Here is a 57,671-nt window from a genome sequence, read left to right on the forward strand (position 1 = left end):
AGGCGCTGGGGCTGTTGGGGACCTTGGCGACGCGATCGAAGGAAAACAGCACGTCCTCGGCGGTGAAGGGCGAACCGTCAGAGAACGTCACGTCCTTGCGCAGGTTGAACACCCATTCCGTCGGGCTCACATTTTCCCAGCTTTCGGCGAGCGCCGGCTGCGGCGACGCAAAAGCGTCCATCATCACAAGCGGCTCGAACATTGTGAACGCAACCTGCATATTGGTTGCAAGCACGTGGAACTGGGGGTCGAGCGAGCTGGGTTCCGACTTGATGCCAATCATCAGGTCTGCCGCATGCAGGGGCATGGCCCCAATCATCAATGCCGCCACGGAGGTGGCTAGCTTGCCTGTAAAGAGGCGCATTTTTCTCTCCTTTATCACCCCGCGCAGTCACGCAAGGCATTCCCGTTCGGCATATCCTAAATGGTCCAACCTGCTCAATTTTTCCCTCGTCACCTGCCCCGCAGAGCTTATTCGTGACTTTTGAACAGGGAGGCGGACCTCCTGCGATCGCGAAACTTGGCGAATGAACGCCTAGAAAAGCGGCACATTGGTCGATCGCTGTTCAGCCAGGCCAACTGCCGAAGGGACGGCGGCGTCACGCGTTGCGAGCGACAGGACGCCATTGTTTGCGCATGGATATATGCATTTCAATAAACTATCACGGCACGAGTCATGAATAGTAGTTATATTGCAATCCTGGTTTGGCCGGGGTAATTCAGCCATGTGATCTGGGCGCCGTCGCAGCTGGCGTCTCGCACGTGACCGGAGCGCGACATGGATTTTCGGCAGCTTAGAAATCTGGTTTTCGTCGCTCGCCACGGCAGCTTCGGCATCGCTGCCAACGCACTTAATGTCACGCAACCAGCGCTGAGCAAAAGCCTGAGGGCATTGGAACAGTCGATTGGTGTGCGGTTGCTGGATCGGGGCCCTTGGGGCGTCAAGCCCACGGAGTATGGCAACAGGCTCATCGAATATGGCGAAGTCATTCTCAGTCTCAGCGACGAGGCACGCAACGAACTGGATGCCATGCGCGGCGCACGCAGAGGCCTCCTCAGGGTGGGTGCCAACGCCACTGCCATGAGGGAAATCGTCCCGAAGGCCACGCGCCAATTTCTCGGGACGCATCCGGACGTTGCCGTGACACTCAACGAGGAGTTGAGCCCTGCCCTGCTCAACCTGCTGATCAACGGCTCGCTCGACCTTGCCGTAATGACCAGGCCCAGGGATTTTCCGGCAGAAGAGATCGAATTCCGAACGATCCTCGAAATTCCGGTCGATATCGTTGCTGACCGCGGCCACCCACTCGCGTCGAAACAAACGGTCAATACATCGGATCTGTGCGCCTACGACTGGATTTTGCCGGCCCGGCCCGATCCGGACAGGCTTGCACTCGATTCCCTGTTCGCAACGGCCCAATTGCCGCTACCCCAGGCTGCCTGCGAAACGACATCATCAAACCTGCAAATTGCCATGCTGATCGGTTCGAACTGGTTGAGCTATCTGACACGCACCAGTGCTTATGCCCATGCCGCGGACGCCAAACTCACGCCGTTGAACATGTCTGGTCCAACCTGGACCAGACAGATCGGCATCGCCATACGTAGGAAAAGCGTCATGCGTCCAGTCGTCAACGCCTACCTCAAGGCGGTCGACGCGATTAGCGGGGATATACAGCAGCGATCGGCTTCTGCCTGAGCCTAGGCTTGGTGCAGCTCAGGCATGGGCCGCGCTGAGCCGCCCCGAACGCATTTCGTCCGCCAAGTGGCGACAGGCGCGCACTGTCAGCGCCATCACGGTCAGGGTCGTGCCCGAAAGTCCGCTGCCGGCAAATGCGCTGGCGTCCGTAACAAGGAGATTGGGAACCTCCCAGCTCTGGTTCCAGCGGTTAAGCACTGAATCTTCAGGCCGTTCGCCCATGCGCGCGCCACCGCTTTCATGAATGGCCGATCCCATGACCATGGTCCTGCGGAAAAACAGCCGGAACAGGGCCCTGCTCAGGGGATCCGCCTTCGGATAAGCCCCCTGCCCCATTTCCACGAGGCCAAGCGGCGAACCGAGAAACTCGAACTCGCCACCGGCACCCTTGATCATATCGAGCAGCGCCGTGTTTTGCTCGCGCATCGTCTGCTCATCACTTGGCTGCATGGCGCAACGGATATGCGGCACCGGAATGCCCCACGCGTCCTTGCGCCGTTTGTCCAGCGTCACCCTATTGTTCGGATGCGGTGTCATCCGACCGAAGCCGAAAAACGCCCAGCGCGATGCGGCACCGTCAGCGACCGGACTTCTGCCTATTGCGCCTTGAAAGGTGAAATCTCCAGCGCCTGTACTGCCGTCAGCGTCGGCAGGCGATATGAATACACCGCCAGAGGCGGCATAGAAGGGATCCTGCGGCGCCGTCTCGTCCTTGCTCCAGCCGGCTGAAGGCGGGAAGCTGCCTTGGGCGACATTGGGCAACTGGTCCATGAAATAGCGTCCGAGCGTGTCCGAAGTGTTGCCCAGCCCGCGCGGATGGCGCGTCGAAGCCGAGTTGAGCAGAAGCCGGATGCTTTCGATGGGCGACGCGCAGACGACGACAGCGGCCGCATCAACCCGGCGAACGGTGCCCGTTGCTCCGTCGACATACTCCACGCCAGTGGCGCGGTTACCGTCCTCGTTCGTCAGGATGCGCCGCACGATGGCATTGTGCCGCACTTCCAGCCGGCCGGTGGCCAACGCATCGCGCATGGGCCGATACACCCGTTCCGGATCAGGCGCTATATAGCGCCAGGAAACGACGTGATGGCGCGGGTACTTCGCCTCGATGGTACTCTTAAAGATCGCCTCCGCTCTACTCAGGCTGGCCTGCTGGGCACAAATGCCGTCCGGCATCGTTGCGAGTCCGTCCGTGTTGCCAATGAGGCCAAGGCACTGCTCGACCTCATCATAGAACGGCGCAACATCCGCGTAGCTGATGGGCCAGTCTACCCCGACATTCTTGCGACTGCGGATTTTGAAGTCGTCATCGGACCAGCGCAATAGCACGCGGCCAAAGGTATGCAGCCGCCCCCCGCCCTGCTTGCCGCGGATCCAGAGGTAAGGTGCGTCGGGCGGCGTCGTGTAAGGGTTCTTGCGATCGTTGACGAATAAATGGCTAATCCATTTGCGGAAGAACACGGCCCTTGCCTGGACACCCTGGCCCTTGAGTGTCGCTTCGGCTCGCTCCATCACATTCGGATCACGCTTCGGCCCGAGCTTGCGCACCGGATCGAAATCACTGGGCGACAGGGACCGTCCTGCCTCAAGCATAAGCACCTTCAGTCCCTGAGCCGTCAGTTCCTTGGCGGCAAAGCTTCCGGCGGCGCCGGAGCCCACCACCAGAACATCGTACTGCGCGTCGTGCATCGGACGGTCCTAGGATGCGATCGGCTTCTTGAGACTGGACAGCCACTGCGCGCTCGCCTCGGCAGAGGCAAACGGCGACATGGTGGGAAAGTCCACTTCGGCAATCAACCAACCGTCGAAGTCAGGTCCTGCCGCGCCGATCATGGCGACAAGATCGAGCTCGCCTAAACCCGGTTCGGCCCAGAGCCCATCGACCACGGTTTCGCGATAAGTCTTGCCGGCGACCTTTGCAGCATCTCGAACGGAGAGGCGGCAATCCTTGATATGCATGACCGTGACACGCTCGCGGTAGTCACGCATCAACCCGACAACGTCGGCTCCGGCCCAGGACAGGTGGCCGGTATCCGGTCCGAAGGCGAGCTGAGTGGCCGAGATGGCGTCGAGAATCTGCCGGGTCTCGTTTTCAGTTTCGCCCCAGCATCCCACATGAGGATGGAAAGCCGCCAGGACGCCTTCTTCGCGCATGACAGCCGAAACCCTGTCGAGTATCGACACCACATCGGCGAACTCGGTGCTTGCGATCGGCGCTCCGATGCCCGGCTTCTCAACACGAAGAGGGTTCATGCGCGGCGAGATGAACATGTCGCTCAACCCCAGCGCTGCCTGCTGCGCTGCGCTCTTTCGCGCATTCTCGCAAGCCGCCTCGACGGTAACACCATGATCCGGGAGGCCCAGCGAGAAATAGCCCGGAGCCGGCTGCAGGCCCGCTTGGTCCAGCGCTGCCTTATATTGCGGTACGGTCCAGTCCGGGGGAACTTGGGCATGGATAGCTTTGAACCCGGAGCGAGCCACTTCAGACATGATTTCTTCAGGCGCCGGACCCGAATTGGGGTTAAGCCAGCCATCCGCGGTGGCAAACCATTGAATGGGATTCAGCGCGACGCGGTAACCGCCATCTGCACGCGATGTATCACCCATGGTTTTCTCCGTTTTGTCTATGAATCTTACGGTCAGCCAGGCGAGATGCCGTATCGGCAGCAAGGCGCCCAAGCGCACGAAAGGCGCCGCGCACCCGAACCCTAGCGCGCGGCATGTGGTCACGAAAAATGAAAATGACGCCTCCGGTCATAGCTTTGAGGCATGATGCCGCCAAGGACAGGGAACCGCTGCGCATTGCACTTGCAGGCTAGACGGCAGCACTGGTGGGAATATTCTCGATGAAGGCTGAGCCGAGGCCATAAAGGCCAGATGTCCTGAGGAGGTCTTTATGCTCGGAGAAGTGGTTGCAACGCATCATGGATCATCGTCCATCCGAGCCTTCTTCCTTGAACCGGCCCTTGCCGAGTTGCGACGGCTGCGGCATCCGGTGCAGAACAAGCTGAAGCAATTCGGCCTGACCCTCTCTGACATACGCTCACCCTACGCCTGGGTGCCGCTACGGTGCCATACCGAATTGCTGGAGGCCGCCGCTCGTTTAACCCGGAATGAATATCTGGGTTTCGAGATTGGGCGCCGTTTCGATGAGCAAAGCCTTGGTCCTTTTTCGACCTTGCTGGCCAATGCACGCACGTTGCGAGAAGTTTTCGAACTCTATCGCAGCTTTCAGTCGGTTTGGCAGGCGAACACCAGTTTCGTCACCGAGCGCCATTCCGACGTAACGCACTATCTGTATCTCATCGACGACCCCAATATCTGGCCCCGCCGCCAGGACACGGAATTCACGATCGCGGCGTTGGTTACACTGGGCCGGCATCTGGGATGGCCTAAATGGTGTCCCGAAGCCGTGGAATTCGAGCACGCCCTGCCCACCGATACCCGACCACTTAGAGCATTCTTTAATGCGCCTGTGTTCGCAAACCGCGACGCGAACCGCATGATCGTGTCCAATTCCGATCTGGATCGCCCATTGCCGAGGGCCAGCGAGGGGCACGAAGAGGGCACCAAAGTGCTCGAGCGTCACCTGCGCGATCTCATGAGCATTGACCAGGTCACCAATCAGACGCACACCCTCGTGGACGCCATCGTCGCAATCATCAACCGGCGGATGGGACGTGCCCATCTCGACATAGGCACGGTCGCTCTCGAATTGGGGACTTCGGAGCGCAGCCTCCGGCGACACCTGGAACAGGCCGGCAAGAGCTTCCGTGACTTGGTGCAGGAACAACGCCTTCTCAGGGCAAAATCGCTTCTGAGCACCGGGCGGACCTCTGTTTCCGATGCCGCGGCGAGGCTAGGCTATGCCGACGCAGCTGCCTTCTGTCGCGCGTTTCGCGAGTGGACAGGAATTTCGCCCATGCGCTACGCCCGGCAGCGGAAAAGTTGATCCTGTTGCGCCGACTATAGTCGCTGATACTGCAATGCCCCGTCGTCGTCCTTCCACCTGCGCATGCGGCCGGTTTCGACGAGGTGGTTCAAGAGCGCTGCGGCCATCGTGTAGTGAATATCCAAGACCTGTTGACCGGGACCGACGCGAAACAGTGCGGATAACAGGCCGGCACCGGTAATCGGCGCGTGTGCTGCCATCCAAGCGCGATTGAGGCGCCGCTCGTAGGATGCCAGGTGGCCCGCCACCCGGTCGCCGACATTTGAAAATGGTGCGCCATGGCCCGGCAGGGCGATGATGGAAGCATCCACGCCCGTCCAACTCTTGAGGAAATTCAGCATCCTTCCAAGTGGATCGGCATCTGGCGCATCCATGGCGACGCCGACATAAGGGGTCATTTCCGGCAGTATCTGATCTCCGGTTATGAGCAAGCCATTCTTTTCATCGAAGAACAGCGCCGGTGCCACGGAGTGACCGCCGCCAAGCCTGACAAGCCATTCGCGGTCGCCGACGCCGATGCGCGCGTCTTCCCGCAGTGCACCGTAAAAAGCGGGCGGGATCGCCGCCCTGCCGCCGAGGGGCCTTGAGGGGCTCGCACCGGGACGATCCGCACCCATTTTAAGCAGGAAGCCTTCTCGCAAAAGCGCTGCATCTGAAGGCGTACGCGCAAAGGCAGCTTGTGCCCTTTTCATCTCGGCGCCGCTGATATGGATCGAAACTTGATACGCTTTCTCGAAGTGATGTGCGAGGCCCATATGGTCGGCATGGGCATGGGTGCAGTAGATGGCAGTCAAGCCTTGCGCCCAATCCAGCTTATCCCAAACGCGCCTAGTCTCAGGGTCATCCTTGCCGGTGTCGAAGAGAACTCGCTCGTTCCCAAGCCAAGCATTCACATGTTGCAGCGCGGGATTGTCGGAGCGCATCGGCAGGATGATGCGACGCATTCCTGCTTCGGCGAGGCGTCGTTGGATCGAAAGCGACATCGGGGAATTGCCTAGTCTGGCGACGGCAAACGGCCGCCCCGTCGCTCCTAGCATCGCGCCGAAGAGACGGTCCAGCGTTGCCGCAAGACATATGCCGAATTTTAGGCCGTGGCCGAAAATACAAAGAATTTGGCCGGACTTGCCTACTGCCGGCCGTCAATCGCGTGCCAGTCTCGCCATAAGAAGACTGGCAGGTGATGACATGCTCAATACGCACGACAAGACCAATGCGGCTCAGATTGCCGTCGTTCATCCACTCGACCCGTTGACGTTCGATGAGATCCGGCGGGCCTGCGAGATCGTGCGTGCAGATACCCGTGATGCCACCTCGCTCCGCTTTCCATGGGTCGAACTGCTTGAGCCGGTCAAAAGCGAGGTGGACGGATTTACTGCCGGCAGCGACTTTTCGCGCCGCGCGATGATCGTCACCCTCGATACGAGCAACGGTGCGGCAACCGAAGTCGTCGTCGACTTGCGCAACAACACGTTAGAGAGTCGCAAATCGATTGCGACGGACCACGAGCATGGCCAGCCGCCAATCCTGGTCGAGGATTTTCATCGCGCTGCGGCGATCGTCAAAGCCAATGCCGACTGGCGTGGCGCGCTGAAGCGACGCGGCCTGACGGACGAGGAAATCGATCTGGTTCAGGTCGACCCCATTTCCCCTGGCTATTTCGATTTCGAACCATACAAGGGGCGCCGCATTCTGCGCGCGGTCACCTATTATCGTGCCTACGAAAAGGACAATGCCTACGCTCATCCTGTCGAAGGACTGGTGGCTGTGGTTGATCTGATCGAAGGCGCGGTGATCTCGCTGGAAGACGACGGGCGCAATGTGCCGATCCCGCGCCGGCAATACAATTACGAGACGGCGGCGCTGGGTGCGCCACGCACGGACCTCAAGCCGCTGGAAATCGTTCAGCCCGACGGGCCGAGTTTCACCGTCGACGGATGGAAGGTGACCTGGCAGGATTGGGAGTTTCGCGTCGGCTTCACGCCAAGAGAGGGCGTGGTGCTAAGCCAGCTTGGATTCCGGAACGAAGGACGCGTACGGCCGATCATCTATCGAGCCAGCGTCACCGAAATGGCCGTGCCCTATGCGGATCCCACGCCGCAGCACTTCGCCAAATGTGCTTTCGACGCCGGTGAATTCGGCCTGGGCAAGCTCGCCAATCAGCTGGAACTGGGCTGCGATTGCCTGGGGCATATCCACTATTTCGACGTGCCGGCAAGTGATGACTTCGGTCAACCGTTCATCATGAAAAATGCGATCTGCATGCATGAGGAAGACTACGGAATCCTTTGGAAACACAACGAATTCCGCAGCAATGTCAGCGAAACGCGCAGGTCGCGGCGCCTCGTTATCAGTTTCTTCGCCACCGTTGGAAACTACGACTACGGCTTCTACTGGTACCTCTATCAGGACGGCACGATCCAGCTTGAGGCGAAGTTGACTGGTATCGTACAAACGGCAGCGTTGGAAAACGGCGAGCGCTATAAATATGGCGGCATGATCACGCCGGACCTCGGTGGCCCGAGCCATCAGCATTTTTTCAACGCGCGCCTGCATATGGCCATCGATGGGGCCGGCAACAGCGTCACCCAGCACGACTATCGAAGCGTGCCGTTAGGCGAAAAGAGCCCGTTCGGCAACGTGTTCGAGGTAACGTCGGAACTGCTTGAAAACGAAGCAGACGCTGCGCGTAATGCCGACGGCGCCACGGGCCGCTATTGGAAGGTCATCAATCCCAATGTCACCAACGAGGTTGGCAACCATCCCGGCTACAAGGTGGTCGTCATGCCCTCCCCTACCCTTTTGGCCGATCCTAACAGCTCGGTCGCCAAACGCGCAGGATTTGCGCAGAAGCATATCTGGGTCACGCCCTATGCGCCCGAAGAGCGGTTTGCCAGCGGTGACTATCCGAACCAGCATGGCGGCGAATGCGGCTTGCCGGTCTATGTCCGGCAGAAGCGCAGTATCGTGAACCAGGACATCGTCCTCTGGCACAGCTTCGGACATACCCATGTGTGCAAGCCCGAAGACTTTCCGATCATGCCCGTCGAATATGCCGGCTTCACGCTCAAGCCGAACAACTTCTTCATGACCAGCCCGGCCATGACGATCCCACCGGCCGGCAAACATCATCACGGCAAGTCAGGCGGCGACGCATGCTGCCACGGCCCCGCCGATACAACGAATTGACCAGCGCGCCGTCTGATCTTCAGGCGGCGCTGACTTTCTGCGGAGGAAGCGATGATTTGCTGCGCAACGCTCATCGTCACTTTGAAGCTGGCCTGGAACGCTGCCAGGGCTCGCCCTGTAGTGTGCGCATCGGGTGGCACATGCCGGGTCGTGCCCATACCAAGACCCGATTGGCTGCGACTGGAAATCGGCGCCGCCGCCAGCCTTCTTCTGCTTTTGTGCATGATCATGGGCGGCCTGGCATTCGACCAGCCGCCATCTGCCATCATCGGAAACCTTCATCAGATCGGCTGCCTGGCTTTGGGGAAGCTGGGAGCAACATAGATCGGGGACCAACGCTGCCGGTCGAGGGAAATGGCCGATAGCGTCAATAATCAACTGGGGAACGCAAATGACAATACCTGAAGGGGCTCGGCGAGACCGCGCCGACGAACGTTTACAAGGCGGCCAACTGGGAACGAGTTCGGTCGTCTTTATGGTGCTCGCGGCCAGCGCGCCGCTCGCAGTCGTCGTGGCTCTGATGCCCATCGCTTTTGCCTACGGCAATGGTGCCGGCCTGCCGGGTGCTTATTTCATCGCCGTATTGGCGATGATCCTGTTCGCTGTTGGTTACGTGAGGATCATCCCGTTCGTAAAGAATGCCGGCGCCTTTTACGCCTATATCGCTGCGGGCTTTGGCAAGGAAATCGGCTTGGCTGCGGCGTTCATGTCGGCAACGGCCTATTTCGCTCTGTGCGGTTCGACCTTGGCAGCTTTGGCCTTTTTCTGTGCGGACCTGTTCAAGACCATGACTGGTATGGACACGCACTGGGCGGTCTGGGGTATACTGAATACGCTGCTGATCTTCTTTGTCTCGACCCGCAAGATCACCTCTGCCGCGATTGTGCTGACCCTGGTCCTGCTCACCGAAATTGTCATTATCGTCGCGCTGGACATTGCAGTGTGGATGCGGCTGGGACCGCCGGCTTTCGATCTCAGCGACTTTTCCATTCCGAGCGTTTTTGCTCCGGGGCTCGGCATTGCACTAATTTATGCCTTTAACGGGCTGGCGGGCATCGAAGGTACAGCGATCTACCAGGAAGAAGCCAAGGACCGCACCAGAACCACCAAGCGTGCAACGTTCATTGCCCTCCTGCTGGCAGGTGTTTTCTACATTATGACGGCTTGGTCCCTGGCCAGTGCTGTCGGTAGTGGACGTGTGGCAGAAATTGCCGGCGCCGACCCTGGGCATTTCGTCTTCGCGCAGGCGAATGACTATCTTGGCGCCTGGAGCGGCACGATGTTCAGTGTCCTTGTCATCACCAGCGCCTTTGCGGCCTCACTGGGTCTTTTCAATAATGCGTCGCGTTACGTTTTTGCCCTGGCCCGTGACCGGGTATTGCCGGCCACTCTTGCCAAGACCCATCCTATCAATCATTCCCCGCGCAATGCGGCAGTGCTGCTCGGCAGCATCCTCCTCATTGTGATCGCACTCTCTGCGGCGAGCTCGCTTGATCCTCTGCTCAACGTGTCACCCGCGCTGATCGGCATTGGATCGATCAGCTTGATGCTGCTGATTGTCCTCACGTCGTTCGCGATTGCCGTGTTTTTTGCTCGCAAGGGGGAGATATCCATCGCCAAGACGGCTGCTCCTGTGGCCGGCGGCCTTGTGGTTGGCATTGCCAGTTGGATGGCCATCACCAATTACTCGGCCCTGACGGGTGTCGACTCGCCGGTGGTCAACAGCCTGATCTGGGTGGTTCCTGCGACCGCGCTCATCGGGTTCTGCCTCGCCGTATACCTTCGCGCCGCCAAACCAGAAACATACAAAAACATCGGCGCTTCGCGTGTCGAAGGGGCTTGACCAATACAGGCCGGGCAATGCCCGGCCATCTTGGCATGCCCCTAAGGGAGATCGAGATGAATGACCGAATTGAGAAGCTGATCGATGGGGTCCGCAACAAGGTCGTCGCTTGGCGGCGGCACATGCACGCCAATCCCGAGCTCTCTTTCCAAGAGCACGAAACCGCGGCCTTCATCGTCGAACGTCTCCAGGAAATAGGCGGTATCGAAATCTTGCGGCCCTCCGGCACAAGCGTTGTGGGCCGGCTAAAAGGGAACAGACCCGGTCCGACGATCGCCATTCGCGCTGACTTCGACGCCCTGCCGATCCAGGAGGCCACCGGTGCGGCTTATGCCTCGCAGAGGCCGGGCGTGATGCATGCCTGTGGTCACGATGGCCACACTGCCATGCTGCTCGGCACCGCAACGGTGCTGTCGCAATTGCGTGAGGATTTCGCCGGTGAGATTCGGCTTCTGTTCGAGAATGGCGAAGAAGCCCCGCCAGGAGGCGCTAAAGGGATGATAGAAGGTGGCGCCATGGACGAGGTCGATCGCGTGATCGGCCTGCACCTATGGACGCCGCTCGAGGTCGGCCAAGTCCACATCAATCCGCGGCGCATGATGGCGGCCTGCGACATTTTCCGTATCGAGGTCAAAGGCGTCGGCGGCCACGTCGGCGCACCGCATCGCGCTGTCGACCCGATCGCCATCGGTTGCCAGATCGTCACCAATCTCCAACATCTGGTGGCTCGCGAAATCGATCCAGTGGAAGCTGCCGTGGTTGGTGTCACCGAGTTTCATGCGGGACAGTCCGTCGGCGTCATACCGGCGACGGCCGTCATCAGTGGCGGCACCAACATGTTCGATGCAGGCGTGAGGGACCTGATCGAACGCCGAATTGGTGAGATTGCCAGCGGCATATGCGCTGCACATGGCGCCAGCTGCGACTATACCTATACGCGCGTTTACGATGCCGTGATCAACGACCCGACGACTGCCGGCATTGTCACCACCACCGCCCGCGACATCTTCGGTTCGGAGAAGGTCGAGGAGCGCGATCCGATCATGCCGGGCGAGGACTTCTCGGCTTTCGGCCAGGTCACACCGTCTTGTTTCATTCTCGTCGGCGCGGGCAATCGCGGAAAGGGCATAACGGCGGCCCATCACGATGCGCGTTTCGACATCGACGAAGACGCCCTGACCATTGGCGTGCGGCTGTCCGTGAACGCTCTTCTCGCACTGCTCAAGCACGGTTGACCCACAAACTCTCCCCGCATCGCGCCGAATCCTCTATTGCATGAGGCATGAAATCGGCCGCGGGGAGAGAAATGGCTGACGACGTTCACGACCGTCGAATGAGCCCGGCGCCGACGCTCGAAAGCCTCGGCCTTCAGGACTTTGCGCCTTTCCTCGTCAACCGCATTTCTGCCACCTACAACAGTCAGGTGCAGGAAATGCTGCACAGCCATGACCTGACGACTCCCAAGATGCGAACTTTGGCCGTTCTCGCGACACAGGGGCCGCTCACCGTCAACGAACTGGCTTATCTCGCGGTATTCGAACAATCGACGATGAGCCGGACGCTGGACGCCTTGGAAAAACAGGGGTTCGTCCAGCGCGAACAACGCGCCACAGACATGCGCGTGCGAGAATTGCGGATCACCGAAGCGGGTCGTTCGGTATTCGAGAGTTTCTGGCCGGCGCTTTACCGGCTTTATGACGACATGTTCGAGGGTGTGGCGCCCGCGGACCGCGAGCGGCTCATCGATACCCTGCATAGGGTGCTGGCCAATCTCAACCGTACGCCGCAAAAGGGCGGCGAGACGCAAGACTAGGCCGGCGCACTGTCGGCAAAGCTATGGATCGTCTGCAACGCGGCATCGAGCGTACTTCCCGCTTCGTCGGCGAGTGCCGCTTGCACCAGCCGCCCAAGCCATTGCCCTCCGTCCGCCCGCATCGACAGCAGCGGTACAGCCGACATCACCTTGTCGAACTTGGTCAGCCCTCGGCTATGGGTGTCCGAATATCCCTTGATCAACCGGCGGGCGCCCAGAACCGCGGTGGCGAGGTCGTAATTGGTGGGAAGGACGCCCGTTGCCGTATCCAGCCAACGTGCCACGTGTGCCGTCTCCATTTCGTGCCGCAGCATGCCGCGGCGCATCGGCTTGAGCGCTGAAACCACATAGAGCCCCGCAAACCAGAACAGCGTTCCGGTTTTGACGTGCCGCCCCTTGCTGAAAAAGCGATCGAGTCGATTGTAAAGCGGCCGGTTTGCGGTGAGCCAGCGGCCCATCCGGGCCGGCAATGTTCCCGCGACTTCTTCCATGCGCGGATGCATGTATTCCGTGGTGTAGACGACCTGCTCCGCCTTGGCGCCGATTTCCTTGCGGACGCGGTCAAACCGGGTGGCCCGTGTCTTGAGATCCGCAACACGGATAACATCGTCATAGGTCATGGCATTTGCGAGATATTTCGCGGCGGCCTCGGTGAAGGCATAGTCGCGATTGGCGCCTCCCGCCTCGACATCCAACTTGTGCAGAGCGGCCAGGCGATCGAGATATTCCTCGCCATAGCTCGGGTCCTGCCAGTCGACGACTTTCTTCAGCCCGGCAAAGGTGATGGGCTGCACGCCCAGGGGCACAGCCATGCGCAAGCGAATAAGAAGCGCGTCGAGCTTGGGGTGGTCCGATTTTTCAGGCACAGCCGCTTCGACTGGCGTCGGTTTGCGTTGCACCGGGTCGGCGGCGCCCTGTTCGGCACGCTCGAAGGCTGCGGCGAACGCGCGAAGGCTCGCTTCGACACCCTTGCCGCCGGCGCGGATGGCGTCTTCAAAAGCGGCACGGCCGAACGGCAGCACGGCAGCACCGGCAAGAGCGCCGAACATGGCTGAGGAAATGACGCTGCCGTTCTTTTCTGCGAGGCGCTGCATGTCGAAGACGATGCTGCGTCTTGCGGCGATGCCCGAGGCATCCGCTACCATCTGCGGATCGCTGGTACCGTCGCCAGGCATTTCCTTTTCGCCCACGGCATAGGAACGATGCGTGGACGCGATCAGCGTTGTGCGATCAGGCGTTACCAACCCGCGCATCATCGACCGGCCCGCTTCCATGAACTCGGCCGCCAGCACGATATCGACATCGCCAGGCGTAGGCATGAGCGAGAGCACCGGCATCTTGCCGTCGGCGCTGGGGCGCAGCAGTTCCACATAATAGATCGTCGCGCCGGTCCGTTGGGCTACACCGGGCACCGAAGTCGATTGAGCGGCCCAGCCCTGCGCCTCCGCCATCGAGACGATCCAGTCCGCCAGCACACCACCGCCCTGCCCGCCCATGGCAAGAATGGCGATTGCGATGGGCTTTTCAAATGGGACGGTCATAACCGGTACCTCCTCACGCAAACGCTATGCGGCGAGCGGCGCGGCGACGCTGGAAAAAGCCGATGACGGCGCCGCGAAGCTTGGCCACGACGCGATCGAGCCGTGTTGGATTGTAGATAATGTCAGCGCGGTAGAAGGACGGGCAAAGCACCGCCGCCTCGGACACCTCCCCGCAATTGCCGCAACCGACGCAGGTATTGTCGATCGAAGCCACCGGGTCGTCGCGCAACGGATCGTCCAGATGCTTTAGCGAAAGCGACGGACACCCGGACAGCCGAATGCAGGCATGATCGCCGGTACAGGTGTCCTCGTCCACGCCGAAGCGCTGGCGCACCATGCGCTTGCCGTCTTTGACGCCCTTGGAGAAGAGGGGCTTTTCGCGCCGTTGCTTGTTCAGCATACATTCCGAAGACGCGACGATCACCTTCGGCCCCTCGACATCCGACGTCAACGCGGCCTTCAGCGTGTCGCGCATTTTCGAGACGTCGTAAGTCCGGTCGATCTGGCGCACCCATTTCGCGCCGATCCCCTGTACCGCCTTGGTGATGGAATTGTTGGTCGAGCGCAGCGGATTCTCGGCCCGCGAGGACAGGATGTCCTGCCCGCCGGTCGCGGCCGAGTAATGGTTGTCGACGATCATGATGACGCCGTCATGCTTGTTGTAGACGGCGTTGCCCACGCTGGTATTGAGGCCATTATGCCAGAAGCCGCCATCGCCCATCACGGAGATGGGACGCTTTCCGGCCGGCACATTGAATGCTGAGGCCGACGCGGGCCCGAGGCCGTATCCCATCGTGCTGCCGCCGATATTGAACGGCGGCAGGATGGAAAACAGGTGGCAACCGATATCGGCCGAGATGTGGTGCTGGCCCAGTTCCTTTTCGACAAGCTTCATCGCCGCAAAGATCGGCCGTTCCGGGCAGCCGGTGCAAAAACCCGCAGGACGTGCCGGCACGACCTCTGCCAGCGCCTTGACCTGGGGACTGCCGAGGACCGCGTCAGCGCTCGGCAAGGGCGGTCGATTGCCAAGCATTTGCGGCTCGAACTCATCGAGGAAGGACTGGATGCCCTTCATCAGAACGCTCGCGGTATAGTCGCCGCCCAGGGGCAGCCGATCCTTGCCGGCAACCCGGGTTTGCACGTCCTTGCGCCGGAGCGCGGTGTTAACGGCTTGCTCGAGGTAATCGGGATGCCCCTCCTCCACCATCAACACGGCGCGCTTGCTCTGGCAGAAGCGCACGACTTCGTCGTCGAGTAGCGGATAAGTGACGTTGAGCACGTAGAGCGGCACCGATGTGTTGCCATAGCTGTCGGCCAAGCCCAACAATTGCAGCGCACGGATGACCGAGTTGTACATACCGCCTTGCAGGACGATGCCGACCGGGCCTTCCTCGGGACCGAAGAACTCATTGAGCTGGCGCTCGCGGATAAAGTCGAGGGCAGCGGGCCAGCGCTGTTCGAGCTTTTCCCGGTCGTGCACGGTGATCGACTGCGGCGGCAGGACGATGCGGTTTAGGTCCCGAATCGGATTTTCCAGCGCCTCTCTCATCGTGAAAGCTGGCTTCCTGTTGTCTTTGGCGACGAACTGCCCATGCACGTGGCAGGCTCGGATGCGCACCTGCAGCATCACCGGCGTATTGGACGCCTCGGACAGCTCGAAGCCGTCTTCGACCGACTTGACGATGGATTCCAGGTTGGGCCGGGGATCGAGGAGCCACATCTGCGACTTCATCGCAAAGGCGTGGCTGCGCTCCTGTGGGATCGACGAGCCTTCGCCATAGTCCTCCCCGAGAATGATCAGCGCGCCGCCCTTCACCCCAGACGACGCCAGGTTGGTCAGCGCATCGGACGCGACATTGGTTCCTGCCGTGGATTTCCACGTGACCGCACCGCGTAGAGAGTAATTGATCGACGCCGCGAGCATGGCAGCGGCAGCCGCTTCGGAGGCTGACGACTCGAAATGAACGCCCAGGTCGTCCAGGACCGGCTTGGCATCAGCGAGAACGTCCATGAGATGGGAGATCGGCGAGCCCTGGTAGCCACCGACATAGGACACACCGGATTGCAGCAGCGCCTTCGTGATGGCCAGGATGCCCTCGCCGCGGAACAGTTCCCCGTCGCCGAGGGTGAGGTCTTCGACCTCGCGGGCAAAAGAGCGTTCTGCCATATCCATCTCCCAACAATATGCATTTGCATATTTATGCAGATCGGGTTGTGTGTCAAATGAGAAACGGAGGCCAAGGCCTCCGTTTTTTAGTCCTCGTATATGCCGGTCTGGCTGGCCACCTGACGATAGGCGGCGCCTGCGGTGAATCCACCGTCGATGACGAAGTCCTCGCCGGTGATGAAGCTCGATGCATCCGAGACGAGGAAGAGTACGAGCTGCGCGATTTCTTCGGGCGTGCCGCTGCGCTTCATCGGCGTCATCCCAATCATGGGCTTGAGGTGCGGACTGCTGGCATTGAGGCCGGTCACCACCAATCCGGGGCAAATGGCATTCACGCGAATGTTGTGGCCGACATATTCCATGGCCGAACTGCGCGTGAGGCCACGAAGACCCCATTTGCTGGCGGTATAGGCCGGGTCGTAATGGCCGGAAAATCCGCTATTGGACGAGATGTTGACGATTGCGCCACCCCCGCCTTGCGCCATGACCGGCGCGACGGTCTGGATGCCCAGGAATGCGCCGGTAAGATTGACCCGCAGCACCCGTTCCCATGCTTCCAGGCCGGTATCGGCAACGGTGGTGCGGTTGATGATGCCGGCATTGTTGACCAGGATATCGATCTTTCCCATCCAGTCCGCGGCCAGCGCCGCAACCGCCTGCCATTCTTCGGGCTTGGTGACGTCGAGGCGTGCGAAACGGACGGCCAGTCCTGCGTCCGACAATTCGCGTTCCAGGGCGACACCTTCGGCCTCAAGCACATCGGCGATGACCACGCTTGCGCCCTCCGATGCCAGGAGCCTGACCTCCGCCTCGCCCTGCCCGCGGGCACCGCCGGTGACGATGGCGAGTTTGTTCTCCAATCGTGTCATCTCAGGACCTCGCCTCGATTGTGTGCTGGCGCTGGCTCCCCAGCTGTTCAATGCCAAGCGTGATGACCTGTCCAGGCCGCAGGAATACCGGCTCGGGTTTCATCCCCATGCCAACGCCAGGGGGCGTGCCCGTGGCAATGATGTCACCGGGCTCGAGCGTCATGAACTGGCTGATATAGCTAACCAGATGACGAACCCCGAAAATCATGGTCTTCGTGTTGCCGGTCTGGCGCCGCACTCCATCCACGTCGAGCCACATCGATAGGTTTTGTGGATCGGAGACAGCGTCGGTCGTTACCAGCCAAGGCCCGATAGGGCCGAACGTGTCGTGGCTCTTGCCCTTGGTCCACTGGCCGCCGCGTTCCGACTGAAAGCTGCGCTCGGACACATCGTTGACGAGGCAAAAGCCCGCCACATGATCCATGGCCCTATCCTCGCTCACATATTTTGCGCGCGAGCCGATCACCACGCCGAGTTCGACTTCCCAATCGGCCTTGTTGGACCCTTTTGGGATTTCAACGTCGTCGTTTGGGCCGACAATGGCACTCGTCGCCTTCATGAACAGGATCGGCTCAGCTGGCGGCTCCTTCCCGGTTTCCCGAGCATGATCGGCGAAGTTGAGGCCGACACAGATGAACTTGCCGACCTTGCCCACGCACGGCCCAATCCGCTGTCCTTCGGGCAGCGCCGGCAGCCTGGCCGGATCGAGCGCGGCGATTTTCGACAGGGTGTCGGGCGAGAGTGCCTTGCCGGCTACATCATCGATGATGCCGCTCAAGTCGCGCAGTACATTGTCTTCATCAAGCAAGGCCGGCTTTTCGGCGCCTGGCTGACCGATACGAAGCAGTTTCATTCCGCGCGCCGATAACCGGGAAGGCTGTCATCTTCGACATCGGGGAGATTGACGACGATGTTGTCCGGCGTGCGCGTGGTAAGCCACACCAGTTCTTCGGTCGTCGACATATTGGCTTCCACATGAGGCCAGTTCGGCGGCACGAAGACGAAATCGCCTTCCTCCATGTCAAAATATTCCGAATAGTTTTCGCCGAAATATATGCGGCCCTTACCCTTGAGCACATAACCACCTGTTTCGGCTTCGCCGTGATGATGCGGCAGCGATCGGTAGCCGGGGTCATTGCTGACCTTGCCGAACCAGATCTTGGTTGCAGGCGTGTGTTGCGGGCCGACTCCCGTTACGCGAACGCAGCCACCGGATTGCCCCGTGCTGGTATCCTCAGAACCCTTGCGGGTGACCACTGCCCTGATATTCGATGCCATTTTTCCTCCAATCGATCGGGTCAACGCATTGCGTTGGCTGATAGTGATTTTTAGTTTAGGTGTGAATTATGTCGCTCTGCAGCGGGGGGAATTCGCATGAACGAACAGTCGAAGGCCTGGATCGACGCCGAAACCAAGATCGCCGACGCGCCGGAGGACCACCATGACCAGCTTCGGCTATGGTTGCGGCTTTTCACGGTCGCGCGGCTCATGGAAAACGAAGTACGCAGCCGCCTGCAGGACGAGTTCGACGTGACGTTTCCGCGCTTCGACATCCTGTCGCAACTGTACCGTGTTCCCGAGGGCCTGATCCTGGGCGAGCTGTCGCAGCGGCTCATGGTGTCGCCCGGCAACATTACCGCGGTCATCAAACGCCTCATGGATGACGGTCTCATCGTCCGCATCCAGAATCCGAACGACAGGCGCGAGAACATCGTGCGCATGACGCCATTGGGCACTGCGCGGTTCGCAGAGATGGCGGCCGCCCACGAGGGCTGGATCCGCTCTCTCTGCGAAGGGCTCAGTCCCTCCGATGTCAAATCGCTGATGTCGCTCTTGCTCAAGATGAAAACCTCTGTGCGCCGCTCGTTGGCAAAGTCCCGCTAGAGGTCGTGGGGCACGACGGCCAGAGCGACGATCTCGATCTTCGCGCGATCTTCCATCAACGCCACGACCTGCACCGCCGCCATGGGCGGAAAGTGCCGGCCGATGGTCTCGCGATAGGCCGCGCCGATTTCCTTGAGCCGCGATTTGTAGGCGTGCCTGTCCGTGAAGTACCAGGTGAGCTGGATGATATGCTCCGGCTTGGCATCCGCCTTCTCAAGCACCGTGACGATGTTTTTCAGCGCCTGGCGGACCTGGTCGACAAAGTCGTCGGAATGGAATTCGCAATTCTCGTCCCAGCCGACCTGGCCGCCGACCTGCACAATGCGCCCACGCGTCGAGATTCCGTTGGCATAACCGATGGGCTTGGCCCAATTGTCGGGTTGGATGAATTGATGGGTCACGGCGTAGGCTCCAGGTAACGGGAAAGACCGGCGCGGACATCGTCCGGCCAAGGGGTCGACTTGTGGTCGTCGAGCGAGGTAGCGACAATGCGCTGTTGGATGGTCCAGATGACGTGTTCGCCGACTGATACGACCGTCTCGAGATCGAGCGAGGCCCGGCCGATCTTGCGGACATGCACGGCAAAATCCAGCACGTCGCCATATGTGGCCGGCCGCTTGAACTCGATATGCATCGTCACCGTGGGCAAGCCCATCTTGCGGTCGAACATCAATTCCTTCCAGGTGACACCGAACGAGGCGAACATTGCCTCGTTCACATCCACGAGCATGGACAAATAGGCGGGATGGTAGGCGATGCCGGTGAGGTCGCAGTCGCCAAACCGCAACGGCTTGGATTGAGTGAAAGGCATGGTTTACTCCTTATCCGGACAACACTTCGCCGCCGGCGACGGCGATGGCCTGTCCGGTAATGGCAGAGGCTCCCGGCCCCGCCAGCCACAATACGGCGTCAGCTACTTCCTTCGGATCGACCAGACGGCCCTGCGGATTGGCACGAGCCAGATCGGCACGTGCCTCCAGGGCGGTACGTCCGGTCTTGTTAACGATTTCCTCGACCGCACGGGCGATCAGCGGCGTGTCAGTGAAGCCGGGACAAACCGCATTAACGGTTACGCCGCTCCGCGCCAGCTCCAGGGCCAGAGAGCGGGTTAAGCCTACAACGCCATGCTTGGCTGCCGCGTAGGCGCTGACATAGCGGTAGCCGGTCAATCCCGCGGTGGATGCGATATTGATGATCCGCCCCCCTGCCCCAGCCGCCTTCACATCGGGCATGAATGCCTGTGTCACGAGAAAGACGCTGCTGAGATCGGTAGCGATCACATTGTTCCACATCGCCGCCGAGGTTTTGTCGAACGGAGCGCTCGGCGCCTCGCCGGCATTGTTGACGAGGATATCGATGGGACCGAAGCCGGCCCGGGCCGCCTCCGCGCCAACGATAACGGCATCGGCATCGGTAACATCGAAGCTACTAACCAACGACACGCTATTGGCCGGCAGATGCCGCGTTCTCTGCTCCAGCCGGGTGCGATCACGTCCGGTCAGCGTGACTTTTGCACCCGCCTCCAGCAGGGCCTCGACGATGGCCATCCCGATGCCGCCGGAGGCACCGGTCACCAGCGCATGGCGCCCCTCGAGCTTTCCCGCCCCGGTTTTCATCGGGCCGCCCGTTCGAGATTGTTCTCATATTGCGACTTCGCCGAGTAATATTGCTTGGGCCACGGCACCGATTTGATACCGATCTTGGCCGTCTCGTGCATGAGCCAGCTCGGATCAGCCAGGTGGGGCCGTGCGATCGCGCAAAGATCGGCGCGCCCTGCCGCAATGATCGAATTAGCGTGGTCCGCTTCGGAGATGGCGCCAACCGCGATGGTCGGAATACCGACCTCGTTACGAATCTTGTCTGAAAACGGTGTCTGGAACAGGCGGCCATAGACCGGCTTCTCTTCTTTCCAGACCTGTCCGGAAGAGCAGTCGATCACGTCCGCGCCGGCCCGCTTGAACATGGCCGCAAAAATCGCCGCATCGTCTGGACCATTACCGCCCTCTGCCCAGTCATGGCAGGACAGGCGCACCGAGATCGGTTTGTCGGCCGGCCAAACCTCGCGGATTGCCTCGAAAACTTCGAGCGGGAAGCGCGCACGGTTTTCATGGCTGCCGCCGTACTCATCTTCACGCCGATTGGTCAGCGGGCTGAGAAAGCTCGACAACAGATAGCCGTGCGCGCAGTGGAGTTCCAGCCAATCCACCCCAGCTTCGGCGGCGCGGATGGCAGCAGCGACGTGGTCGGCCTTGACGCGATCCATATCGGCTCGGTCCATGGCCTTGGGAACCTGGCTATTCTTCAGATATGGCAAGGCGGAAGCCGAAATTAGCGGCCAACTCCCCACTTCCAGAGGTTGGTCGATGCCATCCCAGGCAAGCTTGGTTGATCCCTTGCGGCCGGCGTGACCCAGTTGGCAGCCGAGCTTGGCATCGCTATTGGCATGCACGAAGTCGGCGAGCCGCTTCCATCCTGCCGCCTGCTCATCGTTCCACAAGCCAAGGCAGCCCGGCGTGATACGGCCGTCAGGTGACACACAGGTCATCTCGGCAAAGACCAGAGCTGCCCCGCCCATGGCGCGGGCGCCCAGATGCACCAGATGGAAATCGTCGATCAGTCCGTCCTTGGCCGAATACATTGCCATAGGCGAGACGACGACTCGGTTCTTGAGCGTAACGCCGCGTATCGTAAACGGCGTCAGCATCGGTGGCAGACCGCGCTTGTCGGGTTCCGCGTTGAGGCCTGTCGTGGTGGCGAACCAGCGCTCATAGCCTTCCAGCCAATCGGCATCGCGCAAGCGGAGATTTTCGTGGCTAATGCGCTGTGAACGGGTCAGCATGGAATACATGAACTGCTCGGGCGGGAGCGTGTCGGCGTAGCGGCGACCGACCACCTCGAACCATTCCATCGCATTCCGCGCCGCGTTCTGAATGCGGGCAACGTCGACGCGGCGGATTTCCTCATAGGCCTGCAGGACCGCCGGAATGGCATCCGCATCGTGTCCACGGATCCCGAACTGGTTCGTCAGCTCGATGGCGTCCTCGATGGCGAGCTTGGTGCCGGAGCCGATTGCGAAGTGCGCGGTGTGAGCAGCGTCGCCCATCAGCACCACATGCGAGTGTCCGTTGTAGTGACTCCACTTTCCGCAGATGAGGCGATTGAAATTGAGCCAGGCAGAGCCGCTTATATGCCGGGCATTCGTCATCAGCGGCGCGCCCTCGAGAACTTCGGCGAAGAGCGTTTGGCAGAAGTCGATGGACTGCTGCTGGTCCATCTTGTCGAGACCATGCGCGTGATACGCCTCGTCGGTCGTTTCGACGATGAAAGTCGAGGTCTGGTCGTCGAACTTATAGATATGCGACTGGAACCAGCCGTGTTCGGTCTTGCGAAAATCGAAGGTGAAAGCGTCGAAAAGTTTGTTTGTTCCAAGCCAGATATAGCGGTTGGGACGGGTTTGCAGATCAGGCTGAAACACGTCCTGGTAAGCGTTTCTGACGCGGGAATTGAAACCGTCTGAAGCAATGACGAGATCGGCATCGGGGAAATCGAGGTCACTGTTGACCTCGGTTTCGAACCGCAATTCTACGCCGAGTTCTTCGCAGCGCGCCTGCAGGATGTTCAGCAATTTCTTGCGGCCGATGCCGACGAAACCGTGCCCCGAAGTCCGTTGACGCGTTCCCTTGAACAGCACTTCGATGTCGTCCCAATGATTGAACGCATCCTTGATGATGGCTGCACTCTCCGGGTCCCACTTTTCCATGGAATCCATGGTCGCGTCCGAAAACACCACGCCCCAACCGAACGTGTCGTACGGCTTGTTGCGCTCGACCACGGTGATGGTGTGCTCGGGATGGTTCTTCTTCATCAACAGGGCGAAATAGAGTCCCGCGGGCCCCCCGCCGATACAAACGATGCGCATCTCGCTTCTCCGTCAAAGCCGCAGCCGGCACACAGTGATTTACTTTATGATTAAACTATCTGCGCCGGCTGAAATTAGTCAAGACCTAAACTAATTTTCTGCATCACGCGATGCGCCGCCCGGCGGCCCCGCTAGGCAACGCTTTTCGCGTCCGGCTCCATGCGGCGCAGTTCGCCTTTAAAGTCGCGCAGATCGATGGTTGCGGCGTCGGTCATGATTGCACTTGCCAGCTTCTTGATTTCGCCGCGCTGCAGCTTCTGCGTTGCGGTTGTCGGCAGACTGGAAACGAAGGCCACATAGCCGGGAACCTTGTGATAGGCGAGCCGGTCGGCAGAAGCGCGCGCTATCCTGCGGGCCAGATCTACACCGGGTACTTCCGTGCTATCGGCGGCAAGAACGATCAGCGCCATGACCTCTTCGCCGCGCAGTTCATCCGGCACCGGGGCGACCGCGACGCCGGCGACATCGTCGAGGTTCTGCAGGACCCCTTCGACCTCGACCACGGCGATGTTCTCGCCTGAGCGCCGGACGATGTTCTTCTTCCGGTCGACGAAATAGAGCGCACCATCGTCGCCGCGCCGGACAACATCGCCTGTGTGGAACCAGCCGCCTGCCCAGGCCTCGGCAGTAGCGTCGGGGTCCTTGAGATATTCGGTAAAGAACCCCCGCCGCGGGTCGTCGCCAGCAGCCCTTACGATCAGCTCGCCAGGTTCGCCTTCTTCCGCATCCGTGCCGGCTTCACCGACAATGCGATAATCCATATCAGCATGCGGATAGCCGATGCACCGCATCGCCAGGTGCCGGTCGCCCCCTGCGGTTGACGTCGTCGCGCCGCCGCCAGTCTCCGTCATCGCCCAGGCTTCGGTGAGCTCGATGCCAAACCGTCGCTCGAAGGTTTCCTGGTGCAATGGATCGACACCAGCGCCAAAGGCGATGCGAACCTTATGACCCCGATCGTGCTCGGTCGCCGGCAGCTTGAGCAGGATTGCCGGCATCACGCCGAGATAATGAATCAGCGTTGCGCCGGATTCCGCCACTGTCGCCCACCAGCGCGAGGCGCTGAATCGGTCGAGCGGCACCAGGGTCGATTGAAGAATGATGGCGCCCAGGGCCGAACAGCCAAGCGCATTCATATGAAACATCGGCAATGGGGTGAGGATCACCTCTTCCCCTGTGCTGAGCTTGCCGCCATTTCCGGCGCCCACATACCACCGGGCCAGCCTGACGAAGTAATCATTCGAGAGCACGCAGCACTTCGGCTTGCCGGTCGTACCGGACGTAAAAAGAAAAGCGCAGGGGTCGTCCGACGTGGCCTCGAATCGCTCGGCCCTTCGGCGGGCCGGCGGAATTGCATCGAGCGGGCCCATCAGACGATCTGCTGTCAGGCCGGCCTCGATCCCGACACGATGATAGGCAGGCAACGCGACAAGCAGTTCGGGTTCGGCAATGGTGAACTGGTATGCCACCTCTTCGCTGCGCAGGTCGGGATTGAGCGGCAGGATACCGACCCCCAGACTATTCAACGCCAGGAAGTGGACGAAGAAATCGGGCCGGTTGTCGAGCGAGATGGCAACAACGTTCCCCGCGCCATAGCCCGCCTGTCGATAGGCTTCACGTTGCGCATCCACCAGTTGCGCCAGCGCCCCATAAGCAATCTGCCGGCCATCCGGCGCATAGTCGAGCTTGGCAGCGGCAGGCAGCGAAAGGAAAATCTGCTCCGCCCGCGCGTGCGCCGCTTCGGCAAAAAGAGAAAAAGGCGTGGTCATGGTGTCTTCTCGCAATGACGGACTGCTGCGCAGCCGGTCGAATAATCTAGTGCGCGGCCTGCCGCAGGTTCTGCTTTCGGGCCCGCCAATCGATGCAGCCCGGTTGTGCCAAGGGGTCTTGAGCAAGGCCGCGCAGTTTTTCGCGCTGAACCTTTTGCGTGGATGTCGTGGGAAGGGTCGGAACGAACAGCAGGAGGCCCGGCACCTTGTAATAGGCAAGTCTTTGCGCCGCGGTATCGAACAGGACGTCTGCCAGCGCAGGATCATCCTCCGTGGTGGGGACGACAACGGCCATGACTTCTTCCCCGCGCAGCGGATCGAGCGCCGCAATGACCGCGACCTGCGCCACGCCGGGGACCGCTGCCAGGACGGTTTCGACCTCGGCGGCGGCAATGTTCTCACCGGAGCGCCGGATGATGTTCTTCTTGCGGTCGACGAAATAGAGCTGGCCGCTTTCGTCGCGTCGCATGACGTCACCGGTATGCAGCCAACCGCCCGACCAAGCATTTTCGCTTGCATCCGGATCATGCAGGTAGCCGGAGAAGAAGCCCTCGCGTGCATTGCTGCCGCCCGAACGAAGCAGCAGTTCGCCGGGCATGCCCGGCGGCACGTCATCGTCATCGTCGTCGGCAAGGCGAATCTCGAGCGGTGGGCCCGCCCGGTCCGGCGATCCGATGCAGCGCTCGCCGATACTGCGCGGCTCGAATGCGGCGCACAATGTTCCTGCGCCGCCGGTCTCCGTCATCGCCCAGCCCTCGAGCAGGGGAACACCGAAGCGCGCTTCGAATGCAGCGTGATGATCCGGATGAACACCGCCGCCCAGCGCAAAGCGCACGCCATGCCCCCGGTCGCCGGGACTCTCTGGCAATTGCAGCAGGATGGCCGGGATGACACCCAGATAGTGAAAGGCCGTTGCCCCGGTCTCGCGCGCCGTGTCCCACCAATCCCTGGGGTGAAAGCGGTCGATGATGATCTGCGCGCCGCCACTGCCCAGCATGCCCATGAAGCTGTGCCCCATGGCATTGACATGGAAGGCGGGCAGAGGGTTCATCAGCCGTTCGCGGCCCGGCTCAAGCGCGATCAACCCGCGCTGTCCCCCATACCACCAGGCCCAATTGAGGAAGAACCGGTTCGACAGAATGCAGCCCTTGGGCCTGCCTGTCGTGCCCGAGGTGTAGATAAGCGCCGCCTCCTGCTCCAGTGCCGGGGCGCCGGTGATCACCGCATCGCTGGTCTTAGGTACTCTGCCACCGGAAGCCATGACCGGGATGTTGAGCGAGGACGCCACCGGATCCAGCCGGGCTGCATGGCTTTCGAGGCGCACGAGCAGAGACGAGCCGCTATGGCGGAGCAGATACTCGACTTCTTCATCCCGCAGGTCCGGATTGACCGGGACAACGCTTACGCCTAGGCGATTGAGCGCGAGCCAGTTCAAGAAATGCGCGGGCCGATTTTCCAGCGACAGCGCAACGCGCTGTCCTGGTCCATACCCCGCCGCAGCATAGGCATCCGACAGGCCAATCGCGGTCTGCAGAACGTCGGAATATGTCAATTTATCATATGGTTCGTGCCAAAGCGCACGCACCTTTTGCGGCAAGACGAACAGATCGTTTGAGCCGAATTCCTCGACCTGCCGTTCCAGCAGGCCGAAAACGGTGGCCGCAGACAGATAGCGCTGCCCGAGCGCCAGGTTCTCTGCCGGGCTCAGAATGTCCGACATGTTCAGTCCTCCACCAGCGCAATGACGCGCAGCGGACTGCCGGACCCTTCCCTGATCTTGAGCGGCGCCGCGATAATCAGAGCGCCTTTTGCCGGCAGGGCGTCGAGCTTGGCCAGGCATTGCAGGCCATATTTGCCTGCGCCATGCAGATAGTGGTGTGCTGGATAGGGCGGATCGAGATGACCGCCCTGCCCTGCATCGGTACCGATGGTTTCCGTGCCGACGCCAAGGACGTCGCGTTCTTCCACAAGCCAGCGCATCAATTCGGCATCCGGTCCAGGCGTATGCGCGCCGGTGTCGTCAAGATTGGCATAGGCTGCGCCGCGTTTCAGCGACCAGTCGGTGCGCAGCAGAACCCAGCTTCCCGGCGGGATGCGTCCGTGCTGCGCCTCCCATTTCTCTACGAAATCCACCGTCACCAGGAAATCTGCGTCAGTAGCGCTCTCCGCCGAACAGTCGATCACGCAGGCCGGTGCGACCATAAGACTGGTCGGCATGGTATCGACGCTATTGTGCGGCAGGTAGCGGCCGGTGATCCAGTGGATGGGCGCATCCAGATGCGTACCAGTATGCTCACCGAAACTGATATTGTTCCAATACCATGCGGGGCCGCTGTCGTCGTAACGGGAGATGGGCTCGATACGCACCGGCCAGGACTGGCCCAATTCGGGAGGCATGACAATGGTCGGCCCGCCCGGCTCGAGCGTCTGGGTTAGGTCGACCACGCGAACCTTGCCACTGGCAAGTGCGGCGGTCATCAGGGCGATGGGCGAAGTTGGTTCGTTCATGGTCATTGCTGCCAGAGATCGCGTTCGATTTCCTTGGGATTGGCGGTGAACCGCTCGCGGAAATCCTTAGCTACGTCACCCACCCAGCGTTCCTCTTCGCCACCCTTCAGGGCGGCGACAATTTCGTTGGCGACGGCGGAGGGCTGCACCTTTGGCGGTGGCAAATGTTCCAGCCAGTCGATCTCCATCGGACCGGTGAACACGTCGAGCACCCGCACACCGCTGCCACGCATCTCTGCGCGCAAGGCCTGCGAAAAGGACAGGCTGGCAGCCTGCGTGGCCGAATAGGCGGCGAATCCCGGCCAGCTGAGATGCGCGAAAATCGAAAGAAGATTGACCCAGGCGGCAGCACTGTTGTCGCGGTCGGCACCGCGAGAGCGCATAACGGGTCCAAAGTGATGCGCCAGACGCAAAGCGCCAAAATAGCTGACTTCCATGGCGTCACGGGCCTTGAGCAGTTCGGCGCCGGAAAACACGCTGCCCGGTCGCAGATGCAGCGCCGTGTGCAGCAGGATGTCGGTTTTCGCGCCATAGTCGGAGGCGAGGGCCGAGACGGATTGGTCGTCGGCAAGATCGAGATCGACCAGTTCCACTGACCCCAGGGCCTCAAGCTTGGCTGCCTCGGCAAAAGGCTTCCAGCGCTCCGAAATGCCGACGACGACCTTGGCGGCGCCGGCAGCCAGCAACGCCTTGGCGAGCGGCAGCGCAACAGGGTTGCGGCCGTCGGTAATCAGGCATCGACGATGGAGCGGGTCGGCAACCAGCTCGCGCCAATGTGGATCGCTGTCACTATTCGCGTCGCCATGTTCCGGCCGGGCATAAATCACGGGTTGACCTGCCTTATCCAGCTGAAGGGATGCGCGCACCCGGATGCCGGCCGCACAGTCGGGGCGCACTTCGGCGACGATGGTGGGTCCGCAATCCAGCGCAATCAATGCCTGCCGCGCCGGGACGAGCCGCCGGAAATAGGGCTCGCCACTGATCTGGATCGTGGTGACCGACAGGATGGTGCCGCCGTTCGGAACCGGAGCGACAATAAGGTTTTCCGACAGGCATTTGGGGCAGGCATCTCGCGGCGGATAGCTGACCGCCTGGCAAGCCTGACATGTGTGAAGCGCAAATTGCCCCTGCGCTGCGGCGCGGGTCAGTCCCTGGGCCGCTCTGCTGCGTCGTGCCGGCGGCTGAAGCGGCGCAGCAGTCCGTTGCAGAGGGTTCTTGCGCGGGGGGCGCTGACGCTGAACGATCATATGCCTTCTCCCCCGAACAAAACTGCGCCAGAGGCGAGGCCCCGGTCATAGTTGATCATCCCGAATCCAGAAGCGAGGCCCAGCCGCGCCCCTTCGACCTGGGTCGTCCCGGCGCTGCCTGTGACCTGACGAATGGTTTCGACGATGCCCAGATGCCCGCCGGCGGCACCGGCCTGGCCTGCGGAAAGCTGTCCGCCGGTCGTGTTGTGCGGAAAGCTGCCATCGATGGTGAGATCGTTGTCGCTCACGAAGCGGGCGCTTTCGCCTTTGGGACAAAAGCCCAAGTCTTCGAACTGCATCATGACGATGACCGGATAATCGTCATATGTCTGCACGACATCCACATCATCGGGGGAGACACCGGCCATCCCGTAAAGCTCGTCGACGTCGAGCGCCCATCCACCACGATACTGCACCGGGTCATCAGGAAACGCATTGTGGCGCTCGATGCTGGAAAGCAGCCTGGCGCCGGTGAGCCCGTGGGTGCGCATCGTCTCACCGCGCATCAGCAAGAAAGCTTCGGCGCCGGCGACCGGCATGACGCAGTCGAAGAGCCCGAGCGGGTCGACGATGGGACGAGCGCCGAGATAATCATCGAGCGACATCGGCTTCTTCATGATTGCGCGCGGATTGCGCAGCGCATTCTGCCGCTGTGCGACACAGATGCGGCCGAAGTCTTCGCGCGTCACGCCAAACCGATCCATGTAGGCATTGGTCAGATGTGCGAAGCTGGCATTGGCGCCGCCAGCGCCGTGTGGGTAGACCGCATCCTGCGAGAAACGCGAAAAGCCAGCCAGTAACTGCCGAAAAGTATCGGTGTAGTTGGTATCGGCCGCGATGCACGCGACGATGTCGACATCGCCGGCTTCGAGAGCTCGCGCTGCCCTACGGATCGAGGCAATACCCGAGGCGCCGCCCATGGCCATGCTGTCGATCCAGCGCGTGGTCATGCCGAAATGCTGGGTCATGGCGATGGCGGGGTCCGGCCCCAGCGTAAAGCTGGCAAGGCTGAGTCCATCATAAGCGGTATGCGGTATGCCCGATGCCGCAACCAGCCCGCGCAAAGCCGCTCCGATCCACCACTGGGCCGGCTGCGTCGAATAGCGTTGATAGGTCAGGCTGACGGGCGCAACGGCATAAATATCGTTATACGGTTGCCGGTTCCCGTTTCGGCTCAAGGGCATGCTTCACCAGGAAAGTGATTGGTAGCATCACCTAGACCACGGGCAGGAACAAACCGACTAGCTCACGAGCGCAGCCGCGAAATTGCCGTTGAGGGCTAAGACGGGCCCTTTGGCAAGTCCACCTCGGCCAATTCACCCAAGAGTGCAATGAGGCGCCGCAAGGCCGGTGAGATTTCGTCGGCGCGCCAGGCGAAATGCAGGTCTATGAGCACCTGCAGATCGTCCACGGGTAGCAGGGTGACCCCATCCGGACGCCGCCTCGCCTGTCGCGCATTGACGAATGCGATGCCGAGGCCCATCCGCACCAGCGCCAGCATGACGGCCTCGCTTTCGGAATGGTGGATGACATTATAATGCACCCCGGCCACACGGATCGCCTCGGCCAGCTGGTCGTGATATTGCGGGCTGGCGGAGCGGTGAAACCAGATAAAGCGCTCCTGCTGCAGTGCAGGCAGTCGCACCGATGAGAGTTGTGCCAACGGGGAGACGTTGGGCACCGCGAGGTAGACCGGATGACGCTCCAGCCGGATCGATACCACGTCGGGATCGCCCCTGGGCGGATTGTAGAGAAATCCGCCGTCGAGGCGCCGCGCGCGAATTTCCTCGATTTGGGTTAGGCTGGCCATGGATAGCAATTCAAGCTGAACGTCGGGTACGCGATCGCGAAAGCTGCGCATCGAGGCCGGCATGATCTCCGAAAGCGCGGCCACTTCGATAAAGCCCAGCTTCAAATGTCCGGCCAGTCCACGTCCGACGCCGCGAACCTCCTCGACCATGCCATCGAGGCTCTCGAGCAGCGCCTGGCACCGTTGCAGCATCACTTGTCCGGCATTGGAGAGCCTGACACCCCGCGGCAGGCGGAGGAAAAGTTCTACCCCCAGTTCCTCTTCCAGAGCCGAGATCTGGCGGCTTAATGCCGGTTGCGCAACATGGAGAAGCTGGGATGCACGCCGGAAATTTTCCGTCTGCGCGACCGCTACGAAATACCTGATTTGACGCAGATTCATTATGTTCGATGCCTTTTTGGCATCATAACCGGCCCACAATTGTATTGGAAGTCCGGCTTAAACTGGGGATCATTCAGGATTAAAGGAATTTCTTGGCACTTGCATGACAGACACGGGAAGTCTGCCGTCCGCCGGGAAACCGGAGGATATAGGTATGAATGCGATAGACCACAGCCTGCGACTGCCACGAACTGACCTGTATGTGAATGGTGCCTGGGTCAAGGCAAGCTCGGGCAAAACGATTCCGGTCTTCAATCCGGCGACCGAAGCGCAGATCGCCGAGATCGCCGCAGCATCAGTGGAAGACGTCAATCGCGCCGTAGAGGCCGCGCATGCCTGTTTCGAAAGTGCCGCCTGGCGGCGCATGCGTCCGCTCGATCGCGGACGTCTGCTGGAAAAGCTCGCACTGCTGGTCGAGGACCATGCCGACGAATTGGCGCGACTGGAAACATTCGACAATGGCAAGCCTTACGCCACGTCGCGCTATGTGGACCTTGCCTTCACCATCGATGCCCTGCGGTACTTCGGGGGGTGGGCGTCCAAGTCTGCTGGTGAGTATATCACACTCTCTCCGTTCTTTGACGATGGCGGTATCTATCGCGCCTATACCGAACGCAAACCGGTCGGCGTCGTCGGCGGCATCACCCCCTGGAACTTTCCGCTCGGCCAGGCCATCCAGAAAGTCGCGCCGGCAATTGCCTTCGGCTGCACCGTCGTGCTCAAGCCATCCGAAGAAACCTCGCTCACGACCTTGCGCCTGGCCGAGCTCATCGACGAGGTCGGGTTCCCCAAAGGCGCGGTGAATATCGTCACCGGTTACGGACACGATGCCGGCGCGGCATTGGTGGATCATCCGCTGGTGCGCAAGATTGCCTTTACAGGCTCGACTGCCACCGGCCAACGCATCTTGGCCGCTTCATCCAAGACGATGAAGCGCGTCACCCTCGAATTGGGTGGCAAGTCGCCTACGATCATCCTCGCCGATGCCGATCTCGAGCGCGCTATCCCCGGTGCAGCGAATGCCATCTTCGGAAACTCCGGCCAGGTCTGCACGGCAGGCTCGCGTCTGTTGATCGAAGAAGCGGTCTATGAGGAAGTCATCGCCGGCGTGGCGGAGATCGCCCGTGGTCTCCGTCTTGGGCCCGGCCTTGAAGAGGGCACCCAGCTTGGCCCGATCGTCTCGTCCCGCCAGTTCGAACGCATTTCCGGTCTCGTGCAGAGCGGTCTGTCTGATGGCGCGCGCGCCCTTGCCGGCGGCAATCGTCCCGACCGCGACGGCTGGTTCTTCGAACCTACCGTGCTCGCCGATGTCCGGCCCGACATGCAGGTCATCACGGAAGAAATCTTTGGTCCTGTGGTCTGCGCTATCCCGTTCAAGGATCGCAGCGAGATCAAGCCGATCGCCAACGACACGCCATATGGCTTGGGCGCGAGCATCTGGACCCGCAATCTGGATCACGCCCACCTGCTCGCAGACGAAATCGACGCCGGCACGGTGTGGTTCAACACGCACAACATCCTGGATCTCGCCGTGCCTTTCGGCGGAACCAAGATGTCGGGTCTTGGCCGCGAATTCGGCACCGAGGCAATCAACGCCTTCACCGAACCCAAGGCCGTGGTGATGCGGCTAGCCGGCGAATACTGACTATCGGAACGACGACCGTGACCATGACCAACAGCACCGAAACAGATTACGTCATCGTCGGCGGCGGCTCCGCCGGCTGCACCCTGGCAGCGCGGCTCTCGGAGGATGCCGGCAATTCCGTCACGCTGCTGGAGGCGGGCGGACGCGACTGGAACCCCTGGATCCATGTGCCGATCGGCTACGGCAAGACCATTGTCGATCCGGCCCTGAACTGGCGTTACAAAACGGAAAAAGGCGCCGAGATCGCCGACCGTCCGATGTACTGGGCCCGTGGCAAGGTTTTGGGGGGCTCGTCCTCGATCAACGGGCTGCTCTATGTCCGGGGCCAATCCGGTGACTACGATCATTGGCGCCAACTGGGCAATGTCGGCTGGTCCTACGACGATGTGCTGCCCTATTTCCGTAAGGCTGAAAACCAGGAGAACGGTGCCGACGAGTTCCATGGCGCCGAAGGCCCGCTCACCGTCTCCAATCTGCGTGAGCGCAATCCGCTTTGCGATGCCTTCATCGACAGCGCCGTGGAGGCGGGGATACCGCGTAACGACGATTTCAACGGCGCCAACCAGGAGGGCATCGGCTACTACCAGATCACGACGAAAAATGCCCGTCGCTGCTCAGCTGCCGTGGCCTATCTGCATCCAGCAGCCAAGCGTCCCAACCTGCGTGTCATCACCAAGGCTGCGGCAGAGAAGATCATCTTCGAAGGCACCAAGGCTGTCGGCGTCCAGTATGAACAGGGCGGCCGAAGCCACATCGTTCGAGCGCGCCGCGAAGTTATCATCTCGGCCGGCTCTATCGCTTCCCCGCAATTGCTGATGCTGTCGGGTGTCGGCCCGGCGGCGCATCTGGGCGAGTTCGGCATCCCTGTCGTGGCCGATATACCGGGCGTCGGCGAAAACCTGCAGGACCATTACGGCGCCATCATCACCTACAAGAGCCGGCTGCCGCTGACGGTCAACGACATCATGACCAGCCCTGTGCGCCAGGTAAAGGCGGGGCTGGACTATCTGCTGTTCCGCAAGGGCCCGCTGACTATCTCGGCCGCCCAGGTCGGTGCCTTCGTCAAGTCCGGCCCGCAGGCGACGACGCCAGATATTCAGTTTCTGTTCCAGACCTTCAGCCACGACGAGTACGATGCCGGCCTGCACAAATTCTCGGGCTTTGCGAATGTCGTCTGTCCGGTCCGGCCGGAGAGTCGTGGTACGCTGAAGCTGCGTTCCGCCAGCGCCAAGGACAGCCCATCCATGCAGCCGAACTATCTCTCGGCCGAAGCGGATCGCCGCATCCTGGTCGATGCGATCAAGATTTCGCGCCGCGTTGCGGAAAAGGCGGCCATCCGGTCACACATCATCGCCGAGTATTCGCCCGGCCCGCAGGTCCAGAGCGACGACGAACTCCTCGCTTTTGCACGCGAGACGGGTCTGTCCATCGCGCACCAGGTCGGCACCTGCAAGATGGGGCGCGATGACATGGCTGTCGTGGACGAAACGCTCAAGGTCCGCGGCTTGCAGAACCTGCGCGTGGTGGATGCCTCCATCATGCCCACGCTCATTTCGGGCAACACCAACGCACCGACGATCATGATCGCTGAAAAGGCCGCAGACATGATCCGCGGGCGGAGCCTCTGAGCGCTGCCGGCGAAGGGGTCGGCTGCACTCAGGGGATATTGGGGCGCAAAACCCCGACACTAAGCTTGGTCCGGACGTGAGGGCGTCCGGCCACCCTGCCGGCGGGAAACTGGCGGCAGGACGACGAGGGGAGCAGGCGCCGGTTTCGGTGCTGGCTTCGAAAGTGGAGGCACAGCCGTGCAAGACGGTCAGAGCTATGACTACATCATTGTCGGTGCCGGGTCGGCCGGCTGCGTTCTGGCCAACCGCCTGAGCGAGGGCGGCCGCCATCAGGTATTGCTGCTCGAAGCCGGCGGCAAGGACGACAGCTTCTGGATCCACATTCCGATCGGCTACGGAAAGACCATCGTTGACGAAAAGGTCAACTGGAAGTTCCAGACCGAACCGAACCCGGCCCTGGGCGGTCGTTGCATTTACTGGCCGCGCGGCAAAGTGCTCGGCGGCTCGTCCTCCATCAATGGCCTCATCTATATCCGCGGCCAGGCCGAGGATTATGATCACTGGCGCCAGCTGGGCAATCCCGGATGGTCCTACGAAGACGTTCTGCCCTATTTCAAAAAGGCCGAAAACCAGGAAAACGGAAGCGACGCCTTCCACGGTGTTGGCGGCCCGCTGACCGTCACCAACCTGCGTGAGCGTAATCCGCTTTGTGACGCCTTCATCGGCTCGGCGCAAAGCCAGGGCATTCCCCGCAACGATGATTTCAATGGCGCCCAGCAGGAAGGCGCCGGTTACTTCCAGGCCACCGTGCGCAACGGCCGTCGCGAGTCCGCCGCGACCGCCTATCTGCGCCCTGCCCTTCGCCGCTCCAATCTGACCGTTCTGACCGGCGCAATGACGGAGAAGGTGCTTCTGGACGGCAAGAAGGCCACGGGCGTGCAGTTCCGCCACCAGGGCAAGGTCCTGACCGCCAGGGCAGGCCGCGAGGTCATCCTGTCGGCTGGGTCTATCAAATCTCCCCACCTGTTGATGCTGTCCGGTATCGGCGATGCACAGCACCTCGCGGAACAGGGCATCGAACCGCGTCACGATCTCCGCGGCGTCGGGCAAAATCTTCAGGACCATTATGGCGGTCAGATCACCTGGAAATGTAACCAGGCGATTACCATGAACGACGTGATGATGAGCCGCTTCCGTCAGATGCAGGTGGGTCTGCAATGGCTGCTCACGCGCCGCGGACCGCTCTCTGTTCCCGCCGGCCAGGCCGCCCTTTTCGCGCGCGTATTGCCCGACAGCGCCACGCCGGACCTGCAATTTCTGTTCCAAACCTTCAGTGGCGGCTACTACGAGGACGGGCTGTTCAAGTTCTCGGGCTTTGCCAATTTCATCTGCCCGGTGCGCCCGAATAGCCGCGGCCAGATCACGCTCCGCTCGCCCGATCCGTACGATCAGCCGCGCCTGGAACCGAATTACTTCTCTGACGAACGCGACCGCCGCACCGCGGTGGAAGGTCTCAAGCTGGCGCGCCGCATGGCGGCCAGCAGGCCTCTTGCAGACTTCGTCATTTCCGAACACCTGCCGGGCTCGGAGACGGCGACCGATCAGCAGATCGAGGATTACCTTGTCGAGAACGGTGGCTGCGTTTCGCACCAGGTGGGGACCTGCAAGATGGGCACGGACGCCATGGCGGTCGTCGATCCGAATTTGCGCGTGCACGGTGTTGGCGGTCTGCGGGTGGTCGACGCCTCGATCATGCCGACCCTGATCTCGGGGAACACCAATGCCCCCACCATCATGATCGCCGAAAAGGCTGCGGCTGCAATCCTGGGACAGGCAGCATGACGGACCGTTCCGAACCCATCCTCCGCCTGGCCGGAATCTCCAAGACCTATCCGGGCGTGAAGGCGCTGCAGAATGTCGATTTCGTCGTTCGTGCCGGTGAAGTGCACGCGCTTACCGGCGAGAATGGCTCCGGCAAGTCCACGCTCGCCAAGGTCATGTCAGGCATGATCCAGCCGGATGCAGGGCAGATTTACGTCGATGGCCGGGAGCGCACCATACCGTCCCCCGCAGCCGCCATCGCCTTGGGCATCGTCATCATCAGCCAGGAATTGACCCTCGCTCCAACCCTGACGGTGGCCGAAAACATCTTTCTCGGTCGCCTCCCCAGGAACCGTTTCGGCCTTGTCGACTGGCCGCGACTGGAGCGCGACGCAGAGGCGGCACTCGATCGGCTGGGCGTCCATGTCTCACCGCGCGCAAAGGTCAGCGACCTGAGCGTCGAATTGCGCCAGGAAATCGAGATTGCGCGAGCTCTTTCGTCCAATGCCCGCGTGCTGATCCTGGATGAGGCCACGAGTTCCCTCTCCGAAGCCGCAACGGCGCGTCTGCTCGATCTCGTTCGCAAGGAGCGCGATGCGGGCATGGCTGTGGTGATGATTACGCACCGCATGCCTGAAATCTACAGCGCCGCCTCCGTGGCCACGGTCTTGCGCGATGGGCAATTCGTCGCCACCGCGCCGCTGTCGGAAACCGACGAGCAGAAGCTGGTGCGACTGATGGTGGGCCGCGAGATCCAGGACTTCTATGGCAAGCGCAGCGTTGCCGCCGGCGAAACCATAATCGAGATCGACAAGCTCGCCACGCCGCAAGGCATTCTGGGCCCCACGACCGTCAGCGTGCGGCGCGGAGAGATATTGGGCGTGGCCGGGCTGGTCGGATCCGGCAAGGCCGAATTCGGGCTCGCTCTTGGCGGCGCCATCGCTGCCACGGGCTCCGTCAAAGTTGCGGGGCGCGAAGTTGCTCTCGGGGATCCGCGCAAGGCAATCCAGGCCGGTATCGGCTTCGTGCCCGATGATCGCAAGGCGTCCGCCTTGCTGCTGGTCCGCAGCATTCTCGAAAATTTCTCGCTGGCATGGTTCGATCGCATTGGCGGCCGCGCCGGCATGCTCAACCTGCGCGGGGAACAGGCCGAGGTCGACGCTGCGATCCGCACCTACCGGGTCGCGACCGGCTCTTCGTCCCCTGCCATCAGCACGCTGTCCGGCGGCAACCAGCAGAAGGTCATTCTCGGCCGGACTTTCGTTCGGCGGCCGGATGTCCTCGTTCTGAGTGAACCGACCCGCGGTATCGACGTCGGCGCCAAGAGTGAAATCTACCGCATGTTGCAGGATGCTGCCGAAGCGGGTGCGGCGGTGATCGTCATCTCCTCGGAACTGCCTGAACTGCTCGGCATTGCCGACCGCATCGCCGTCTTCTTCGAGGGCAGCCTGGAGAAGGTCTTCGACCGCGCCTCGGCGGACGAAGAAGCCATCGCCCATGTCGCCGTTGCTGGCGCAAGCCGGCACCACCAAACCTCCCCGCACATCGGAGCGTCAGCATGACCGCACCATCGATCGCACAGACCGACAGCCACGGCCGTTACGCTGGATCGCCATCACTTCTCGGACGCGTCCTGCAGAACCGCTACACCGGCGCGCTGGTCAGCCTGCTGCTGGTGGCCGCTTTTCTGGCGCTGACGCAGCCGGTCTTCCTGACCTGGCCGAACCTGATGAACATCGTCAAATCCAATACCGTGGTGTTCATCCTGGCCCTGGGTGCCACCTATGTGGTGATCGCCGGCGGCATTGACCTCTCGGTGGCCAGTGCGACGGCGGCGAGTGCCATGATCTTCGGCCTGCTTCTGGCCGCAGGGCTCGCCACACCGGTGGCGGTCGCCGCTGCCGTGCTGTTCGGCGCCTTTCTCGGCGCCATGAACGGCTTCCTGATCAGCTACCTCAAGATATCGTTCTTTGTGGTGACGCTTGGGGCGCTTTCGATGTTCCAGAGCTTTGCGCTGATCATCAATGACGGCGTCAGCGTCAGTGTGTTCTCTGCGCCGGGCTTCGCCCCCGTCAACGCATTCGTCAACGGCAATGTGGGCCCGGTGCCGGTGATCCTGATTTTCAATATCGCGCTTTTGCTCCTGGCCGGCGGCGTGCTTCGCTACACGACCTTCGGCCGCTCGCTCTACGCTATCGGCGCCAATATGGAAGCCGCGCGCCTCAATGGCATCGACGTCAAGCGCGTCATGTTCTTCGTTTTCGTCATTGCCGGTCTTGCCGCTGGCTTGGGCAGCGTCGTTCAGGTCGGTCGGCTGACTTCAGCTTCCGCGGAAATTGACCCGACGCTGCTGATGACCGTGCTGGCGGCGGTGCTCATCGGCGGCACGGCTTTTACCGGCGGCGAAGGCGGCGTGTTCGGCACCATGATTGGCGTGCTGTTCCTGGGCGTGATCCAGAACGGGCTGACGCTGAGCGGTGTCTCCTCCTTCTGGCAGGGCATGGTCAGCGGCGGAATTCTCATCTTTGCGGTGTGGCTGGGCGGCATGCGCCAATTGCTGCGCCGCAGACGACAAAGCACTGGAAGCTGACCCCGGCCGAAAGTGCGTCCACGAGGGGTGGACCCAAAAGGCCCGGGGAAAGGGCCCAAGACAGACGATCCAAGGAAGGGAACTAAAATGAAACGATCCATCATCATGACCGCTTCGGCGGCGCTGATGGCAACATTGTCCGCCCCGGCAGCCTTCGCCCAGGACACCACGATCGGTTATATCTCGCCGATTGCGGCCCAGCCCGGCCAGCAGGTGATCAACGCAGCCATGGAAAAGGCTGCGGCCGACCTGGGCTGGCAATGGCGCCTGCTCGACGCCAACCTTTCTGCCGACCGGCAGGTCTCCCATGTGGACACCCTGCTGACCCTCGGCGTGAAGGCGTTCGCGTCCTGGTCGCTCGATCCGAACGCAGTTGCCGGCGCGTATTCGCGCGCCAATGCCCAGGGCGTCCCGGTGATCGGTGTCAATTCGAGCGGCGAAGGCGTGACCAGCTCGGTCTGGTGGGCCGCCAACCTCTGCACCGAGGGTGGCGCCTATGATCAGCAGGCGGCCTGGATTGCCGAGCGCGCTCCGGGCGCCAAGGTCATCGTGATGGGCGGCCCTCCGGTTCCCTCGATCCAGAATAACGTCGCCTGCTTCACCGAGGCCGCCAAGTCTGCTGGGCTCGACGTTATCGACCAGGTCGACAACACCAAGGACTCGGCTGCCAACGCCTCGACCTTGGCGGCCGACGAAGTCCTGCGCTTCCCGGACGTGCAGGTCTTCTGGGCCTATAACGATCAGAGCGCGCTGGGGATCTCGGCTGCCTTGGCCTCATCGGGCAAGACGATCTATGGCGGCCAGTCGACCGATGGCGTCATGGTGTTCGGCATCAATGGCGACGATGATGCCATTCAGGCCGTCCGCGATGGCCGCATCACCGGCACCTGGGACCCGGATAGCTACGCCACCGGCTGGGCTGTCGCCCTGGCGATGAAGAACGCCATCGAAAACCCCGAGGCAGAACATCCGGACCTCACCGTCCAGTCCACCCTGTTCACGTCCGACAACATCGACACCTGGGTGGCTCCGCTCGAACGCCCCTATTCGCTCGAAAACATCCCGCTCGAGGATTGACGCTCTCGCCCGGCGGATCGCCCGCCGGGCGCCCTTAAGGAGGTAGCTCGATGACCATTGCAGTCAACCTGGACACGCAGGCCGCAACGCCCGTCATATTCAGCGCCTTCGCCAGCTCGCCATTCACCGCGCAATCGCCGGTCAAGGCCTGCTCGCTGGACGAGGCCCGCGACTATCTCACCAATCTCATCGCGCCGCACAACCTGTCCCTGCGCGGCCGCGGACAGAAGCTTCACCTCATTCACAACAGCGCGAAGCTGCATAAGCTCAGCCTGCATTTCATTGCCTACAAGTCCGACGCATCAGGAGTCGACGTGCTTGCGCCCAAGCTCGAGAGCAATCTTCTGGTGAAGGTTCCGCTGTCCGGCAGCGCTGAAATATCCCAGGGCAAGGACGTCAAGCAAATCCGCCCCGGCATGATCTACCTGGCCGAACCGCGCAAGCCGCTGATGTCGTCCATGTCGGCCGATTACCAGCAACTCACCCTGCAAATCCCCATGTCCGTGCTGCTGCATGCGGCGAGTGCCGAATTGCAGAACAATTGTCCGGATGCCCTGCATTTCGACGTGGATGCGGTCAATAGCGGCCCTGCCCCGCGTTTGTTCCTCAGCACCCTCGGCTCGATCTGCCAGGCGCTCGACATGGGCGACGGGCTCCTCGAGCAGCCAATGGTACAGCGCTCCTTCCAGATGGCGCTCGTCTCGCTGATCCTGTCACTGCCCAACAGCCTCTCGGGGAAGTTCGGCGACAGCCAGCGCTGCGCCATACCCTATTACATCCGCCGCGCCGAGGAATTCATGCGCGCGCATCTGACCGACGATATCGGCATCGATGATCTGGTGCATGTTGCCGGCGTCAGCCGGAGGTCGCTGCATGCCGGCTTTCGGCGTTTCCGGAACACCACGCCGCTCGGATTGCATAAGACGATGCGGCTTGAAGCGGCGCGCGCGGATATCCTGAAGGCGGCCGACACGTCGCGTACCGTAACCGATATCGCCACCACTTACGGTTTCTACCACCTCAGCAAATTCGCCCGCGATTTCCGCGCCAGTTTCGGCGCCCTGCCTTCGGAAATGATGCGCGGTGGCGCGCGCTAGAACACGACTAATTCTGCGCTATCGGGCTACCTGCTGCTCCCTCCGCCTGTCGTACCTGCCGGTGCTGCGGCACATTTGCCAATACCGCATTTAGGGAGGGCAGAGTGCCCCGCTTGGAAAACGATCTCACGACCCTCGGCGATGCCGCCCGTGCCTATCTCGACAGGACCCACGGCCTGCATATCGGCGGAAATGTTCATGATACTGCCAGAAGCTACGAGCTGAAGGATCCCACCAGCGGCTTGGTTTTCGCCCGGGCCGCGGATGCCTCGGCGGCCGATGTCGACGCCGCCGTCAAGGCCGCGCGGTCCGCCCTTGCCGGACCTTGGGGCAGCATGCGGCCGAATGAGCGCGAACTCGCCATGCTGCGCCTGGCTGATCTGCTCGAACGCCATGAAACGGAAATCGCGGAGATCGAGACACTCTGCTCGGGTCGTCTGCTGGCCAATACGCGCGGTGTCGATGTCGGTTATTCCGCCCATTTCCTGCGCTACATGGCTGGCTGGTCCACCAAGCTTGCAGGACAGACCGCCCGTCTTTCCATCCCCTATATTCCCGATGGCGAAATGGCCGGCTTCACGTTCAGGGAGCCGATAGGAGTCGTCGGCGCCATTGTGCCCTGGAACGTGGCGCTCGGCATTGCCGTCTGGAAAATCGCGCCGGCTCTTGCCGCCGGTTGCACGATCGTGCTCAAACCGGCGGCCCAGACCCCGCTCAGTGCCCTGCGCTTCGCTGAACTGGCCTTGAAGGCCGGTATTCCCGAAGGTGTCATCAACATTGTCACCGGCAGCGGCGCTGAGACCGGCATCGCCCTCGTGCGCCATCCCGACATCAACATGGTGACATTCACCGGCTCTACCGCCGTGGGGCGGCAGATTGCCGTCGATGCCGCTGGTAGTTTCAAGCGCTGCAGCCTCGAACTTGGCGGCAAGTCCCCGGTCATCCTGTTCCAGGATGCGCCATTGGAGCGCGCCATTCCTGCCGCGGCCTGGGCTATTTTTTCAAATCATGGCCAGAACTGTTGTGCCGGCTCGCGCCTTTACGTGCACCGCTCGATCTATGAACAGGTCATCGAGGGCGTGGCAGAAATCGCCAGGAGCATCACCATTGGCTCGCCGCTGGATAAAGCCACACAAATGGGCCCCGTGGTCACCCAGGCGCAGCAGAAGCGCATTCATGAACTCATCGAAGCCGGCAAGGCAGAGGGCGCCCGCGTCGTGGTCGGCGGCGAACCGATCGAGGGGCCGGGCAGCTACGTGCCTCCCACCGTTCTCACCGATGTGCGGGCGGATATGACGCCGGTACGCGAAGAGATTTTTGGCCCCGTCCTGGTGGCCGCCAGTTTCGCTACCGACGGTGAAGCGCTGTCGCTGGCCAACGCGTCGGAATATGGCCTTGGCGCCAGCATCTGGACCAACGACCTGGACCGCGTGCATCATATGACCCGCCGGCTCGAAGCTGGGTCGATCTGGGTGAATGTGCACAACGCTCTGGATGTCGCCCTGCCCTTTGGCGGCTGGAAGAATTCTGGCATGGGCGCAGACCTGAGCGAAACGGCCGTTCTGGCCCATACCAAGGTCAAGGCCGCAGTTCATCATTATCTTTGAGGCACCATGACGCCCCTGCACGAGCTATCGCTTGCCGAGATCGCCCAACGCCTGCGCGAGGGCGATGTCACCGCACGGGTGGTGACCGGCCAGATCCTTGATCGGGCGCAAGCTTTGTCGGCCCGCACCAATGCCTTCATAACCCTGCTGCCCGAGCGCGCCCTGGCAGCAGCCGACCGCGCTGATGCGGCGCGTGCGGCAGGCCGCCTGCTCGGCCCGCTTCATGGCGTGCCCATCACGGTCAAGGACATGTTCGACATTGCCGGGGTTGCAACCACGGCCGGCATGCCAAGCCGGATCGATCACGTGGCCACCCAAAATGCTACAATCATTGAACGGCTCGATGCCGCCGGGGCAATCATCATCGGCAAGGTGAACCTGGCGGAAGGCGTCTTCGGCAAATATCTGCCGCCCTTCAACGAGCCTCTCAATCCGTGGAGCCTCGAACACTGGGGCGGCGCCTCGTCCGGTGGCAGCGGCGTATCGGTCGCCGCGGGGCTGGGCTACGGCTCCATGGCCTCGGATACCGGCGGCTCCATCCGCATGCCCAGTGCGGTCAACGGCGTCACCGGCCTGAAGCCCACCTGGGGTCGTATCAGCCGCCATGGCGCCTTCGAACTGGCGGCGCTGCTTGACCATGTCGGCATCATTGCCCGCTCTGCCGAAGACGTCGCCTTGATGCTCCAGGCCGTTGCCGGTCCCGATCCCAAAGACCCGACCACCCTTGCCAGGCCCGCTCCCGACTACCGCGTCGCACTTGATGAACCCGTGTCCGGCCTGAGGATCGGTGTACCGCGGCAATGGCTGGCCCATGGCGTCGAGACTGGTCTTCTTGACGCAATTGAAACGGCACTCGCCGTTTTTTCCCGGCTTGGCGCGACCATTTCGGATGCCGCCCTCGCTCCCGAACCCGAACTCGTGGATCGCTGGTACGATATCTGCACGGCCCATGTTGCTCTGGTCCATGAGGAAAGCTTCATGCGGCACCGCGACAGCTATTCCGAGCCCTTGGCTTTGGCCATCGAAACGGGGCGTTCGCTTTCGAGCGACAGGCTGCAGCGCGCCTACCGCTATCGCAGCGAGTTTTCAGGTCGGCTGGCCCATGGGATGATGCATTTGGACCTGCTCGCCGTTCCGGCCATCCCCACGGCGCCGCCGACGCGCCGGGCCGTCGAGACGATGGACAACGAGACCATGTTCGCGCTCCATCGCTTCACCTCTCCCTTTTCCATGGCTGGCGTTCCCACGCTGACCCTGCCCTGCGGTCTGACACCACAAGGCCTGCCCTACGCCCTCCAGCTGGTCGCCAAGCCGCTCGCAGAGCCTCTCCTTCTGCGCGCTGCACGTGCCTTTCAGAAGGAAACAGGGCATCACCAGCGTCGTCCGGGCTTGCTATAAATTAGCCAAGCGGCGCGTTGGTGGTCGCTTGGCTGGGTTGGCTGCGGCGCAAGTGCTACGAGGCGTTTTCCGGCATGGGCGCTGCGGCTTCGCCGTATGGCACGTTGCGGCTGCCATAGCGGCGGACGCGGATATTGGCTTGCTCGGCGTGTCCGACAAAGCCTTCCAGCATGGACAGGCGCGAGCCGTATTCGCCGATCGTCGCCGAAGCCGCGTCGCTGGTGACGGTCTGCCAGGTGCAGGTCTTGATGAACTTGCCCACCCACAGTCCGCCGGTATAGCGCGCCGCCTTCATGGTCGGCAGCGTGTGATTGGTGCCGATGACCTTGTCGCCATAGGCCACATTGGTGCGCGGGCCGAGGAACAAGGCGCCGAAATTGCTGAGATTGTCCCGGAACCACATGTCGCGGTCGGTCATCACCTGCACATGTTCGGAGGCGATGCGGTCCGCTTCGGCCAGCATTTCCTCGTAGCTCTCGCAGACGATCACCTCGCCGTAATCGGCCCAGGATTTGCGGGCCATGTCGGCCGTGGGCAGAATGGCGAGCAGCCGCTCGATCTCGGCCATGGTGTCGCGCGCCAGCTTTTCCGAATTGGTCAGCAGGATGGCCGGGCTGGTCGGCCCGTGTTCGGCCTGCCCCAAGAGGTCCGTGGCGCACAATTCGCCATCGACGCTCTCGTCGGCGATGACCAGCGTTTCGGTCGGCCCGGCGAAAAGATCGATGCCGACGCGGCCGTAAAGCTGGCGCTTGGCTTCGGCGACGAAGGCATTGCCTGGCCCGACCAGCATGTCCACCGGATCGATGCTGGCAGTGCCGATCGCCATGGCGCCGATGGCCTGGACGCCGCCCAGGACGTAGATTTCATCGGCCCCCGCCATGGCCTGCGCCGCGACGATGGCCGGCGCCGGGCGCCCGTTGAACGGCGGCGCGCAGGTGATGACGCGCGGACAGCCCGCCACCTTGGCGGTCAGCACCGACATATGCGCCGAGGCCAGGAGCGGATATTTGCCCCCCGGCACGTAGCAACCCACCGCGTTGATCGGCACATGCCTATGCCCCAGGGTCACCCCCGGCAGCGTCTCGACCTCGAGATCGAGCATGGTCTCGCGCTGTTTCTGCGCGAAATTGCGCACCTGGCTCTGGGCGAATTCGATGTCGGCCAGGTCCTGGTCGGTCAGTTCGGCCTTGCAGGCTTCAATTTCGGCCGGGCTGAGGCGGAAATCGTCGCGATCCCATTGATCGAAGCGGATCGAGAGATCGCGCACGGCGGCGTCGCCGCGCTGCTCGATATCGGTGAGGATGGCCTCCACGATCGTCCGCACCTGCCGGTCCGCGGCGGCCCGCGCATCCACATCCTTGCCGCGTTTGAGCCAAATGGCCATTGGTAGAACTCCACGAAATGGGGCGCACAATCATCCGCGATTGCCGCCGAGAATGCGCAAAAGATCAGTAGCGGGCGTCGGGATCGACCAGGCCGGAGAGCCCCTGCCCGCTCAGATATCGGTCGAGATTGGCGCGAAAGAACCGGGTGATGACCGCTTCGGTATCGGGCGCATTGCCCGAGACATGCGGGGAAATCCGCACTTTGGGATGATGGTAGAGCCAATGGCCCTCGGGCAGCGGCTCGGGATCGGTCACGTCGAGGGTCGCCGCGCCGAGCCCTGTGTCGAGGGCGCTGCGCAGCGCCGCATTGTCGATCACCGGCCCACGACCGATATTGATGATATGGGCGCCGGGCTTGACCAGTTTCAGCGTCCGGCCATCGAGCAGCCCGCGCGTATCCGCCGTCAACGGCGTCGCCACGACGATATGGTCGGATCGGGCCAGCAGCGCGTCCAGCGCGACGATATCGACCCCGTCCATGCCGCTCGGCCCCGGATTGCGCCTGGTGCCGACTACCTTCATGTCGAAGGCCAGGGCCCGCCGCGCTATGGCCTTGCCGATCTCGCCGAAGCCGATAATGCCCAGCGTCTTTCCCGCCAGCCCATCGAGTTCGTGCCCATGCCAGTCGCCGCGCTCCCGCGCCCAGATGGTCGGGATATGCTTGGCCACCGACAACATGGCGGCCAGCACATATTCGGCGATGGGCGTGGCATAGCCGCCGCGCGTCACCGTCACCTGCGGCACCTCGAATATCCAATCGGGATATTTGTCGATCCCGGTGGAGCGCAGATGCACCCATTTGAGGTTGAACGGCCAACCCACCGGCCGCTCCATCTGCCTGTTGAGCCCCACCGCCGCGCTGTTCTGGTTGATCAGCAGGATTTCGGCGCGGGCCGGAACGGCCCAGCCGCTATCCGGGCTGGCGCCCAGGCCCAGAAATTCGATGCCCTCCGGCACGCTTTCGGCCACGCGCGCGCCGAGCGCGTCGTCATATTGATGGGCGATGGTGACTGTCATGGCCTGGCCTAGCGCAGCCTCACGATCGTGCGGCCCCGCACCTGCCCCGCCAGGATTTTCGCCGCTGCGTCGGGCAATTCGGCAAGCCCCACCTCCTCGACCAGCGCGGCATAGGCGGCCAGGTCGAAGGTTTTGGCGATACGGGACCAGGCGGCGACGCGATTGGCATAGGGCTGCATCACGCTATCGATGCCGCTCAGGGTCACGCCGCGCAGGATGAAGGGTAACACATTGGTTTCGAGATCAATCCCTCCGGCATTGCCGATGGCGGCCGCCGCACCGCCATATTTGACCTGCTTGAGCGCCTTGGAGAGAATTTTTCCGCCGACATTGTCGATGAGGCCGGCCCAGCGGGCCGATTCCAGCACCTTGTCAGGCTGGCCGAGGAAGTCCTCGCGGCCGACAATGTCCGTCGCGCCGAGTTCCTTCAGCGTGGCGCTGTGTTCGGGCCGTCCCGACAGGGCCACAGGCTGGTAGCCAAGCCGCGCCAGGAGCGAAATGGCGATGGACCCTACCCCGCCCGCGGCTCCGGTCACCAGCACTTCGCCGCTTTCCGGCGTGACGCCGAGATTTTCCAGCCGGTCGATGGCCAGCATGGCGGTCAGGCCCGCCGTGCCCACGATCATGGCGTCACGCGTGTCGAGGCCGTCCGGCAGCGGCACCAGCCAGTCGGCATTCACCCGGGCCCGCTGCGCATAGCCGCCCCAATGCACTTCGCCGACGCGCCAGCCGGTCAGCACCACCCTGTCGCCGGCCTTGTAGCGCTGGTCCTGGCTTTCGCGCACGATGCCGGCAAAGTCGATGCCGGCCACATGGGGATAGGTGCGGACCAGCCCCCCTGCCCCGGTCAGGCACAGCCCGTCCTTGTAATTGAGCCCGGCCCATTCGACATCGACCGTCACATTGCCTTCCGGCAGGCGATCGTCGGTCAGTGTCTCGACGCTGGAGCTAACCTTGCCATCATCGCCCTTGCTGGTGACGAGCGCCTGAAAACTCATGAAACTGTCCTTTTTGCTTTTGGTCTGCGGCGGAACGAATTAGGCATGTCCGCTGCGTTTGTGTTCCGCTTGGTGGTCGCTCTCATCCGCCGTCATTGCCCGGCTCGTCCGGGCAGTCCAGCTTTGCCTCGGCAGCTCGTGGACCACCGGGACAAGCCCGGTGGTGACGACCGAGATATCGAAGCGCGCCCCTAAACCTTCCAGTCATCGCCCCAGGCCTGCACGATATGGCCGGGCGATATCTCGCGATAGTCGCGCTGCGGCGGCACGTAGTCCACCGGGCGGATCGGACTCTTGACCTCGTCATTGCTGACCGGGCGCAATTGCTTGCGCCGTGCCGGGTCCGGCACCGGAACGGCCGCCATCAGGCGCTTGGTATAGGGGTGCTGGGGATTGCCGAACACGGCGGCGACAGGGCCCTTTTCCACGATCTCGCCCAGATACATCACGGCCACCTGGTGGCTGATGCGCTCCACCACGGCCATGTCGTGGCTGATGAAGAGATAGGACAGGCCGAACTGCTCCTGCAGATCCATCATCAGGTTCACCACCTGGGCCTTGATCGACACGTCGAGCGCCGAAACGCTTTCGTCGGCCACGATCACCTTCGGTTCGAGCGACAGGGCCCGGGCGATGCAGATGCGCTGCCGCTGCCCGCCTGAGAATTGCGCGGGGAAACGGCTGGCCATGTCCGGACTGAGCCCCACCCGTTCCAGCAGGTCCATGGCCTTTTCCCGGGCCTGCTGCCTGGTGCCCAGCTTGTGGGTCAGGAAGGGCTCGGCAATGGCCTCGCCGATATTGATGCGCGGGTTGAGGCTGGCATAGGGATCCTGGAAGATCATCTGGATATGCCGGCGCATGTCGCGCATGCGTTCCTTATCCAGGGCGCGGATATCGGTGCCCTCGATGCTCACCTCTCCGCTCTGCGGTTCGATCAGGCGCATTATGGCGCGGCCAGTCGTGGACTTGCCGCAACCCGATTCCCCCACCAGCGACAGCGTCTCGCCGGCTCGCAGGTCGAAACTGACCTTCTCGACGGCATGAACGCGTCCCGAGGGACCGCTGAACAGGCCGCCCGGAATATCGAAGCGCTTGGTCAGGTCCTTGACCCGCAGCACCGGTTCGGCATCGTGCCGCACCGTGTCGGGCCGCTCGCGGCCGGTGACGATGGTGCCGGTCTTCCGGTCGAGGATGGGAAAATGCTGCGGCCCCTTCTGGCTGCCCTGCCCCAGTTTCGGCACGGCGGCGATCAGCGCGCGGGTATAGGGATTTTCCGCCCGTTCGAAGATCACCTCGGTGCTGTCGGCTTCAACTGCCTTGCCCTGCAGCATCACGACGGTGCGGTCGGCCACCTCGGCGACAACGCCCATGTCATGGGTGATGAACAGCACCCCCATTCCCTCTTCCTGCTGCAACTGCTTGATCAATTGCAGGATTTGGGCCTGGATCGTCACGTCGAGCGCGGTAGTGGGTTCGTCCGCGATCAGCAGCTTGGGCTTGCAAGCCAAAGCCATGGCGATCATCACCCGCTGCCGCATGCCGCCGGAGAGAGAATGCGGATAGTCCTTGAGGCGCGATGCCGCCCCGGGGATGCGAACCCGGTCGAGCAGGCGTTCCGCCTCCTTCAGCGCGGCCTGGCCGGAATAAAGTCCGTGGATGCTCAGGACCTCGGCGATTTGCTGGCCCACGGTCTGCAACGGGTTGAGGCTGGTCATCGCCTCCTGGAAGATCATGCCCATCTGCCGGCCGCGAATATTGCGCATCTCGCCCGGGCTGAGCTTGAGCAGCTCCCGTCCGGCCAGCTTCACCGAGCCGTCGACCCGGCTCATTTCCGGATCGAGCAGCCGCATGATCGACAGCGCGGTCACCGATTTGCCGGAGCCGGATTCCCCCACCACGGCGAGCGTTTCCCGGGGCCCGATATCGAAGCTGATGCCCTTGACGATCTCGACCCAGCCCTTGGAGGTCAGGAACGAGGTTTTCAGGTCGCGTACCGACAGCACGGGCTCGACATCCGCATTGGGGACGACCGTTTCGGCGAAATTGCTCATGGCGCTCATGCCGGTCTCCTATCGTGCCGTCGAGGGGTCGAGCGCATCGCGGATCGCGTCGCCGACCAGGTTGAAGGAGAGCACCACCAGGGTAATGGCGATACCGGCGCCGATGATCGGCCAGGGCGAACCGAACAGGCTATTGAGCCCGTCGCGGATGATATTGCCCCAGCTCGGATTGGGCGGCCGCGTGCCGATGCCCAGGAAGCTCAGCGAGGCTTCGATGCGGATCGCCGAGGCCACCCACAGCGTCATCAGCGCGACGATGGGCGCCATGATATTGGGGATGATGTGGCGCACGATGATCACCGGCGTCCGGACGCCCGTGGCGATCGCGGCCTCCACATAGGGCTCCTGCTTGACCGACAGGGTCTGCGCCCGCGCCACGCGGGCAAAGCCGGGGATGAAGGCCACGGTGATCACGGCGATGATGTTCCAGAACCCTCCGCCCAGCACCGCCGCGATCAGGATCGCCAGCAGCAGTTCGGGAAAGGCCAGCAACAGGTCGATGACGCGCGAGATCAGCCGGTCGACGATGCCGCCGAAATAGCCGGCGACGACGCCCAGCATGGTCCCGAACAGGGCCGCCAGGACCGGCGAGATGAAGCCGAACAGCAGCGAATTGCGCGAGCCGTAGATCAGCCGGCTCAGCACGTCGCGGCCGAACTGGTCAGTGCCCAACCAGTTCTCCTGGCTCGGCAGGCGGTTGATCTTGATCACCGATTGCGCCAGCGGATCATAGGGCGCCAGCACAGGCGCGAAGATGGCGATGAAGATGAAGACGACGATCATCCCCGTGGCGAAGGCCGTTTCCGGCCGCCCGAGCAGGATTTTGCGCGCCTTGGTGAAAAAGCCGGGTTCGGCCGGCGGCACGCGCGGAGTTTCTTCTGCAATAACTGACATTTACTTCACCCGCACCCGTGGATCGACGACGACATAGACCAGGTCCATGAGGAGATTGATGAGGACGACGAAGCCGGCAAAGACCAGCACCCCGCCCTGGATCACCGCATAATCGCGCTGCGCGATGGCATCGATCAGCAGGCGTCCGATGCCCGGCCGGTTGAACACCAGTTCCACCGCCACCGAGCCGGACAGCGTCGAGAGCAGGCTGAGCCCGAGGCCGGTGGAAATGGGCAGCATGGCGTTGCGCAGCCCGTGCTTGTAGATGACGCGGTTTTCCTTGGCGCCCTTGGCCCGCGCGGTGCGGACATAATCCTTGCCCAGCACTTCGAGCAGGCTGGTCCGCGTCAGGCGCCCCAGGAAGGCGGCCTTGACGAAGGCCAGGGTCAGGGCCGGCAGGAACAGGTGATGCAGCCGGCTGACGAAATCGCTGCCCGCCCCGTTGATCGGGAACCAGCCCAGATTGAGGGCGAAGGTGATGAGCAGGATGGCGCCGAGGAAGAAATCGGGAATGGCATAGCCGATTAGCGAGAAGATCCGCATGCCGCCATCCGGGGCCTTGTTGCGGTTGGTCGCCGCCATCACACCCAGCGGAATGCCGGCGACGATGCCCATCAGCATGGCCGCCAGGGTGAGCTCGATCGTATAGGGCAGGTTCTGCCCGATGAGCTGCAAGACCGGCGTATTGGTCAGCAGCGAGCGTCCGAAATCCAGGGTCAGCACGCCGCCCAGGAAGTTGAAATATTGCTGCCAGAGCGGCACGTTGAGGCCCATGCGCTCGCGGAAATCGGCGAGCTGCTCGGGCAGAGCGCCGTCGCCCAGGGCGGCAAGCGCCGGGTCGCCGGGCAGGATGCGCATGGCGATGAACACCAGTGTCAGAACCAGGAACAGCGTGGGTATCGCATCACCCAGTCGCAACAGCAGATATCGGGCCATTTGTGCACCGCCTCGTTGAAGCCGGGCTCCCTGTCCGGGAGCCCGGGGGAAAAGATCAGACCGTTTTGGTCGCGCGATGGAACCGCCAGCGCGCATAGCCGCTCTCGACCGGATAGCCGAGATCGATCTGCGCCCGCCGCACGGCGGTGAAGCCGAGCGTCGACAGGCCGATCAGCGGCAGGTCACGCAGGACCTGCAGCTCGATCTGCTTGCACAGATCGAGATAGACCTCGTAATCGGTGGCCTCGAGCGCCTGCGCCAGCAGTTCGTCGATGCCGGGCATGGCGACGCCGTAATGGCTGTAATTGCCGCCGCCCGAGCCATCGGACTTCACCTCGGATGCCGAGGCCAATTGCTGGAAGTAGATTTGCGTGGGGATCGGCGGATAGCTCGACGAATGCATCGCCAGGGTGTTTTTGTCCGAGCGATTGTCGGCGTGATAGGCCGTGTGATCGATGATCTGCAGGTTCATGTTGAACCCTGCCAGCCGCAATTGCTCCTGCACGATCAGCATGGTGGAGGCATAGTCTTCGCGCTGGCTGCACAGGGAATCGAAGCTGATCCCGTCCGGATATCCCGCTTCCGCCAGGAGCTCGCGCGCCTTTTCCGGGTCATAAGGATATTGCAGCTCTTCGGGCAGGTCCTCGATCTTGAAGCCGGCCGGGAAGAAATCGGGCTGCAATCCGGCCATGGTGCCGCCCATCGGGGCGAGCGCCGCGGCCACGGCCGGCCGGTCGATGGCATGCATCAGCGCCTGGCGCACCAGCAGATTGTCGAACGGCGCCCGCGTCAGGTTGACATGCAGGGTGTTGAACGAGCCGGGCGTGGTCATGTCGATCTGTAGCGTCGGATCGCGCTGCAGGATCGAGTCGATCCAGCCCGGCGCCCGCACCGCCTCGATGATATCGACATCGCCCGACAGCAGGGCCAGCGTCCGCGCCGTGGTATCGGCGATATAGACGCATTCCACATTGGCGATCTTGGCCTTTTCGCCCCAGTAATCCTCGTGCCGCTTCATCCGCGTGCCGGATTCGGGGTTGAACTCCACCAATTCGTAGGGGCCCGTGCCCACGGCATCGGTGGCAAAGGCCTCCGCACCGATTTCCTCATAGGCCTTCTTGGAGACGATCGATGTATTGTTGTTGAAGATCGAGGTCCCCAGCAGGTTCACGTCGGGCTGCTTGAGCGTGAGGGTGATCTCGTAGGGGCCATTGGCGACCACGCTGTCGATATTGGACAGGATGGTCCTGTTGGTGCCTTCCTTGATCGCGCGTTCATAGGAAAAGACCACGTCTTCCGAGGTCATCTCGCCATAGCCGCGATGGAACTGCACGCCTTCGCGCAGCTTGAAGGTCCAGGTCCTGGCGTCCTCCGATTGCGTCCATTCGGTCGCCAGGGTCGGCAGATATTCATCGGGCGTCAACGCGAAGCGACCGTCATCGGGCCGCACGAGCTGCTCGTAGATCTGCTCGGTCGCCCAATTGTCCGACCCTTGGGTGGTCAGGTTGGGGTCCGAATGGCGCGGATTGTTCGCCGCGATCCCCATGCGCAGCGTATCGGCGTCCTGCGCCCTGGCCGTCCCCACCCCGATGGCGGTCAATGCCGTCGTGGCCGCGGCCAGTTCCATGAAAGAGCGTCTGTTCAAAGCCATGGGTTCTCCTCCTCCCAGCTTGAAGGCGCCGGCCCCTCGCCGGCGCCGTTTTTGCCTACGCCTTGGTGGCGCGGTGCAATCTCCAGCGCGCGTAGCCGCTTTCCACCTCGTAGCCGAGGTCGAGGCGCGGGTTGCGCACGATGGTATAGGACAGCGTCGACAGCCCGATCAGCGGCAGGTCCCGCAGCACCTGCAATTCGATCTGCCGGCACAGGTCGAGATAGGTGTCGTAATCGGTGGCGCTCAGCGCCTGCTCGAGCAGGTCGTCCACGCCAGGAATGGTGACGCCGTAATGGCTGTAATTGCCGCCGCCCGTGCCGTCGGCCTTCACTTCGGCCTTGGAATAGAGCTGCTGGATGTAGATCTGCGTCGGGATCGGCGGATAGCTCGACGCATGCATGGCCAGCGTGTTTTTGTCCGAGCGATTGTCGGCATGATAGGCCGTGTGGTCGCCGATGATCAGGTTCATGTTGAACCCGGCCGGCCGGATGAGTTCCTGCACGATCAGCATGGTGGAGGAATAGTCCTCGCGCTGGCTGCACAGGGCGTCGAAGCTCACGCCATCGGGGAAGCCGGCCTCGGCCAGCAGCGCCCGCGACTTCTCCGGGTCATAGGGATATTGCAGCTCTTCGGGCAGGTCCTCGGTCTTGAGGCCGGGCGGGAAGAACGAGGGTTGCAGGCCCACCAGCATGCCGCCCATGGGCGCCAGCGCCTGCGCCACCACCTCACGGTCGATGGCGTGCATCAGCGCCTGGCGCACCAGCAGATTGTCGAAGGGTGCCCGGTTGAGATTGACGTGCAGGGTGTTGAACGAGCCCGGCACCGTCATGTCGATCAGCATGTTGGGGTCGCGCTGCAGGATGGAGTCGATCCAGCCCGGCGCGCGCACCGCCTCGATCATGTCCACCTGGCCCGAGACCAGCGCCAGGGTGCGGGCCGTGGTATCGGCGATGTAGAGGCATTCGACATTGCCGACCTTGGCCTTCTCGCCCCAATAATCCTCGAAGCGCTTGAGATAGACGCCGCCTTCCGCATCGTAGCGCACCAGTTCGTAAGGCCCGGTGCCCACGGCGTCAGTGGTGAATTTCTCGACCGCGATTTCCTCATAGGCCTTCTTGGAAACGATATTGGCGTTGAGCGAGAAGACCGTGGTGCCCAGGAAATTGACGTCGGGCTGGTGCAGCGTGATGGCCACTTCATAGGGGCCATTGGCCACGGCATCGGCCACATTGGCGAAGATCACGCGGCCGGTGCCGAAATCCTTGGCCTTGAGGAAGGTGAAAACCACGTCCTCGGAGGTCATCTCGCCATAGCCGCGGTGGAATTGCACGCCTTCGCGCAGCTTGAAGGTCCAGGTCTTGGCATCCTCGGACATGGTCCATTCGGTGGCCAGCACCGGCAGATATTCCTCCGGCGTCAGGGCGAAACGGCCGTCGTCGGGACGCACGAGCTGTTCGTACATCTGCTCGGTGGCCCAATTGTCCGGGCCCTGCGTGGTCTGGTTGGGGTCCGAATGGCGCGGATGGTTGGCGGCTAGGGCGATACGGATCGTATCGTCGTCCTGGGCATTGGCCGCGCCGAGGCCGAAAGCTGTCAGCGCCGTGGATGCAGCGGCCAGCTCCATGAAATTGCGGCGGTTGAGACTCATCGATTTTCCTCCGGATAGGGTCGGCGTCTCAGCGGACGCGGCGTTGTTCAAGTTCGGCGTCGATCAGTTCCAGCCCCAGGCCCGGCCCGGAAGGAATCTGGAACTTGCCGTCGACCGGCTTTGGCGGATTGCGGAAAGCCGGGTGCATGCGCGTATCGGGATCGGCGAATTCGGCCGGCTTGGTCAGGTGCATGATGGTGGCCAGCACGTGCAGGTTGGCCATGTGCCCGATGGTCGGCTGGGTCTGGTGCGGCACCAGTTCCACCCCATGGGCATAGGCGATCGCCGCGCATTGCATCAGGCCGGTAATGCCGCCCATCTTGACGATATCGGGCTGCACCATGCGCACGCCGGCATTGATGATGTCGACCAGGGCCTGGGTCGTGTAGGTCTGCTCGGCCGCCGAGACGGTGATGTCGAGCCGCTGCGCGACCTCGCCCATGGCGCGCACGTCATAGTGCTGCACCGGCTCCTCGAACCAGACATAGCCCAGCTCTTCGAGCGCCCGGCCGACGCGGATCGCGCCGCCGACCGAATATTGATTATTGGCGTCGAAGGCGAGCGGGAAGTCGTCACCCACCAGCTTGCGCACCGCCTTGGCCTTGGCGATATCGCCGGGAATATCGTAGTCCTGCCGCGTCCGGTCGCCATCCCAGCGGATTTTGATCGCGGCCGGCTTTTCCTTCTGCCAGCGCTGCTCCACCACGCGCACGGTTTCGTCCACGCTGCGGTTCGCATTGCCGCCGATCGAGGCATAGAACGGCACTTCAGTCCGCCAGGCGCCACCCAGCAGCTTGTAGATCGGCAGGTCGAACAGCTTACCCTTGATGTCCCAGAGCGCGATGTCGAGCGCCGCGAGCGCACCGGTGACCGTACCTTCGGGCCCCAGCTTCACATAGCGATGCAGCAGACGATCATAGATCACCGCATGGTCGAGTATATCCGCGCCGACCAGCGTGGCTGCGGCGTCGCGCAGCACCCAGAGCGAATGCTCGCCGCCATGCATCGGGGATGCCTCGCCATAGCCGACCAGTCCCTCTTCCGTGGTCACCCGCACGATGGCGCTGCGGCGGCCCGGCGGATCGCCCGGATTCCAGGCCACCTGGAAGGCATCGACCGATTTGATGATAGACGCTTTGGACATGGGCGGCCCTCCTCAGGCCGTCGGAACGAGAATGGTTTCGAGATGCCGGCGCACCGGCGGCGAAAATGGCGCGGGCCGCTTCGTCTCGGGGTCGACGAAGACATGGACGAAATGACCATCGGCGGCGGCGGTCGAACCACCATTGATGAAGGCCGCCAGGCCGTAGCGGACGGAGGAAGTGCCGATGCGCTCGACCCTCAAGCCCATCTCCAGCCGGTCGGTGAAGACGATCTCCTGATGGAAGCGGCAGCCATTCTCGGCCACCACCATGGCCGCGCCGCCATGGCTCAATCCCAGGTCCTCGACATACAGGAAGCCAAGCACCGTGCTGTCGAAGAACTCGTAATAGCGGGCATTGTTGACGTGCCCGAAAATGTCGAGGTCGTTCCAGCGCAGCGTCACACCGGTGAACCAGCGGAACGCATCGCGGACCTCGGGGGGGCGCCTGGTCGTCATCGCAGCAGGAACCGTGGCGCGAAAACGCGCGGGCGGCTTCCGGTCATGTTCGAATCTCCTCGCGGCTGAGCGGTCGTTTCTGTCGTCAACCTGTCATGCCAATCGGCGTTACCCTTGCATCGATTGCATCCGCATGCAAGCCCCTGCTATATCCTATAGGAACTATTTTGGCAGCCATTTCATCACATGCTCCGCGACGGCCACCGTCGTGCCGGACTGATTGGTGATCACCACATCGGCGAGCGAGCGACGGCGCTCCATATCGACGCTTTTGACTTCATAGGTGACCTTGAGCTCGTCGCCGGGAAAGACCGGCGCGACGAAGCGCAGGCGGTCATAGCCGAGCGCCACCGGCGTGCAGTCATTGCCTCTTTCGCGCGCCAGCCTGATCGCCTTGGTGCCGGCGGCCGACATGTAGCCGACCAGGAGGGCGCCATGGGCGATGATGCCGCCGAAACTCGAGCTCGCCATCACTTCCGCATCGGTATGGGCCTCGTAGTCGTCGCCGCTCAGCGCGACGAAGGCCGCAATGTCACTTTCGTGCACTGTGGTCGTGTAGGACGCTAACAGTCTGCTAACGGACTCGCTCCAAATGTTAGCCATAGATCTGTGTCCTCCTGAACCGCGCGGCGGGCACGCCATCGGCCAGCAGCACTTCGTCGGTGACGAAATAATGCTTGCCCTTGCGCTCGTAGGTGTCGGCCACCTGCCCTGTTGTGCGAATGGTCTGGCCAGGGTAAACCGGCCGGAAATGCTGGGTTTCCGCCTCGACCAGCACGATGGCGGCGGGGAATTTCCAGCCGGAATTGACGTCGCCCATGGCCGTCCGCATCAGCATTCCCGAATGCACGAAGCCCGGGTCGCTATAGATCGGATGCGTTTCGGCGAAGGCCGACAGCGAAACCTGAAAATCTTCAGCCGTCAGAACCCTTTGGCGGCTATGCAGCGGCGCGCCGATCGGTAAGTCACCAGCTTTCACCGCTGGCGGGTTTTCCGGCAAGTCCAGTATTTTCAATGTCTTGGCATCGGGCGGTTGGACCGGTTCATGCGCCAACGCAATCCAGCCGGTCGCCACCTCGTCGCCACCGCCATTGCGCACACTGGCAGCGCTGCGCAGATGGGTCCCATCGTCCTCGAGCGGCCCAAGTGAAACGCGAATATCATCATGATTATAAACGGGTTTCCGGAAGCGCACCGCCATGGCGCCACGCTCGGCCCAGTCGCTGCCCCAGGTCTCGATCGCCCCACGGCTGATATGGCCATAGATGAAGGCGCCCGGAACCAGTGCTGCCTTATAGCCCCGCGCCCGCGCCACCTCATCATCGTGGATGGACCCTTTGTAATGCGGCGCGTCGTCGAGCAGGATATGCACGTCATAGTCCCGCGGAAAGGTCGTTCCCATGGTCACGCCCCTTCCAGAGGTTCGGTCGCCATCGCGTCGCTGGCCTCGATGACGGCAATGACCGACGGCGGCATTTTCAAAATATTCTCAAGGACATAGCGATTGTGCCATCCGAAAGGCGGTGCCGCCTGCCGCTGCGATCCGGGCGTGGCGCTGAGGTGGATGGGCAGGCCGGGATGTCGATGCCGCCCAGCATCGGGATGGTCGAGTTCGGTGAAGAAGCCGCGATGCGCCAGGTAGGGATCCTCTGCCACGTCCTTTGGATTCTGTACCGGCGCCGCTGCGATCCCGGCCGCCTGTAGCCGCGCGGCAAGCAGGTGCTTGTCCTGCCCAATCGTCCAATCGGCAATGATCTGCGTCAGCTCATCCTCATTGTCGCGCCGCCGCGCCAGCGTGGAAAATCGAGTATCCTCAGCGAGTTGCGGCTGCTCCATGACGGCGCAGAGCTGTTTCCATTGTGCCTCATCCAAGGCAGCGATGGCGATCCATTCGTCCCCACCCTTGGTCGGGAAGGCATCATGGGGACTGGCGAAATTGACGCGGTTTCCATTTGGGGCCGGATCGTCCCCGGTCTCCCCGGCTTTCAGGATTTCCGGGCCGATCAAATGCATCGCCGCTTCGACCTGGGGCACTTCCACATATTGGCCTTCGCCGGTTTTCTGCCGATGAATCAGGGCTGTAAGAATGGCTGC

Annotated in this window: 48 protein-coding genes (2 of these 48 cut by a window edge); 16 read left to right on the forward strand and 32 right to left on the reverse strand. The window is 62.1% G+C overall.

What is annotated here, in order from left to right; genetic code table 11:
* Positions 1-364, reverse strand: the start of a protein-coding gene (locus A3840_RS04335; protein ID WP_082903642.1) for an ABC transporter substrate-binding protein. The gene continues 1,214 nt to the left of window position 1, outside the view; 364 of the gene's 1,578 nt are visible here — the first part of the coding sequence; the start codon lies at positions 362-364; the stop codon falls past the left edge of the window.
* Between the two features lie 414 nt (positions 365-778).
* Between A3840_RS04335 and A3840_RS04340 the strand changes: the two genes are divergently transcribed.
* Entirely contained in the window at positions 779-1,699 is a 921-nt protein-coding gene (locus tag A3840_RS04340; protein WP_067452441.1) for a LysR family transcriptional regulator, read from the forward strand.
* 18 nt (positions 1,700-1,717) lie between these two features.
* Here A3840_RS04340 and A3840_RS04345 read toward each other — a convergent pair whose 3' ends face one another.
* Both A3840_RS04345 and A3840_RS04350 read right to left on the reverse strand, forming a co-directional pair.
* Complete coding sequence (locus A3840_RS04345) at positions 1,718-3,388, reverse strand: GMC oxidoreductase (protein WP_067452444.1); 1,671 nt, start codon at positions 3,386-3,388, stop codon at positions 1,718-1,720.
* A gap of 9 nt (positions 3,389-3,397) precedes the next feature.
* Complete coding sequence (locus A3840_RS04350; protein ID WP_131798246.1) at positions 3,398-4,306, reverse strand: sugar phosphate isomerase/epimerase family protein; 909 nt, start codon at positions 4,304-4,306, stop codon at positions 3,398-3,400.
* Between the two features lie 289 nt (positions 4,307-4,595).
* Here A3840_RS04350 and A3840_RS04355 point away from each other — a divergent pair, with 289 nt between their 5' ends.
* The gene (locus A3840_RS04355) at positions 4,596-5,651 is read left to right on the forward strand and encodes an AraC family transcriptional regulator (RefSeq protein ID WP_067452451.1); all 1,056 of its coding nucleotides are present in this window, start codon (positions 4,596-4,598) and stop codon (positions 5,649-5,651) included.
* Positions 5,652-5,665: 14 nt separating this feature from the next.
* On the opposite strand, the gene A3840_RS04360 is transcribed toward A3840_RS04355, so the two are convergent.
* The gene (locus A3840_RS04360; protein ID WP_067452454.1) at positions 5,666-6,634 is read right to left on the reverse strand and encodes an MBL fold metallo-hydrolase; all 969 of its coding nucleotides are present in this window, start codon (positions 6,632-6,634) and stop codon (positions 5,666-5,668) included.
* A 202-nt stretch (positions 6,635-6,836) separates the two neighbouring features.
* Here A3840_RS04360 and A3840_RS04365 point away from each other — a divergent pair, with 202 nt between their 5' ends.
* The 4 genes from A3840_RS04365 to A3840_RS04385 all read left to right on the forward strand — a co-directional run bounded on the left by A3840_RS04365 (position 6,837) and on the right by A3840_RS04385 (position 12,493).
* Positions 6,837-8,837: a primary-amine oxidase gene (locus tag A3840_RS04365; protein ID WP_067452457.1), complete on the forward strand. Its 2,001-nt coding sequence runs from the start codon at positions 6,837-6,839 to the stop codon at positions 8,835-8,837.
* A gap of 391 nt (positions 8,838-9,228) precedes the next feature.
* On the forward strand, positions 9,229-10,680 hold the full coding sequence (locus A3840_RS04375; protein WP_067452462.1) for an APC family permease: 1,452 nt from the start codon (positions 9,229-9,231) through the stop codon (positions 10,678-10,680).
* Between the two features lie 56 nt (positions 10,681-10,736).
* Positions 10,737-11,915 carry an amidohydrolase gene (locus A3840_RS04380; protein ID WP_067452465.1) on the forward strand — a complete coding sequence of 393 codons (1,179 nt, stop codon included), beginning with the start codon at positions 10,737-10,739 and terminating at the stop codon, positions 11,913-11,915.
* A gap of 71 nt (positions 11,916-11,986) precedes the next feature.
* The gene (locus tag A3840_RS04385; RefSeq protein WP_067452467.1) at positions 11,987-12,493 is read left to right on the forward strand and encodes a MarR family winged helix-turn-helix transcriptional regulator; all 507 of its coding nucleotides are present in this window, start codon (positions 11,987-11,989) and stop codon (positions 12,491-12,493) included.
* Here A3840_RS04385 and A3840_RS04390 read toward each other — a convergent pair.
* The 5 genes from A3840_RS04390 to A3840_RS04410 all read right to left on the reverse strand — a co-directional run bounded on the left by A3840_RS04390 (position 12,490) and on the right by A3840_RS04410 (position 18,348).
* A complete protein-coding gene (locus A3840_RS04390) occupies positions 12,490-14,034 on the reverse strand; it encodes an indolepyruvate oxidoreductase subunit beta family protein (RefSeq protein WP_067452470.1) in 1,545 nt (514 codons plus the stop codon). The genes A3840_RS04385 and A3840_RS04390 overlap by 4 nt on opposite strands.
* A 13-nt stretch (positions 14,035-14,047) precedes the next feature.
* Positions 14,048-16,201: a ferredoxin family protein gene (locus A3840_RS04395; protein WP_067452649.1), complete on the reverse strand. Its 2,154-nt coding sequence runs from the start codon at positions 16,199-16,201 to the stop codon at positions 14,048-14,050.
* An 86-nt stretch (positions 16,202-16,287) separates the two neighbouring features.
* A complete protein-coding gene (locus tag A3840_RS04400) occupies positions 16,288-17,070 on the reverse strand; it encodes an SDR family NAD(P)-dependent oxidoreductase (protein ID WP_067452472.1) in 783 nt (260 codons plus the stop codon).
* Between the two features lies 1 nt (position 17,071).
* Entirely contained in the window at positions 17,072-17,923 is an 852-nt protein-coding gene (locus A3840_RS04405) for a fumarylacetoacetate hydrolase family protein (RefSeq protein WP_067452474.1), read from the reverse strand.
* Positions 17,920-18,348 (reverse strand): cupin domain-containing protein, encoded by a 429-nt coding sequence (locus A3840_RS04410; RefSeq protein ID WP_067452477.1) that lies wholly within the window; start codon positions 18,346-18,348, stop codon positions 17,920-17,922. Before A3840_RS04410 ends, A3840_RS04405 begins: the two co-directional genes overlap by 4 nt.
* A 96-nt stretch (positions 18,349-18,444) precedes the next feature.
* On the opposite strand from A3840_RS04410, the gene A3840_RS04415 reads away from it, so the two are divergent.
* Positions 18,445-18,954: a MarR family winged helix-turn-helix transcriptional regulator gene (locus A3840_RS04415; RefSeq protein ID WP_067452480.1), complete on the forward strand. Its 510-nt coding sequence runs from the start codon at positions 18,445-18,447 to the stop codon at positions 18,952-18,954.
* Here A3840_RS04415 and A3840_RS04420 read toward each other — a convergent pair.
* The 10 genes from A3840_RS04420 to A3840_RS04465 all read right to left on the reverse strand — a co-directional run bounded on the left by A3840_RS04420 (position 18,951) and on the right by A3840_RS04465 (position 30,585).
* A complete protein-coding gene (locus A3840_RS04420) occupies positions 18,951-19,355 on the reverse strand; it encodes a RidA family protein (protein WP_067452483.1) in 405 nt (134 codons plus the stop codon). The genes A3840_RS04415 and A3840_RS04420 overlap by 4 nt on opposite strands.
* Positions 19,352-19,765 carry an acyl-CoA thioesterase gene (locus A3840_RS04425; RefSeq protein WP_067452486.1) on the reverse strand — a complete coding sequence of 138 codons (414 nt, stop codon included), beginning with the start codon at positions 19,763-19,765 and terminating at the stop codon, positions 19,352-19,354. The genes A3840_RS04420 and A3840_RS04425 overlap by 4 nt, the downstream gene beginning before the upstream one ends.
* Before the next feature lie 10 nt (positions 19,766-19,775).
* Positions 19,776-20,570 carry an SDR family NAD(P)-dependent oxidoreductase gene (locus A3840_RS04430; protein WP_067452489.1) on the reverse strand — a complete coding sequence of 265 codons (795 nt, stop codon included), beginning with the start codon at positions 20,568-20,570 and terminating at the stop codon, positions 19,776-19,778.
* On the reverse strand, positions 20,567-22,873 hold the full coding sequence (locus tag A3840_RS04435) for a bifunctional salicylyl-CoA 5-hydroxylase/oxidoreductase (protein ID WP_067452492.1): 2,307 nt from the start codon (positions 22,871-22,873) through the stop codon (positions 20,567-20,569). Before A3840_RS04435 ends, A3840_RS04430 begins: the two co-directional genes overlap by 4 nt.
* Positions 22,874-23,004: 131 nt before the next feature.
* Positions 23,005-24,639, reverse strand: coding sequence for an AMP-binding protein (locus A3840_RS04440; RefSeq protein ID WP_067452495.1), 1,635 nt, complete (start codon positions 24,637-24,639; stop codon positions 23,005-23,007).
* A 46-nt stretch (positions 24,640-24,685) separates the two neighbouring features.
* Positions 24,686-26,359, reverse strand: a complete 1,674-nt coding sequence (locus A3840_RS04445; RefSeq protein ID WP_082903644.1) for an AMP-binding protein — start codon at positions 26,357-26,359, stop codon at positions 24,686-24,688.
* A 2-nt stretch (positions 26,360-26,361) separates the two neighbouring features.
* Positions 26,362-27,147, reverse strand: coding sequence for a cyclase family protein (locus A3840_RS04450; protein WP_205633337.1), 786 nt, complete (start codon positions 27,145-27,147; stop codon positions 26,362-26,364).
* 2 nt (positions 27,148-27,149) lie between these two features.
* Entirely contained in the window at positions 27,150-28,394 is a 1,245-nt protein-coding gene (locus A3840_RS04455; protein ID WP_082903645.1) for an SDR family oxidoreductase, read from the reverse strand.
* Entirely contained in the window at positions 28,391-29,578 is a 1,188-nt protein-coding gene (locus A3840_RS04460) for a thiolase family protein (RefSeq protein ID WP_067452498.1), read from the reverse strand. The genes A3840_RS04455 and A3840_RS04460 overlap by 4 nt, the downstream gene beginning before the upstream one ends.
* Before the next feature lie 95 nt (positions 29,579-29,673).
* Positions 29,674-30,585 carry a LysR family transcriptional regulator gene (locus tag A3840_RS04465; protein ID WP_067452502.1) on the reverse strand — a complete coding sequence of 304 codons (912 nt, stop codon included), beginning with the start codon at positions 30,583-30,585 and terminating at the stop codon, positions 29,674-29,676.
* A gap of 154 nt (positions 30,586-30,739) precedes the next feature.
* On the opposite strand from A3840_RS04465, the gene A3840_RS04470 reads away from it, so the two are divergent.
* From A3840_RS04470 to A3840_RS04510, 9 genes are all read left to right on the forward strand, one after another.
* A complete protein-coding gene (locus A3840_RS04470; protein WP_067452505.1) occupies positions 30,740-32,230 on the forward strand; it encodes an aldehyde dehydrogenase family protein in 1,491 nt (496 codons plus the stop codon).
* Between the two features lie 23 nt (positions 32,231-32,253).
* On the forward strand, positions 32,254-33,858 hold the full coding sequence (locus A3840_RS04475; protein ID WP_067452514.1) for a GMC family oxidoreductase: 1,605 nt from the start codon (positions 32,254-32,256) through the stop codon (positions 33,856-33,858).
* A 177-nt stretch (positions 33,859-34,035) separates the two neighbouring features.
* Positions 34,036-35,640 (forward strand): GMC family oxidoreductase, encoded by a 1,605-nt coding sequence (locus tag A3840_RS04480; protein ID WP_067452517.1) that lies wholly within the window; start codon positions 34,036-34,038, stop codon positions 35,638-35,640.
* Entirely contained in the window at positions 35,637-37,181 is a 1,545-nt protein-coding gene (locus tag A3840_RS04485) for a sugar ABC transporter ATP-binding protein (protein ID WP_067452520.1), read from the forward strand. The genes A3840_RS04480 and A3840_RS04485 overlap by 4 nt, the downstream gene beginning before the upstream one ends.
* Positions 37,178-38,209, forward strand: a complete 1,032-nt coding sequence (locus tag A3840_RS04490; RefSeq protein WP_067452523.1) for an ABC transporter permease — start codon at positions 37,178-37,180, stop codon at positions 38,207-38,209. Before A3840_RS04485 ends, A3840_RS04490 begins: the two co-directional genes overlap by 4 nt.
* Positions 38,210-38,296: 87 nt before the next feature.
* Positions 38,297-39,286, forward strand: a complete 990-nt coding sequence (locus tag A3840_RS04495) for a sugar ABC transporter substrate-binding protein (protein ID WP_067452526.1) — start codon at positions 38,297-38,299, stop codon at positions 39,284-39,286.
* A 50-nt stretch (positions 39,287-39,336) separates the two neighbouring features.
* Positions 39,337-40,383 (forward strand): AraC family transcriptional regulator, encoded by a 1,047-nt coding sequence (locus A3840_RS04500; RefSeq protein WP_067452529.1) that lies wholly within the window; start codon positions 39,337-39,339, stop codon positions 40,381-40,383.
* A 104-nt stretch (positions 40,384-40,487) separates the two neighbouring features.
* Positions 40,488-41,990, forward strand: coding sequence for an aldehyde dehydrogenase family protein (locus tag A3840_RS04505; RefSeq protein ID WP_067452532.1), 1,503 nt, complete (start codon positions 40,488-40,490; stop codon positions 41,988-41,990).
* A gap of 6 nt (positions 41,991-41,996) precedes the next feature.
* Positions 41,997-43,388 carry an amidase gene (locus A3840_RS04510; protein ID WP_067452535.1) on the forward strand — a complete coding sequence of 464 codons (1,392 nt, stop codon included), beginning with the start codon at positions 41,997-41,999 and terminating at the stop codon, positions 43,386-43,388.
* Positions 43,389-43,443: 55 nt separating this feature from the next.
* Here A3840_RS04510 and hisD read toward each other — a convergent pair whose 3' ends face one another.
* The 13 genes from hisD to A3840_RS04575 form a co-directional block, all read right to left on the reverse strand.
* Complete coding sequence (gene hisD, locus A3840_RS04515) at positions 43,444-44,772, reverse strand: histidinol dehydrogenase (protein ID WP_067452538.1); 1,329 nt, start codon at positions 44,770-44,772, stop codon at positions 43,444-43,446.
* Positions 44,773-44,836: 64 nt separating this feature from the next.
* The gene (locus tag A3840_RS04520) at positions 44,837-45,790 is read right to left on the reverse strand and encodes an NAD(P)-dependent oxidoreductase (RefSeq protein ID WP_067452540.1); all 954 of its coding nucleotides are present in this window, start codon (positions 45,788-45,790) and stop codon (positions 44,837-44,839) included.
* An 8-nt stretch (positions 45,791-45,798) separates the two neighbouring features.
* Positions 45,799-46,788 carry an MDR family oxidoreductase gene (locus A3840_RS04525; RefSeq protein ID WP_067452543.1) on the reverse strand — a complete coding sequence of 330 codons (990 nt, stop codon included), beginning with the start codon at positions 46,786-46,788 and terminating at the stop codon, positions 45,799-45,801.
* A gap of 191 nt (positions 46,789-46,979) precedes the next feature.
* Entirely contained in the window at positions 46,980-48,848 is a 1,869-nt protein-coding gene (locus tag A3840_RS04530; protein WP_082903647.1) for an ABC transporter ATP-binding protein, read from the reverse strand.
* A gap of 9 nt (positions 48,849-48,857) precedes the next feature.
* A complete protein-coding gene (locus A3840_RS04535) occupies positions 48,858-49,742 on the reverse strand; it encodes an ABC transporter permease (protein WP_082903648.1) in 885 nt (294 codons plus the stop codon).
* Positions 49,743-50,678, reverse strand: coding sequence for an ABC transporter permease (locus tag A3840_RS04540; protein ID WP_067452549.1), 936 nt, complete (start codon positions 50,676-50,678; stop codon positions 49,743-49,745).
* Positions 50,679-50,733: 55 nt separating this feature from the next.
* Complete coding sequence (locus A3840_RS04545) at positions 50,734-52,329, reverse strand: ABC transporter substrate-binding protein (RefSeq protein ID WP_067452552.1); 1,596 nt, start codon at positions 52,327-52,329, stop codon at positions 50,734-50,736.
* A 55-nt stretch (positions 52,330-52,384) separates the two neighbouring features.
* The gene (locus A3840_RS04550) at positions 52,385-53,977 is read right to left on the reverse strand and encodes an ABC transporter substrate-binding protein (RefSeq protein ID WP_067452555.1); all 1,593 of its coding nucleotides are present in this window, start codon (positions 53,975-53,977) and stop codon (positions 52,385-52,387) included.
* A 28-nt stretch (positions 53,978-54,005) separates the two neighbouring features.
* Positions 54,006-55,121 (reverse strand): mandelate racemase/muconate lactonizing enzyme family protein, encoded by a 1,116-nt coding sequence (locus A3840_RS04555; RefSeq protein WP_067452558.1) that lies wholly within the window; start codon positions 55,119-55,121, stop codon positions 54,006-54,008.
* Positions 55,122-55,133: 12 nt separating this feature from the next.
* Positions 55,134-55,577, reverse strand: a complete 444-nt coding sequence (locus tag A3840_RS04560; RefSeq protein WP_067452561.1) for an acyl-CoA thioesterase — start codon at positions 55,575-55,577, stop codon at positions 55,134-55,136.
* 162 nt (positions 55,578-55,739) lie between these two features.
* Positions 55,740-56,219, reverse strand: a complete 480-nt coding sequence (locus A3840_RS04565) for a MaoC family dehydratase (RefSeq protein ID WP_342669888.1) — start codon at positions 56,217-56,219, stop codon at positions 55,740-55,742.
* On the reverse strand, positions 56,173-56,979 hold the full coding sequence (locus A3840_RS04570) for a MaoC family dehydratase (RefSeq protein WP_067452569.1): 807 nt from the start codon (positions 56,977-56,979) through the stop codon (positions 56,173-56,175). The genes A3840_RS04565 and A3840_RS04570 overlap by 47 nt, the downstream gene beginning before the upstream one ends.
* A gap of 2 nt (positions 56,980-56,981) precedes the next feature.
* Positions 56,982-57,671, reverse strand: partial view of a CaiB/BaiF CoA transferase family protein gene (locus A3840_RS04575; RefSeq protein ID WP_067452572.1) — the end only. Its footprint extends 1,665 nt past the window's final position; only the last 690 of its 2,355 coding nucleotides appear in the window; its start codon lies off the right edge, out of view; its stop codon occupies positions 56,982-56,984.

The sequence above is a fragment of the Devosia elaeis genome (assembly GCF_001650025.1).
GTDB classification, from domain to species: Bacteria; Pseudomonadota; Alphaproteobacteria; order Rhizobiales; family Devosiaceae; genus Devosia; species Devosia elaeis.

Bases quoted from the DNA above. Each gene is read 5' to 3' on its own strand.
- A3840_RS04455 (WP_082903645.1), bottom strand. From the start codon at position 28,394: ATGATCGTTCAGCGTCAGCGCCCCCCGCGCAAGAACCCTCTGCAACGG.
- A3840_RS04560 (WP_067452561.1), bottom strand. From the start codon at position 55,577: ATGACGACCAGGCGCCCCCCCGAGGTCCGCGATGCGTTCCGCTGGTTC.
- A3840_RS04450 (WP_205633337.1), bottom strand. From the start codon at position 27,147: ATGAACGAACCAACTTCGCCCATCGCCCTGATGACCGCCGCACTTGCC.
- A3840_RS04375 (WP_067452462.1), top strand. From the start codon at position 9,229: ATGACAATACCTGAAGGGGCTCGGCGAGACCGCGCCGACGAACGTTTA.
- A3840_RS04545 (WP_067452552.1), bottom strand. From the start codon at position 52,329: ATGGCTTTGAACAGACGCTCTTTCATGGAACTGGCCGCGGCCACGACG.
- A3840_RS04380 (WP_067452465.1), top strand. From the start codon at position 10,737: ATGAATGACCGAATTGAGAAGCTGATCGATGGGGTCCGCAACAAGGTC.
- A3840_RS04405 (WP_067452474.1), bottom strand. From the start codon at position 17,923: ATGAAACTGCTTCGTATCGGTCAGCCAGGCGCCGAAAAGCCGGCCTTG.
- A3840_RS04385 (WP_067452467.1), top strand. From the start codon at position 11,987: ATGGCTGACGACGTTCACGACCGTCGAATGAGCCCGGCGCCGACGCTC.
- A3840_RS04495 (WP_067452526.1), top strand. From the start codon at position 38,297: ATGAAACGATCCATCATCATGACCGCTTCGGCGGCGCTGATGGCAACA.
- A3840_RS04340 (WP_067452441.1), top strand. From the start codon at position 779: ATGGATTTTCGGCAGCTTAGAAATCTGGTTTTCGTCGCTCGCCACGGC.
- A3840_RS04520 (WP_067452540.1), bottom strand. From the start codon at position 45,790: ATGACAGTCACCATCGCCCATCAATATGACGACGCGCTCGGCGCGCGC.
- A3840_RS04435 (WP_067452492.1), bottom strand. From the start codon at position 22,873: ATGCGCATCGTTTGTATCGGCGGGGGGCCCGCGGGACTCTATTTCGCC.
- A3840_RS04365 (WP_067452457.1), top strand. From the start codon at position 6,837: ATGCTCAATACGCACGACAAGACCAATGCGGCTCAGATTGCCGTCGTT.
- A3840_RS04510 (WP_067452535.1), top strand. From the start codon at position 41,997: ATGACGCCCCTGCACGAGCTATCGCTTGCCGAGATCGCCCAACGCCTG.
- A3840_RS04550 (WP_067452555.1), bottom strand. From the start codon at position 53,977: ATGAGTCTCAACCGCCGCAATTTCATGGAGCTGGCCGCTGCATCCACG.
- A3840_RS04355 (WP_067452451.1), top strand. From the start codon at position 4,596: ATGCTCGGAGAAGTGGTTGCAACGCATCATGGATCATCGTCCATCCGA.
- A3840_RS04350 (WP_131798246.1), bottom strand. From the start codon at position 4,306: ATGGGTGATACATCGCGTGCAGATGGCGGTTACCGCGTCGCGCTGAAT.
- A3840_RS04360 (WP_067452454.1), bottom strand. From the start codon at position 6,634: ATGTCGCTTTCGATCCAACGACGCCTCGCCGAAGCAGGAATGCGTCGC.
- A3840_RS04540 (WP_067452549.1), bottom strand. From the start codon at position 50,678: ATGGCCCGATATCTGCTGTTGCGACTGGGTGATGCGATACCCACGCTG.
- A3840_RS04445 (WP_082903644.1), bottom strand. From the start codon at position 26,359: ATGTCGGACATTCTGAGCCCGGCAGAGAACCTGGCGCTCGGGCAGCGC.
- A3840_RS04345 (WP_067452444.1), bottom strand. From the start codon at position 3,388: ATGCACGACGCGCAGTACGATGTTCTGGTGGTGGGCTCCGGCGCCGCC.
- A3840_RS04410 (WP_067452477.1), bottom strand. From the start codon at position 18,348: ATGGCATCGAATATCAGGGCAGTGGTCACCCGCAAGGGTTCTGAGGAT.
- A3840_RS04415 (WP_067452480.1), top strand. From the start codon at position 18,445: ATGAACGAACAGTCGAAGGCCTGGATCGACGCCGAAACCAAGATCGCC.
- A3840_RS04565 (WP_342669888.1), bottom strand. From the start codon at position 56,219: ATGGCGTGCCCGCCGCGCGGTTCAGGAGGACACAGATCTATGGCTAAC.
- A3840_RS04485 (WP_067452520.1), top strand. From the start codon at position 35,637: ATGACGGACCGTTCCGAACCCATCCTCCGCCTGGCCGGAATCTCCAAG.
- A3840_RS04425 (WP_067452486.1), bottom strand. From the start codon at position 19,765: ATGCCTTTCACTCAATCCAAGCCGTTGCGGTTTGGCGACTGCGACCTC.
- A3840_RS04570 (WP_067452569.1), bottom strand. From the start codon at position 56,979: ATGGGAACGACCTTTCCGCGGGACTATGACGTGCATATCCTGCTCGAC.
- A3840_RS04460 (WP_067452498.1), bottom strand. From the start codon at position 29,578: ATGCCCTTGAGCCGAAACGGGAACCGGCAACCGTATAACGATATTTAT.
- A3840_RS04400 (WP_067452472.1), bottom strand. From the start codon at position 17,070: ATGACACGATTGGAGAACAAACTCGCCATCGTCACCGGCGGTGCCCGC.
- A3840_RS04525 (WP_067452543.1), bottom strand. From the start codon at position 46,788: ATGAGTTTTCAGGCGCTCGTCACCAGCAAGGGCGATGATGGCAAGGTT.
- A3840_RS04475 (WP_067452514.1), top strand. From the start codon at position 32,254: ATGACCAACAGCACCGAAACAGATTACGTCATCGTCGGCGGCGGCTCC.
- A3840_RS04530 (WP_082903647.1), bottom strand. From the start codon at position 48,848: ATGAGCGCCATGAGCAATTTCGCCGAAACGGTCGTCCCCAATGCGGAT.
- A3840_RS04395 (WP_067452649.1), bottom strand. From the start codon at position 16,201: ATGGCAGAACGCTCTTTTGCCCGCGAGGTCGAAGACCTCACCCTCGGC.
- A3840_RS04555 (WP_067452558.1), bottom strand. From the start codon at position 55,121: ATGTCCAAAGCGTCTATCATCAAATCGGTCGATGCCTTCCAGGTGGCC.
- A3840_RS04490 (WP_067452523.1), top strand. From the start codon at position 37,178: ATGACCGCACCATCGATCGCACAGACCGACAGCCACGGCCGTTACGCT.
- A3840_RS04500 (WP_067452529.1), top strand. From the start codon at position 39,337: ATGACCATTGCAGTCAACCTGGACACGCAGGCCGCAACGCCCGTCATA.
- A3840_RS04390 (WP_067452470.1), bottom strand. From the start codon at position 14,034: ATGACCGTCCCATTTGAAAAGCCCATCGCAATCGCCATTCTTGCCATG.
- A3840_RS04535 (WP_082903648.1), bottom strand. From the start codon at position 49,742: ATGTCAGTTATTGCAGAAGAAACTCCGCGCGTGCCGCCGGCCGAACCC.
- A3840_RS04465 (WP_067452502.1), bottom strand. From the start codon at position 30,585: ATGAATCTGCGTCAAATCAGGTATTTCGTAGCGGTCGCGCAGACGGAA.
- A3840_RS04430 (WP_067452489.1), bottom strand. From the start codon at position 20,570: ATGAAAACCGGGGCGGGAAAGCTCGAGGGGCGCCATGCGCTGGTGACC.
- A3840_RS04470 (WP_067452505.1), top strand. From the start codon at position 30,740: ATGAATGCGATAGACCACAGCCTGCGACTGCCACGAACTGACCTGTAT.
- A3840_RS04440 (WP_067452495.1), bottom strand. From the start codon at position 24,639: ATGACCACGCCTTTTTCTCTTTTTGCCGAAGCGGCGCACGCGCGGGCG.
- hisD (WP_067452538.1), bottom strand. From the start codon at position 44,772: ATGGCCATTTGGCTCAAACGCGGCAAGGATGTGGATGCGCGGGCCGCC.